This window comes from Deinococcus radiopugnans ATCC 19172 (assembly GCF_006335125.1).
GTDB lineage: Bacteria > Deinococcota > Deinococci > Deinococcales > Deinococcaceae > Deinococcus > Deinococcus radiopugnans.
Map to the genome: position 1 here is coordinate 56,747 of NZ_VDMO01000005.1, position 53,424 is coordinate 110,170.

General features: G+C 65.8%; 62 protein-coding genes and 1 tRNA gene (2 of these 63 only partly in view). 23 read left to right on the forward strand and 40 right to left on the reverse strand.

Translation table 11 applies throughout. The annotated features are described in order from the left end of the window. Nucleotides 1-542, reverse strand: the 5' end (the start) of a protein-coding gene (gene guaA / locus FHR04_RS05670) for a glutamine-hydrolyzing GMP synthase (RefSeq protein ID WP_139401484.1). Its footprint begins 1,003 nt before the window's first position; only the first 542 of its 1,545 coding nucleotides appear in the window; it begins with the start codon at nucleotides 540-542; its stop codon lies beyond the left edge, outside the window. 162 nt (nucleotides 543-704) lie between these two features. Here guaA and FHR04_RS05675 point away from each other — a divergent pair, with 162 nt between their 5' ends. After that, complete coding sequence (locus FHR04_RS05675; RefSeq protein ID WP_139401485.1) at nucleotides 705-1,958, forward strand: 3-isopropylmalate dehydratase large subunit; 1,254 nt, start codon at nucleotides 705-707, stop codon at nucleotides 1,956-1,958. Nucleotides 1,959-1,987: 29 nt separating this feature from the next. Here FHR04_RS05675 and FHR04_RS05680 read toward each other — a convergent pair whose 3' ends face one another. Continuing rightward, entirely contained in the window at nucleotides 1,988-2,392 is a 405-nt protein-coding gene (locus FHR04_RS05680; protein ID WP_139401487.1) for a YchJ family protein, read from the reverse strand. A gap of 128 nt (nucleotides 2,393-2,520) precedes the next feature. Here FHR04_RS05680 and FHR04_RS05685 point away from each other — a divergent pair, with 128 nt between their 5' ends. The 5 genes from FHR04_RS05685 (at nucleotide 2,521) to FHR04_RS05705 (ending at nucleotide 7,593) form a co-directional block, all read left to right on the forward strand. Beyond that, nucleotides 2,521-3,366 (forward strand): TrmH family RNA methyltransferase, encoded by an 846-nt coding sequence (locus FHR04_RS05685; protein ID WP_139401489.1) that lies wholly within the window; start codon nucleotides 2,521-2,523, stop codon nucleotides 3,364-3,366. After that, nucleotides 3,363-4,556, forward strand: coding sequence for a hypothetical protein (locus FHR04_RS05690; protein WP_139401491.1), 1,194 nt, complete (start codon nucleotides 3,363-3,365; stop codon nucleotides 4,554-4,556). The genes FHR04_RS05685 and FHR04_RS05690 overlap by 4 nt, the downstream gene beginning before the upstream one ends. A gap of 78 nt (nucleotides 4,557-4,634) precedes the next feature. After that, nucleotides 4,635-4,913 carry a GNAT family N-acetyltransferase gene (locus tag FHR04_RS21175; RefSeq protein ID WP_183944788.1) on the forward strand — a complete coding sequence of 93 codons (279 nt, stop codon included), beginning with the start codon at nucleotides 4,635-4,637 and terminating at the stop codon, nucleotides 4,911-4,913. 44 nt (nucleotides 4,914-4,957) lie between these two features. Continuing rightward, the gene (locus FHR04_RS05700) at nucleotides 4,958-5,815 is read left to right on the forward strand and encodes an MBL fold metallo-hydrolase (RefSeq protein WP_139401493.1); all 858 of its coding nucleotides are present in this window, start codon (nucleotides 4,958-4,960) and stop codon (nucleotides 5,813-5,815) included. A gap of 362 nt (nucleotides 5,816-6,177) precedes the next feature. Continuing rightward, on the forward strand, nucleotides 6,178-7,593 hold the full coding sequence (locus FHR04_RS05705; RefSeq protein ID WP_139401495.1) for an MATE family efflux transporter: 1,416 nt from the start codon (nucleotides 6,178-6,180) through the stop codon (nucleotides 7,591-7,593). A 188-nt stretch (nucleotides 7,594-7,781) separates the two neighbouring features. Here FHR04_RS05705 and wrbA read toward each other — a convergent pair whose 3' ends face one another. Continuing rightward, the gene (gene wrbA / locus FHR04_RS05710) at nucleotides 7,782-8,402 is read right to left on the reverse strand and encodes an NAD(P)H:quinone oxidoreductase (protein WP_139401497.1); all 621 of its coding nucleotides are present in this window, start codon (nucleotides 8,400-8,402) and stop codon (nucleotides 7,782-7,784) included. Between the two features lie 394 nt (nucleotides 8,403-8,796). Here wrbA and FHR04_RS05715 point away from each other — a divergent pair, with 394 nt between their 5' ends. From FHR04_RS05715 to gnd, 3 genes are all read left to right on the forward strand, one after another. Further along, nucleotides 8,797-9,333, forward strand: coding sequence for a MarR family winged helix-turn-helix transcriptional regulator (locus FHR04_RS05715; protein WP_081995050.1), 537 nt, complete (start codon nucleotides 8,797-8,799; stop codon nucleotides 9,331-9,333). Beyond that, complete coding sequence (locus FHR04_RS05720; RefSeq protein ID WP_139401499.1) at nucleotides 9,330-11,261, forward strand: MDR family MFS transporter; 1,932 nt, start codon at nucleotides 9,330-9,332, stop codon at nucleotides 11,259-11,261. Before FHR04_RS05715 ends, FHR04_RS05720 begins: the two co-directional genes overlap by 4 nt. Before the next feature lie 118 nt (nucleotides 11,262-11,379). Next, nucleotides 11,380-12,951, forward strand: a complete 1,572-nt coding sequence (gene gnd, locus FHR04_RS05725; protein ID WP_249038996.1) for a decarboxylating NADP(+)-dependent phosphogluconate dehydrogenase — start codon at nucleotides 11,380-11,382, stop codon at nucleotides 12,949-12,951. Nucleotides 12,952-13,008: 57 nt separating this feature from the next. Here gnd and FHR04_RS05730 read toward each other — a convergent pair whose 3' ends face one another. The 4 genes from FHR04_RS05730 to FHR04_RS05745 form a co-directional block, all read right to left on the reverse strand. Further along, nucleotides 13,009-13,527: a hypothetical protein gene (locus FHR04_RS05730; protein ID WP_139401501.1), complete on the reverse strand. Its 519-nt coding sequence runs from the start codon at nucleotides 13,525-13,527 to the stop codon at nucleotides 13,009-13,011. Between the two features lie 114 nt (nucleotides 13,528-13,641). Beyond that, entirely contained in the window at nucleotides 13,642-13,824 is a 183-nt protein-coding gene (locus FHR04_RS05735) for a DUF1540 domain-containing protein (protein ID WP_039683973.1), read from the reverse strand. A gap of 229 nt (nucleotides 13,825-14,053) precedes the next feature. Further along, a complete protein-coding gene (locus FHR04_RS05740; RefSeq protein ID WP_221265468.1) occupies nucleotides 14,054-16,342 on the reverse strand; it encodes an FTR1 family iron permease in 2,289 nt (762 codons plus the stop codon). Continuing rightward, on the reverse strand, nucleotides 16,342-17,361 hold the full coding sequence (locus FHR04_RS05745) for an imelysin family protein (RefSeq protein ID WP_139401503.1): 1,020 nt from the start codon (nucleotides 17,359-17,361) through the stop codon (nucleotides 16,342-16,344). Before FHR04_RS05745 ends, FHR04_RS05740 begins: the two co-directional genes overlap by 1 nt. 71 nt (nucleotides 17,362-17,432) lie before the next feature. On the opposite strand from FHR04_RS05745, the gene FHR04_RS05750 reads away from it, so the two are divergent. Further along, entirely contained in the window at nucleotides 17,433-17,870 is a 438-nt protein-coding gene (locus tag FHR04_RS05750) for an RrF2 family transcriptional regulator (RefSeq protein WP_039683967.1), read from the forward strand. A 93-nt stretch (nucleotides 17,871-17,963) separates the two neighbouring features. Here FHR04_RS05750 and glpX read toward each other — a convergent pair whose 3' ends face one another. Beyond that, nucleotides 17,964-19,058 (reverse strand): class II fructose-bisphosphatase, encoded by a 1,095-nt coding sequence (gene glpX / locus FHR04_RS05755; RefSeq protein WP_249038997.1) that lies wholly within the window; start codon nucleotides 19,056-19,058, stop codon nucleotides 17,964-17,966. Nucleotides 19,059-19,224: 166 nt separating this feature from the next. Next, a complete protein-coding gene (locus tag FHR04_RS05760; RefSeq protein ID WP_139401505.1) occupies nucleotides 19,225-19,581 on the reverse strand; it encodes a hypothetical protein in 357 nt (118 codons plus the stop codon). Nucleotides 19,582-19,947: 366 nt separating this feature from the next. Here FHR04_RS05760 and FHR04_RS05765 point away from each other — a divergent pair, with 366 nt between their 5' ends. Beyond that, nucleotides 19,948-20,907 (forward strand): nucleoside hydrolase, encoded by a 960-nt coding sequence (locus tag FHR04_RS05765; protein WP_249038998.1) that lies wholly within the window; start codon nucleotides 19,948-19,950, stop codon nucleotides 20,905-20,907. Between the two features lie 168 nt (nucleotides 20,908-21,075). After that, nucleotides 21,076-21,157 (forward strand) — tRNA-Leu (locus FHR04_RS05770). Nucleotides 21,158-21,626: 469 nt separating this feature from the next. Here the strand turns inward: FHR04_RS05770 and mauJ are convergent. Both mauJ and FHR04_RS05780 read right to left on the reverse strand, forming a co-directional pair. Beyond that, nucleotides 21,627-22,784, reverse strand: coding sequence for a methylamine utilization protein MauJ (gene mauJ / locus FHR04_RS05775; protein WP_139401507.1), 1,158 nt, complete (start codon nucleotides 22,782-22,784; stop codon nucleotides 21,627-21,629). A 151-nt stretch (nucleotides 22,785-22,935) separates the two neighbouring features. After that, nucleotides 22,936-23,145, reverse strand: a complete 210-nt coding sequence (locus FHR04_RS05780) for a helix-turn-helix domain-containing protein (RefSeq protein ID WP_249038999.1) — start codon at nucleotides 23,143-23,145, stop codon at nucleotides 22,936-22,938. A gap of 134 nt (nucleotides 23,146-23,279) precedes the next feature. Here FHR04_RS05780 and FHR04_RS05785 point away from each other — a divergent pair, with 134 nt between their 5' ends. From FHR04_RS05785 to FHR04_RS05800, 4 genes are all read left to right on the forward strand, one after another. Continuing rightward, nucleotides 23,280-23,690: a hypothetical protein gene (locus tag FHR04_RS05785; RefSeq protein ID WP_139401510.1), complete on the forward strand. Its 411-nt coding sequence runs from the start codon at nucleotides 23,280-23,282 to the stop codon at nucleotides 23,688-23,690. Next, nucleotides 23,687-24,058: a hypothetical protein gene (locus FHR04_RS05790; protein WP_139401512.1), complete on the forward strand. Its 372-nt coding sequence runs from the start codon at nucleotides 23,687-23,689 to the stop codon at nucleotides 24,056-24,058. The genes FHR04_RS05785 and FHR04_RS05790 overlap by 4 nt, the downstream gene beginning before the upstream one ends. Nucleotides 24,059-24,192: 134 nt before the next feature. Continuing rightward, nucleotides 24,193-24,516: a hypothetical protein gene (locus FHR04_RS05795; protein ID WP_139401514.1), complete on the forward strand. Its 324-nt coding sequence runs from the start codon at nucleotides 24,193-24,195 to the stop codon at nucleotides 24,514-24,516. 111 nt (nucleotides 24,517-24,627) lie between these two features. After that, the gene (locus tag FHR04_RS05800) at nucleotides 24,628-25,290 is read left to right on the forward strand and encodes a hypothetical protein (RefSeq protein ID WP_139401516.1); all 663 of its coding nucleotides are present in this window, start codon (nucleotides 24,628-24,630) and stop codon (nucleotides 25,288-25,290) included. Between the two features lie 6 nt (nucleotides 25,291-25,296). On the opposite strand, the gene FHR04_RS05805 is transcribed toward FHR04_RS05800, so the two are convergent. Both FHR04_RS05805 and FHR04_RS05810 read right to left on the reverse strand, forming a co-directional pair. Then, nucleotides 25,297-25,833 (reverse strand): restriction endonuclease, encoded by a 537-nt coding sequence (locus FHR04_RS05805; protein WP_249039000.1) that lies wholly within the window; start codon nucleotides 25,831-25,833, stop codon nucleotides 25,297-25,299. Nucleotides 25,834-26,281: 448 nt separating this feature from the next. Next, nucleotides 26,282-26,470 carry a hypothetical protein gene (locus tag FHR04_RS05810; RefSeq protein ID WP_139401519.1) on the reverse strand — a complete coding sequence of 63 codons (189 nt, stop codon included), beginning with the start codon at nucleotides 26,468-26,470 and terminating at the stop codon, nucleotides 26,282-26,284. Between the two features lie 47 nt (nucleotides 26,471-26,517). On the opposite strand from FHR04_RS05810, the gene FHR04_RS05815 reads away from it, so the two are divergent. The 3 genes from FHR04_RS05815 to FHR04_RS05825 all read left to right on the forward strand — a co-directional run bounded on the left by FHR04_RS05815 (nucleotide 26,518) and on the right by FHR04_RS05825 (nucleotide 28,387). Beyond that, nucleotides 26,518-26,910: an SH3 domain-containing protein gene (locus FHR04_RS05815; protein ID WP_139401521.1), complete on the forward strand. Its 393-nt coding sequence runs from the start codon at nucleotides 26,518-26,520 to the stop codon at nucleotides 26,908-26,910. 133 nt (nucleotides 26,911-27,043) lie between these two features. After that, nucleotides 27,044-27,622 (forward strand): DUF2726 domain-containing protein, encoded by a 579-nt coding sequence (locus tag FHR04_RS05820; RefSeq protein ID WP_249039001.1) that lies wholly within the window; start codon nucleotides 27,044-27,046, stop codon nucleotides 27,620-27,622. Between the two features lie 66 nt (nucleotides 27,623-27,688). Continuing rightward, complete coding sequence (locus tag FHR04_RS05825; RefSeq protein ID WP_139401523.1) at nucleotides 27,689-28,387, forward strand: HD-GYP domain-containing protein; 699 nt, start codon at nucleotides 27,689-27,691, stop codon at nucleotides 28,385-28,387. On the opposite strand, the gene FHR04_RS05830 is transcribed toward FHR04_RS05825, so the two are convergent. After that, on the reverse strand, nucleotides 28,379-28,645 hold the full coding sequence (locus FHR04_RS05830) for a hypothetical protein (protein WP_139401525.1): 267 nt from the start codon (nucleotides 28,643-28,645) through the stop codon (nucleotides 28,379-28,381). The two genes, FHR04_RS05825 and FHR04_RS05830, sit on opposite strands and share 9 nt — an antisense overlap. A 123-nt stretch (nucleotides 28,646-28,768) precedes the next feature. Between FHR04_RS05830 and FHR04_RS20885 the strand changes: the two genes are divergently transcribed. Both FHR04_RS20885 and FHR04_RS05835 read left to right on the forward strand, forming a co-directional pair. Then, nucleotides 28,769-28,945, forward strand: a complete 177-nt coding sequence (locus tag FHR04_RS20885) for a hypothetical protein (RefSeq protein ID WP_170213863.1) — start codon at nucleotides 28,769-28,771, stop codon at nucleotides 28,943-28,945. Nucleotides 28,946-28,952: 7 nt separating this feature from the next. Next, a complete protein-coding gene (locus tag FHR04_RS05835) occupies nucleotides 28,953-29,876 on the forward strand; it encodes a type II toxin-antitoxin system death-on-curing family toxin (RefSeq protein ID WP_139401527.1) in 924 nt (307 codons plus the stop codon). A gap of 110 nt (nucleotides 29,877-29,986) precedes the next feature. Here FHR04_RS05835 and FHR04_RS05840 read toward each other — a convergent pair whose 3' ends face one another. Genes FHR04_RS05840 through FHR04_RS05850 form a run of 3 tightly spaced genes read right to left on the reverse strand, consistent with a single transcriptional unit; the run spans nucleotide 29,987 to nucleotide 31,028 of the window. Then, nucleotides 29,987-30,367, reverse strand: a complete 381-nt coding sequence (locus FHR04_RS05840) for a hypothetical protein (RefSeq protein ID WP_139401529.1) — start codon at nucleotides 30,365-30,367, stop codon at nucleotides 29,987-29,989. Between the two features lie 38 nt (nucleotides 30,368-30,405). Next, nucleotides 30,406-30,627 (reverse strand): hypothetical protein, encoded by a 222-nt coding sequence (locus FHR04_RS05845; protein ID WP_139401531.1) that lies wholly within the window; start codon nucleotides 30,625-30,627, stop codon nucleotides 30,406-30,408. Further along, nucleotides 30,624-31,028: a hypothetical protein gene (locus FHR04_RS05850; RefSeq protein WP_139401533.1), complete on the reverse strand. Its 405-nt coding sequence runs from the start codon at nucleotides 31,026-31,028 to the stop codon at nucleotides 30,624-30,626. The genes FHR04_RS05845 and FHR04_RS05850 overlap by 4 nt, the downstream gene beginning before the upstream one ends. 153 nt (nucleotides 31,029-31,181) lie before the next feature. On the opposite strand from FHR04_RS05850, the gene FHR04_RS05855 reads away from it, so the two are divergent. Beyond that, the gene (locus FHR04_RS05855) at nucleotides 31,182-31,550 is read left to right on the forward strand and encodes a hypothetical protein (RefSeq protein WP_139401535.1); all 369 of its coding nucleotides are present in this window, start codon (nucleotides 31,182-31,184) and stop codon (nucleotides 31,548-31,550) included. A 99-nt stretch (nucleotides 31,551-31,649) separates the two neighbouring features. On the opposite strand, the gene FHR04_RS05860 is transcribed toward FHR04_RS05855, so the two are convergent. The 14 genes from FHR04_RS05860 to FHR04_RS05925 all read right to left on the reverse strand — a co-directional run bounded on the left by FHR04_RS05860 (nucleotide 31,650) and on the right by FHR04_RS05925 (nucleotide 48,168). Beyond that, entirely contained in the window at nucleotides 31,650-32,414 is a 765-nt protein-coding gene (locus FHR04_RS05860; RefSeq protein WP_170213865.1) for a glycoside hydrolase family 19 protein, read from the reverse strand. Next, nucleotides 32,411-32,725 carry a hypothetical protein gene (locus FHR04_RS05865; RefSeq protein WP_139401538.1) on the reverse strand — a complete coding sequence of 105 codons (315 nt, stop codon included), beginning with the start codon at nucleotides 32,723-32,725 and terminating at the stop codon, nucleotides 32,411-32,413. Before FHR04_RS05865 ends, FHR04_RS05860 begins: the two co-directional genes overlap by 4 nt. A gap of 7 nt (nucleotides 32,726-32,732) precedes the next feature. After that, nucleotides 32,733-33,251, reverse strand: coding sequence for a hypothetical protein (locus tag FHR04_RS05870; protein WP_139401540.1), 519 nt, complete (start codon nucleotides 33,249-33,251; stop codon nucleotides 32,733-32,735). Continuing rightward, nucleotides 33,251-33,610 (reverse strand): hypothetical protein, encoded by a 360-nt coding sequence (locus FHR04_RS05875; RefSeq protein ID WP_139401542.1) that lies wholly within the window; start codon nucleotides 33,608-33,610, stop codon nucleotides 33,251-33,253. Before FHR04_RS05875 ends, FHR04_RS05870 begins: the two co-directional genes overlap by 1 nt. Further along, nucleotides 33,597-35,093: a hypothetical protein gene (locus FHR04_RS05880; protein WP_139401544.1), complete on the reverse strand. Its 1,497-nt coding sequence runs from the start codon at nucleotides 35,091-35,093 to the stop codon at nucleotides 33,597-33,599. The genes FHR04_RS05875 and FHR04_RS05880 overlap by 14 nt, the downstream gene beginning before the upstream one ends. Nucleotides 35,094-35,175: 82 nt before the next feature. Continuing rightward, complete coding sequence (locus FHR04_RS05885; protein ID WP_139401546.1) at nucleotides 35,176-35,967, reverse strand: DUF4082 domain-containing protein; 792 nt, start codon at nucleotides 35,965-35,967, stop codon at nucleotides 35,176-35,178. Next, the gene (locus FHR04_RS05890) at nucleotides 35,964-36,377 is read right to left on the reverse strand and encodes a hypothetical protein (protein WP_139401548.1); all 414 of its coding nucleotides are present in this window, start codon (nucleotides 36,375-36,377) and stop codon (nucleotides 35,964-35,966) included. Before FHR04_RS05890 ends, FHR04_RS05885 begins: the two co-directional genes overlap by 4 nt. A 127-nt stretch (nucleotides 36,378-36,504) precedes the next feature. Further along, nucleotides 36,505-37,149: a hypothetical protein gene (locus tag FHR04_RS05895; RefSeq protein WP_139401550.1), complete on the reverse strand. Its 645-nt coding sequence runs from the start codon at nucleotides 37,147-37,149 to the stop codon at nucleotides 36,505-36,507. A gap of 8 nt (nucleotides 37,150-37,157) precedes the next feature. Further along, nucleotides 37,158-37,574 (reverse strand): hypothetical protein, encoded by a 417-nt coding sequence (locus FHR04_RS05900; protein ID WP_139401552.1) that lies wholly within the window; start codon nucleotides 37,572-37,574, stop codon nucleotides 37,158-37,160. Beyond that, nucleotides 37,571-39,088 carry a hypothetical protein gene (locus FHR04_RS05905; protein WP_139401554.1) on the reverse strand — a complete coding sequence of 506 codons (1,518 nt, stop codon included), beginning with the start codon at nucleotides 39,086-39,088 and terminating at the stop codon, nucleotides 37,571-37,573. The genes FHR04_RS05900 and FHR04_RS05905 overlap by 4 nt, the downstream gene beginning before the upstream one ends. Further along, a complete protein-coding gene (locus FHR04_RS05910) occupies nucleotides 39,078-41,324 on the reverse strand; it encodes a hypothetical protein (RefSeq protein WP_139401556.1) in 2,247 nt (748 codons plus the stop codon). Before FHR04_RS05910 ends, FHR04_RS05905 begins: the two co-directional genes overlap by 11 nt. Before the next feature lie 3 nt (nucleotides 41,325-41,327). After that, entirely contained in the window at nucleotides 41,328-41,678 is a 351-nt protein-coding gene (locus tag FHR04_RS05915; protein WP_139401558.1) for a hypothetical protein, read from the reverse strand. Further along, on the reverse strand, nucleotides 41,678-42,061 hold the full coding sequence (locus tag FHR04_RS05920) for a hypothetical protein (RefSeq protein ID WP_139401559.1): 384 nt from the start codon (nucleotides 42,059-42,061) through the stop codon (nucleotides 41,678-41,680). The genes FHR04_RS05915 and FHR04_RS05920 overlap by 1 nt, the downstream gene beginning before the upstream one ends. Next, nucleotides 42,058-48,168, reverse strand: a complete 6,111-nt coding sequence (locus tag FHR04_RS05925) for a hypothetical protein (RefSeq protein ID WP_139401561.1) — start codon at nucleotides 48,166-48,168, stop codon at nucleotides 42,058-42,060. The genes FHR04_RS05920 and FHR04_RS05925 overlap by 4 nt, the downstream gene beginning before the upstream one ends. Before the next feature lie 38 nt (nucleotides 48,169-48,206). Between FHR04_RS05925 and FHR04_RS05930 the strand changes: the two genes are divergently transcribed. Beyond that, entirely contained in the window at nucleotides 48,207-48,668 is a 462-nt protein-coding gene (locus FHR04_RS05930; protein ID WP_139401563.1) for a hypothetical protein, read from the forward strand. Here FHR04_RS05930 and FHR04_RS05935 read toward each other — a convergent pair. From FHR04_RS05935 to FHR04_RS05975, 9 genes are all read right to left on the reverse strand, one after another. Beyond that, nucleotides 48,658-49,122, reverse strand: a complete 465-nt coding sequence (locus FHR04_RS05935; RefSeq protein WP_139401565.1) for a hypothetical protein — start codon at nucleotides 49,120-49,122, stop codon at nucleotides 48,658-48,660. The two genes, FHR04_RS05930 and FHR04_RS05935, sit on opposite strands and share 11 nt — an antisense overlap. Then, nucleotides 49,119-49,445 carry a hypothetical protein gene (locus FHR04_RS05940; protein ID WP_139401567.1) on the reverse strand — a complete coding sequence of 109 codons (327 nt, stop codon included), beginning with the start codon at nucleotides 49,443-49,445 and terminating at the stop codon, nucleotides 49,119-49,121. Before FHR04_RS05940 ends, FHR04_RS05935 begins: the two co-directional genes overlap by 4 nt. Further along, on the reverse strand, nucleotides 49,445-49,876 hold the full coding sequence (locus FHR04_RS05945; RefSeq protein ID WP_139401569.1) for a hypothetical protein: 432 nt from the start codon (nucleotides 49,874-49,876) through the stop codon (nucleotides 49,445-49,447). The genes FHR04_RS05940 and FHR04_RS05945 overlap by 1 nt, the downstream gene beginning before the upstream one ends. Nucleotides 49,877-50,177: 301 nt before the next feature. Then, the gene (locus FHR04_RS05950) at nucleotides 50,178-50,807 is read right to left on the reverse strand and encodes a hypothetical protein (RefSeq protein ID WP_139401571.1); all 630 of its coding nucleotides are present in this window, start codon (nucleotides 50,805-50,807) and stop codon (nucleotides 50,178-50,180) included. 316 nt (nucleotides 50,808-51,123) lie between these two features. Then, the gene (locus tag FHR04_RS05955) at nucleotides 51,124-51,795 is read right to left on the reverse strand and encodes a hypothetical protein (RefSeq protein WP_139401573.1); all 672 of its coding nucleotides are present in this window, start codon (nucleotides 51,793-51,795) and stop codon (nucleotides 51,124-51,126) included. 2 nt (nucleotides 51,796-51,797) lie between these two features. After that, on the reverse strand, nucleotides 51,798-52,232 hold the full coding sequence (locus tag FHR04_RS05960; RefSeq protein ID WP_139401575.1) for a hypothetical protein: 435 nt from the start codon (nucleotides 52,230-52,232) through the stop codon (nucleotides 51,798-51,800). Between the two features lie 2 nt (nucleotides 52,233-52,234). Next, nucleotides 52,235-52,579: a hypothetical protein gene (locus FHR04_RS05965; protein ID WP_139401577.1), complete on the reverse strand. Its 345-nt coding sequence runs from the start codon at nucleotides 52,577-52,579 to the stop codon at nucleotides 52,235-52,237. Then, nucleotides 52,576-53,013 (reverse strand): hypothetical protein, encoded by a 438-nt coding sequence (locus tag FHR04_RS05970; protein ID WP_139401579.1) that lies wholly within the window; start codon nucleotides 53,011-53,013, stop codon nucleotides 52,576-52,578. The genes FHR04_RS05965 and FHR04_RS05970 overlap by 4 nt, the downstream gene beginning before the upstream one ends. 3 nt (nucleotides 53,014-53,016) lie before the next feature. Next, nucleotides 53,017-53,424, reverse strand: the 3' portion of a protein-coding gene (locus FHR04_RS05975; protein ID WP_139401581.1) for a hypothetical protein. It continues 330 nt past the right edge of the window; 408 of the gene's 738 nt are visible here — the last part of the coding sequence; its start codon lies beyond the right edge, outside the window; the stop codon is at nucleotides 53,017-53,019.

Genomic DNA, 53,424 nt, shown 5'->3' on the forward strand with positions numbered 1-53,424 from the left:
AAGTTGCCCAGAATCTGCCCGCCCTTGGGCGTGTGCACCACTTCCGGGTGAAACTGCAGGCCGTAGCGCCGCGTCTGCGGATTCTCGATGGCGGCGACAGGCGTATCCTTCGTTTCGGCGATGACTTCGTAGCCCTGGGGCAGCTGGGTGACGCTGTCGCTGTGGCTCATCCACGCGACAAACTCGCCGCTGATGCCCTCGAACAGCTGGCCGCCGTAGCGGGTCAGGTCCGCCTTGCCGTACTCGCGCTTGCCGGCCCGTTTCACGTCGCCGCCGGCCTCCTGGGCCAGGTACTGCATGCCGTAGCACACGCCCAGAATCGGCACGTCCAGGTCCATCACGCCGGGGGCGGGCCTGGGGGCCTGGGCGTCGTAGACGCTGCTGGGGCCGCCCGACAGCACGATGCCCTGCGGGTTTTCCTGCTGGATGCGCTCCAGCGTGGCCGTGCCGGGCAGGATCACGCTGTAGGCCCCGAGTTCGCGGAACCGCCGGGCGATCAGGCGGGTAAATTGACTGCCGAAATCCAGAATGACGACGCTCATCGCCCCGATTGTGGCACGGCGGGGCCTGGGGCGGCAGACGGCTCCCTCCTGTCGCCTGACCGCTGCCGCTGGCAGTGCCGACGGCTGGCATTTGAAAGCCATAAGGCGTCCTTTCCAGTCAACCTCACGCTGCACCTGTCCGGCAGGCGGCACAATAGGCCCATGATGTCCGCCCCAAAGCCCCAGACGATGGCCGAGAAGATCCTGTCGCGGCGCGGCGACCGGGCCGTATACGCCGGAGACCTCGCCGTGGTGGAAGTCGATCAGGTGATGGTGGTGGATTCCATCGCGCAGAGCTTTATCGAGCGCATGCAAAAAGACCTCGCCGCCGTGCCCAAGTACCCGGAGCGCGTGTCTATCGTGGTGGACCATGTGGCCCCGGCCAGCACCGTCAGCGTGGCGCAGGCGCAGAAGGAGGCCCGCGAATACGCCGCGCAGACGGGGGTGGCGCTGTTCGACGTGGGGCGCGGCATCTGCCATCAGGTGCTGATGGAGGAGGGGCTGGCGAAACCGGGGTGGATCGTGCTGGGCAGCGACAGCCACAGCACCACCTACGGCGCGGTGGCGGCATTCGGCACCGGCATGGGGGCCACCGACATCGCCCTGGCCGCCGCCAGCGGCAAGACGTGGTTGAAGGTGCCCGAAAGCGTGAAGGTGACGTTCACGGGCGAATTGCGCCCAGGAGTGAGCGCCAAGGATGTGGCCCTGGAGATGATCCGGACGCTGGGCGCCGACGGCGCGACGTACCAGAGCATCGAGATTCATGCCGGGGACCGATTCACGCGCGGCGAGCGCATGACCCTGGCGAACCTGTGCGTGGAGGCGGGCGCTAAGGTGGGCCTTGTCGTGCCCGGCGGCGAAATCCTGACGATGTACGACGTCCCGGAGTGGGTCTATCCGGATGACGGCGCCACCTACGTCCAGCAGATTCAACTCGATCTGGGCGCCCTGAACCCCCGCATGAGCGCGCCGAGCGAGGTGGACAACGTGTATGACGTGTCTGAGCTGCGCGGACTCAAGGTGGATCAGGTGTTTATCGGCACCTGCACCAACGGACGGCTGGAGGACCTGCACGCCGCCGCAGAAGTCCTGAAGGGCCAGCGGGTCAGCCCCGGCACCCGCCTGCTGGTGATACCCGCCAGCTCGCAGGTGATGGAGGCGGCCATGGAGGACGGCACGCTGCTGACCCTGCAACGTGCCGGGGCGGTGCTGGGCACGCCGGGCTGCGGCCCGTGCATGGGCCGTCATCAGGGCGTGCTGGCGCCGGGTGAGGTCTGCGTGTCCACCAGCAACCGCAACTTCATCGGCCGCATGGGCGACAAGGACGCGCAGATTTACCTGGCGAGTCCGGCGGTGGCGGCAGCGACGGCGGTGATGGGCCGGATTGCCCTGCCGGGGGACGTGGGGGCAGCGTAAACACCCAATCCACCCGCTGAGGGCGGTGTCTACCCCTCCGGTGCGTCCAGCGTCGGCGGCGTGATGTCGTCCACGTAGACCCAGCGCCCGTCCAGTTGCGTGAACAGGCTGCGTTCGCGCAACACGTACTTCTCGCCCCGGTCCACCTGCAAGGCGGCGGTGAATTCCACCTCGTCGCCGGACGTCTCATGCACCTTCAGGCACAGGTAGCGGGTGCCCGCGTTCAGGTGCAGTTCGGGTGGGCGGGTATCCGGATGCCACGTCGCCAGCACGTACGGGGCGTTGCCCAGCGCGTAGGCCGAGTAGCGCGAGCGCATCAGGGCTTCGGGGGTGGCGGCGGGCCGCGTGCCGTCGTGCGCCGGGCCGCAGCAGTGCCCGTAGCTGCGCCCGGAGCCGCAGGGGCAGGTCTTGAACGGCGGATAGGCCAGCGGCATACGGTCAAGCTAACGCAGTCGGGGGGTGGGGGTGGGTTCAGGTGAACCGGGTCCAGCGGAAGGTGCGCCCGGAGCGGTGCCCCCGCTGTCCCGGCGCAGACAGGGGAGGTTTGCCATAATGACCCGGCATGACCCGCGCCGAACCCATCACCTCGTTGCAAAACCCGCAGCTCAAACGCCTGGTGCGCCTGCATGGCCGCCGCGCCCGCGAACAGGAGGGCGTGATCCTGATTGAGGGTGCGCGTGAACTGTCGCGGGCGCTGGCCGCCGGGGTGCAGCCCACCGAGGTCTTCAGCTGTCCCGAACTGCACAGTCCCGAGGCCGCCGAGGTCACCCCCGCGCTGCCGGTCGTCCCCACCCTGCTGTCCGCTGCCGCCTTCGAGAAGGTGAGCGGACGCGAGAATCCCGACGGCCTGCTGGGGGTGGCGCCTCGGCCCACGGTCGATCTGCCCAAGCTGCCGGAAGGCGCGGTGGTGGTGGTGCTCGACGGTCTGGAGAAACCCGGCAACGTGGGCGCGATCCTGCGGACGGCGGACGCCTCGGGCGCGGCGGCGGTGCTGGTGCTGGGGCGCGGCGCAGACCCCTATGGTCCCAACGTAATCCGGGCCAGCCAGGGCAGTGTGTTTGCCCTGCCGGTGGCGGCGCTGGACGAGCAGGATGCCTACAGCTATCTCGACACGCAGGGCTGCGTGACGGTGGCCTGCACCCCCGACGCGCCGCAGGTGTACTGGGACGCGCCGCTGACCGGGCGGGTGGCGCTGCTGCTGGGCACCGAACACGGCGGGCTGCCCGCGCACTGGCGGCAGATGGGCGGCGAAGACAGTAAGGCGTCTGGCGCTGGCCTGAGCGTCCGCATTCCCATGGAGCCGGGCAGCGCAGCCGACAGCCTGAACGTGGCCACCGCCGCCGCGCTGATGCTGTTCGAATGTGTCCGACAGCGCCGGGCTGTGGCCGCTGCTGGAGCGGGCCAGTGACTTCCGGCGCCGGTCACGCCGAATCCGGTCACGATCCCTACCGCGAGTGGTTGCGGACCCGGCTGGGCCAGGAACTCGGGCTGCCGGGGGCCGAGGCAGCGATTCAGGGCGCGGTGCAGCGCCGGGGCTGGCCGGCCCTGCGGACGCTGGGGCCACGCGACGTGGTGGCCGTGCTGCAAGACGTGTACAGCGGCCTGCGCCAGACCATCGGGGACGCCCGCGCCGACAGCTGGCTGCAGGGCACCACCGTGGACTTGGCCGAGTACGCCCAGACCGTTCCGGTGCCGGTTCAGCTCAGCGCCGCCGGCCCGCTGGCCCCCGAGCCTACGCCCGCGCCGTTGCGCTGGGGGCGGCGCGCGCATGACCTGCCGCTGCTGCTGGCCCGTGCCAACGCCGAGATCGCGGCCCGCAATCTGGCCGCTGTGCGTGCCGACGCCACGCTGCGGGGGCTGGCCGGAACCGCCGAGTGGGACGTACAGGCCGCCGTGGCCGAGGTGCGGCGCTGGGAAACCGAGGAAATGCTGGGCAGCCTGCGCGCCGATCAGTCGCGCGTCGAGGTGGCCGACGCGGTGGCCGCCGCCGTCGCCCAGGCCGAGTGGCTGCGCCTGCATGTCCGCGAACTGCAGGCCGAGGAGCAGGGCGGCCAGAGTGTGGGCGCGCAGCTGGCCCACGCCCGCCTGACCCTGACCCAGCTCGATGCCTTTCTGGAAGCCTTCTTGCCCCTGATCGACGCCGACGACGCGGACCTGCCGCTGTCGTCGCCGCAGGCCCGGCTGGACCGCGCGTTCTTCTCGCTGGAGGTGCCGCTGAATCCGGCGGTGCTGCGGGCCCGGCACGCCCTGAAGCTGGCCCAGTGGCGGGCGGAAGCTGAGCCGACCGCGGCGCCGGCCGTCATGCACGCCCAGCAGATCCTGACCGCCGCCGAGACCGAGGCGCGGGCACAGCTGGAAGCCACCCTCCAGTCGGCCCGCACCGCGCAGGCCAGGTTCATGCCGCTGTGGCAACAGGTGGGAGCGCTGGAAGAACGGCTCAAGGTGCTGGGCCAGCGCGGCGGCGATCCCCTGAGCCTGGCCCGCGTGCGGCTGGACTGGCGGCAGGCCCGCGCGGCCGCCCGCGTGCAGGCGCACCTGCTGGAACAGGCCACGCGGCTGCTGGAGGCCCTGGCCGACGGGTCCGAACACCTGCAGTAGCCGCCGGGCCGGGCGAACGGCCAAGAAACCTCAAGCTGCGGTGCGTGAGTCGCACCAACCCACGACTTTCCCTGCGGCATGACCACCCAGGCAGGGGAAGTGACCTTCAAGGCCAACATGGCCGCACAGCAGGACGAGGTCTACGTGGACGGGCAACTGGCGGGGCACGCCGAGTACCGCCCGCTGGAACACGGGAGGGAGCTGCCCCACACCGAGCTGGACGATCTGCGGACACGCGGCCTGAATGCGGTGCCCACCGGCCCTTTTGTCGCGGACTCCATCCGCCAGCATCCCACCTGCCTGAAGCTGCGGCCGCCCGAGCAGCGGCGGGCGCTGGGGCTGGAGGGCGGCGTGTAGGGCGGTCAGGCGACTTTCGACCTAACGTTTGTTAGTGTGGGCCGATGGCCTGGAACCACACGCGGCAGATCGGAGAAGTCAAAGTCACCAGCCTCACGGACGCCAGCTTCGGGCTGGACGGCGGTGCGATGTTCGGCAGCGTGCCCAAGACGCTGTGGCAGCGGGTGGCCCCGCCGGACGAGCTGAACCGCATTCCGCTGCGCATCAACCCGTTGCTCGTGCAGCTGGGCGGTGAGAATATCCTGATCGAGACCGGCTTTTGGGACCGGGGCGGCGAGAAGTTCGAAACCATCTACGGCTTGGACCGGGACGAAACCGTGTTCCGGGGCCTGGAAAACGCGGGCCTGACCCCGGACGACATTCATCTGGTGATCAACACCCACCTGCATTTCGATCATGCCGGACGCAACACCACCGCGCTTAACGCGCCTACCTTCCCCAACGCCCGCTACGCCGTGCAAAAGCGCGAGCTGGACGATGCCCGCCACACCCACGAGCGCAACCGCGCCAGCTACGTGCCCGACACTTACGAACCCATCGCGGACGCGGGGCTGTTCGATCTGATCGACGGCGAACACGAGTTGCGCCCCGGCTTGAGCGTGCTGCCGCTGCCCGGCCACAACCTGGGCCAGCAGGGCGTGATTCTGCGAAATGGCGGGCAGACGCTGGTGTACGTGGCCGATCTGGTGCCCACCCTGGCCCACGCGCCCACGCCGTACATCATGGGCTATGACCTGTACCCGGTGACCACGCTGGAAACCCGCAAACAGTACCTGCCGCAGTGGTTCGAGGAAGGCGCGATCATCTGCACACCGCACGATCCGCAGATCCCCTTTGCCCGCCTTCAGGAGAATCCGAAGGGCGGCTTCGTGGCGGTGCCGGATGGGGATCAGACGGCCTGAGACCAAATTGCGGTGAGTCGAAGACGAACCCGAGCGAAGCGAGTGGCAAAAACACCGTCTTGCGGCGATGGACGAACATCCGGTGGGGTTCCCGGATGTTCGGGAATCAGAGCAAGACGGCCTGATACGGTTTCCGTCCAATCCGTAATCAAATCAGGAAAGCGCCGATTTGGTCACTCCTTTCCCGGCCACCGTTCTCTTCCTTCTCGCTCCGCTCGGGTTGAACAGTTTTTGGAACTGTTCAACCGGAATTGGTCTGACCTCTTGCCGGGCTGACTGCCGCGCTGCGGTGTAGGTGTCAGCCCCCTCCTCCGCCATCTGGCCTATGGGCGTGCGCCGCTGGTGCGCTACTGTGGCGCGTTATGTCTGCCGTTCCCAGCCTCACCGTGCCATCTGAAACGATCAAGTCGCCCATGCGCGAGATCGCGTCCATTGCCGTGCCCGTCAGCCTGGAGATGGTCATTCAGCTGGTGCTGACCTTTATCAACCAGATTATCGTGGGGGTGCTGGGGGCGGTGGCGGTGGCCGCCGTGGGCCTGACCGGCAGCCTGAGCTTTCTATTCTTCGTGACCCTGGGGGCACTGGGTTCGGGCACCAGCATCCTGATCGCGCGGCGGGCGGGGGCCAACGACAGCGCAGGTGTCAACCAGACCCTCAGCGTCACGCTGGCGGTCAGCCTGCTGCTGGCGGGCTCGCTGACCGTGCCGATCATCCTGAACGCGGACACACTGCTGCGCCTGGCCGGCGGCGCGGAGGACGTGACCCGCACTGCTGTGCCGTACATGCAGGTCAGCATGCTGGCCCTGGTGCCGGGGGTGCTGGGCTGGATCTTCAGCGGGGCGCTGCGCTCGCTGGGGCACGCCCGCACGCCGCTGGTGGTCACGAGCTGCACGGTGGTGGTCGAAAGCCTCGTCGCCTACGGACTGGTGTTCGGCGTCGGCCCGCTGCCGCAACTGGGGGTGGTGGGCGCCGCCTGGGCGCTGGTGATCGCCAACGCGCTCAAGGCCGCGCTGCTGGCCTATCAGGTGTACGGGCCGCGCCATCTGGCCGCGCTGCAATTTCCCACCCGCGCCGCCCTGCGCGCGATTACCGGGCCGCTGATCGCCCTGAGCGCGCCGCTGGCCTTTACCGAATTTGTCTGGAGCATGGGCAACTTCCTGTACGCCGCCGTCTTCGCCCGTGTCGGCACGGTGGCGCTGGCGGCCAGCCAGATCGTGTCCACCCTGGAGGGCATCTTCATCGTCGGCTCGTTTGGCCTGATGAGTTCGGCCACCGTGTTCATCGGACGCTCGCTGGGCCAGGGCGACGCGGCGGGGGCGCAGCTGTGGCTGGCCCGGATTGCCCGCGCCGGACTGGTGACCGGCCTGGGCTTCGGCGTGCTGTTCGCCCTGAGCGCCCTGATCGTTCCCGGTCTGTTTCCGAAAGTGGGAGCCGCCGTGCAGCACATCGCCCTGCTGGGCATCCTGATCAACGCCAGCACGCAGGTGTTCAAGGTGCGCAACATGATCGTGGGCGGCGGCATCCTGCCCAGCGCGGGCGACGGCAAGGGCATCATTCTGGGCGACGTGGTGGGTGCGTTCGTGGTGGGGCTGCCGCTGGCGATCTGGCTGGGCCTGTACACCCCGCTGGGCGTGTGGGGCGTCTTTCTGGCGCGGGGTCTGGAGGAAATCGTCAAGGTGGGCATCTTCGAGTGGCGCCGCCGCCGCGTGAACTGGGAGAAATTGGCGCTGGAGCAGGGCGCCCAGACAGGCCAGCCGGAGCGGGTGTCCGTCGCCTGAGCCGGATTGCGCTGAACGTGCCCCCGGTCATCGGACTGAAAAGAGCAAAACAGACGATTTGCGTGATCTGGAGGAAGCTTCGGAGACTTCCCGAATGTTCCAACATGAGCCGCAAACCGTCGGGCACAACGAGAGCAGCAGGGGGAGGCGGCCAGTGTGGCCCTGCCTCCCCCTGCTGCTTACCCCGTTTATTGCAGTTTCGCGGTAACTTCTACCAGTCGTTTGGCCTGATGGCGGATGGTGGCTTTATCCGCGTCGCTCAAGGGCTCGCCGTTGGCGGTCACGCTGGCCCCGTAGGGGTTGCCCCCCGAAGCGAAGATCACCGGATCGGTGTAGCCGGGCGGCATCAGAATCGCGCCCCAGTGCATCGCCGTGATGTACAGCGTCTGCAGGGTGGTTTCCTGCCCGCCGTTGGGGTTCTGGGCGCTGGTCATGGCGCTGAAGGTCTTGTCGGCCAGCTTGCCGGTGCCCCACAAGCCGCCCAGGGTGTCGATAAAGGCGCGAATCTGGCTGGCGGCGCCGCCGAAGCGGGTGGGGGCGCTGAACAGGATGGCGTTGGCCCACTCCAGATCGTCGGGGGAGGCGACGGCCACGTCGGCGGTGCGTTCCTGCTGGGCTTTCCAGGCGTCCTGGGTGTCGATGACGGCCTGGGGGGCGGTTTCCTGGACTTTGAGCAGGCGGACTTCGGCGCCGGCGGCGCGGGCGGCGTCGGCGGCCTCGTTGGCCATCGCGTGGTTGGTGCCGTAGGTGCTGTAGTACACGATGGCGAGCTTGACCGCTTTGGATTCTGATGTGCTTGGGTTTGTCATGTTCCAATCCTACACCATGCAAGAGGATAGTTCAATATTAAAGGATAGGAGTTTGGCTGATCCGCTATTGAAGGGCTTATGACAGCACGGCGAACGGTTGACCAGCCTCCTCGGGCCACCAACCTTGGCTGAGTGCTGGCACCGGCCACCTCCGCGAACAAGGCAGGCCAGCACAAGTTTGGCGGCCAGGGGCACCCGTCAACTCTGCCGATGCTAAGGCCAAGCGGCGAGGCAGCGAGCCAATGGCAGCGCGGCGTTCCGCTGATTCTGGCTATATCGGTCTGGTAGGCAGAGGGTAAGCAATATGACGTAGGTCAATGGGCTTAACCATGTAGGCAATCTAACGTTTCATAGTCTCAAATGGTTTCAGTATCTTAAGCAAGATGGTGAAACCTTGAGCAGCCTTGATCCACCCCGCCCTCCATGTGCCGTGCTGGCCGACAGCGACGATCCCGTCGAGCGGTTGACCGCGTGTATGCGTCAGCTTCACCGCCTGGTCTCGGATCAGATGATGGGCCACCTGCAAAGCGAACTGCAGGGCGAAGACGTGAGCTTCACGCAGATGACGGCCCTCTACAAGGTGCGGGCCTTCGCGCCCATCAGCGTGACGGCGCTGGCCGAGCATGTGGGCGTGAGCCTGCCTGCCACCAGTCAGCTGATTCAGGAACTGGTCGGGCGCGGGCTGATGGAACGCCGCGAGAACCCCCAGGACCGCCGCGAGAAGCTGCTGGCCCTGAGCGAGAAGGGGCAGCAATTCCTGAGCGTCAAGGAAAAAACCATGATGGGCGCCTACAACGAGGTGTTCGGTCAGGTTCGCCCCGAGACCCTCCGGGCGGCTGAAACCGCCATCAACGCGCTGCTCGCCGAGGTTGATCAGGCCAGCCTGCACCCCACCCACCGGCCTCCTACCCCCTCCGAGGAACCCTTATGACTCAAAGCGCACCACCGTCCGGCGGCCCCAGTGCCGAGGACCGCATCAATTACGCCGAGGTTCTGCCGCATCAGACCAAAATCCTGATCCTGATCGGGACGCTGCTGGGCCTGTTCCTGTCCGCCCTGGATCAGACCATCGTCGCCACCTCGCTGCCGCGCATCGTGGCCGACCTGAACGGCATCAACCTGTACGCCTGGGTCACCACCGCGTACCTGCTGGCCGGCACCGCCATGGTGCCCATCTACGGCAAGCTCTCGGACATCTACGGGCGCAAACCGGTGCTGATGTTCGGCATCGTCGTCTTTCTGCTCGGCTCGGCGCTGTGCGGCATGTCCGGCGAGCCGTTCCTGGGCAACCTGTTCGGCGGCGGGATGATGCAGCTGATCGTGTTCCGGGGCCTGCAGGGCTTCGGCGCGGCGGCGCTGACCTCAGTGGCCTTCGCCATCATCGCGGACATTTTCGCCCCCGCCGAACGTGGCCGCTACCAGGGCCTGTTCGGCGCCGTCTTCGGCCTGAGCAGCGTGATCGGGCCACTGCTGGGCGGCTTTCTGACCGACAACATCTCGTGGCGCTGGGTCTTTTACGTCAATCTGCCGATTGGCCTGATCGCGTTGGCCTTTATCTTCAGCAAGATGCCCCGGCTGGCCAGTGGCCTGAAGCCCAAGATCGATTACGTGGGCGCGGTGCTGGTGCTGACCTTCTCGGTGCCGCTGCTGCTGGCACTGACCTTCGGCGCCGAACCGGAATACGGCTGGACGAATCCAACGGTGCTGGCGCTGTTCGCGGGCGCGGCGGTGTCGCTGATCGCCTTCCTGTTCGTCGAGTCGCGCCACGAAAGCCCGATTCTGCCGCTCACGCTGTTCAAGAATCCCACCTTCGCGTGGGGCGTGGCCGCCCGCTTCTTCCTGGGCGCGGCGTTCCTGGGCGCCATCCTGTTCCTGAGCCTGTACCTGGTCAATGTGCAGGGCGTCAGCGCCACCAAGGCGGGCACCGCCACCATTCCGCTGACCGTGGGCCTGATCATCGGCTCGGTCGCCAGCGGGCAACTGGCCTCGCGCCTGGGCTACTACAAGAACCTGATCCTGATCGGTCTGGCCATGATGATCGGCGGCTTTTACCTGCTCTCCACCCTGAACGCCGACACCGCGTACGGCCGCGTCATCTTCTACATGGTGATTCTGGGCCTGGGCATTGGCCCCGCACTGCCGCTGTTCACGCTGGCGATCCAGAACGCCGTACACCGCTGGGAAATCGGCGTGGCGACCAGTTCGGGGCAGTTCTTTCAGCAGATGGGCAGCACCATCGGCACCGCCGTGTTCGGCGCGGTGCTGACCAGCACCCTGGCCACCCAGGTGCCCGAGCAGTTCCGCGCCGCCGAGGCCGGGCAGCCGACCGCAGTGGTGGCACAGCTGGAGACAGCCGCCAAACAGGCGTCGGACGCGGGCAGCGCACGCGGCGGCGGGGACGCCCCCACCTTCGACAGCGTGCAGGCGAAGATCACGGCGGGCTTCGCCAAGACCTTCGGCAGCGTGGAAACGGCGGTGCAGGGCGGCGACCTGAGCGCGCTGACCCAGGATCCCAGCCTACCCGAAGCCCTGCGCAGCGGCCTGGGCAACATTCCCGCCGCCGCCCTGCAGTCCGAGCAGGGCCGGGCCGGCGTGCTGACGCAGATCAAGTCGCAGCTGGACGAGGCGCAGAAGGCAGCCGTCACGGACGCCAGGAAAGTGTTTGACCTGTCCAGCCGGGCCTTCAAGGTGGCGTTCGCCAACACCATCAGCCGCATCTACCTGATCAGCATCTTCGTGGCGCTGCTGGCGCTGCTGTGCACGCTGCCCATGCCCAACATGCGCCTGCCCAAGAAGGGCGAGGGCCAGGGCGGCCCCCAGGGCGAGGGACGCAGCGGTCTGGCCTCGCTGGAAGGCTGAGCGCACCCGAGAACATGATGGGGGAGGCGGGCTATGGCGGCCCGGCCTCCCCCGTCTTTTTGCGCCTATGCTGACCGCCGAATCCGTTCCCGCCCACGTTCGTCCTGAAGGAGTTGCCATGACCGAAGCCGAAACGAAAACTGCCGATCTGATCGCCTCTGCCGCAGAAGCAACGGCCGGAACTGTGCGTTCCGAGGCGGTGGCGACGCGGCAAATGATCGCCTCACCCGTGACCGAGGCCGCCGCCGACATCGGCGTGATCGGCTTGGCCGTGATGGGCGAGAACCTGATCCTGAACATGGCGTCCAGGGGCTACACCGTGGCCGCCTTCAACCGCACCGCCAGCCGGGTGGACGAGTTCGTGGCCGGGCGGGCCAGGGGCCTGACGATTCTGGGCGCGGACGATCTGCCCACCTTCATCAGCCTGCTCAAGTCGCCGCGCAAGGTCATGCTGATGGTCAAGGCCGGGCCACCTGTGGACGCCTTTATCGACATGCTTGCGCCGCTGCTGGAGAGGGGCGACATCATCATCGACGGCGGCAACACCCATTTCCCGGACACTGTTCGGCGCGAGCGGGCGCTGGCCGAACACGGCATCCTGTTTGTCGGTGCGGGGGTCTCCGGCGGCGAGGAGGGAGCGCTGACCGGCCCCAGCATCATGCCGGGGGGCAATCCGGCGGCCTGGCCCGCCCTGAAACCCATCTTTCAGGGCATCGCCGCGCAGGTGAACGGCCAGCCATGCTGCGACTGGGTGGGCGAGGGCGGCGCGGGTCACTTCGTCAAGATGGTCCACAACGGCATCGAGTACGCCGACATGCAGATGATCGCCGAGGCCTACAGCCTGCTGAGCGATGTGCTGGGCCTGTCCGCCCCCGAAATTGGCGCGATTTTCGAGGAGTGGAACAGGGGCGAGCTGGACAGCTACCTGATCGAGATCACCGCCGAAATCCTGCAGAAGACCGACGACGAGACGGGCCAGCCGATGGTGGACGTGATTCTGGACACCGCCGGGCAGAAGGGGACGGGCAAGTGGACCTCGGTCACGGCGCTGGACGTGGGTGCACCGGCCAATACCATCGCCGAGGCCGTGTTTGCCCGCATCCTCAGTTCGCTAAAAGACCAGCGCGTGGAGGCCAGCCGGGTGCTGCACGGTCCCGAAGACGTGGGTGACAAACCCGATCAGACCGCTTTCGTGGAGCAGGTGCGTCAGGCGCTGTACGCCTCAAAGATCTGCTCCTATGCTCAGGGCTTTCAGATGATGGAACTGGCGGCGGCGGAGTACGGCTGGACCCTGGACTTCGGCAGCATTGCCCAGATGTGGCGCGGCGGCTGCATTATCCGCGCGGCGTTTCTGGACCGGATCAAGGCCGCTTTCGACGAAAACGCCGCGCTGCCGAACCTGCTGCTGGATGCCTACTTCACCGAGGCCATTGGCACGTCACAACAGGCGTGGCGGCAGGTGGTGGCTGCCGCTGCCCTGCGCGGCGTGTGGACGCCCGCCTTTTCCAGCTCTCTGGCGTATTACGACGGTTACCGCAGTGCCCGCCTCAGCGCCAATATTTTGCAGGCCCAGCGCGACTACTTTGGTGCACACACCTACGAACGGACCGATAGGCCGCGCGGCGAGTTCTTTCACACCAACTGGACCGGGCGCGGCGGCAGCACGTCCAGCAGTACCTATAACGCCTGATTGCTTTCAACAAGGAGAAGACGTTGCCGCCGGGTCAGGCAGCAGCGTCTTTTTGCCTCAGTTCAGCAGCGTGCCCCGGATGCCCTGGGCACAGGCCATGCGGTGCCGGACGTCCTGCGCGTCCAGGGTGCCGTGCTCGCGCAGGCCCGCCGCCACCACCCCGATCTCGGCCCAGGCGCGGCGCAGGCTGATGCGGGTGCGGGCGCTCAGGACGCTCAGGTAGGCGTCCAGCACCTCACGTTCCTCCGGCTCGGTCAGGGCGGCGTCCAGCAGGGTGCGGGCGTCCCGACAGGCGGCGGGCTGCGGCGGGGTCAGGCCCAGCAGTTCGGCGGCCACAGGGGCGGCCAGCGCAGCCATGACCACGTCTTCCAGCAGGCCACGGTTGGCGCGCAGGGCGTCCAGATCAGGTGACAGGGCGTAGCGCACGGCCGCGCCACCCTCTACCGACACCGAGTCGACGCGCAGCGGGGCGCGGCCCGACAGTTGGGCCAGCACCGCCTCGGCAGCGGCCAGCGTGGCGACGCCGTGGGGATCGGGCAGGGCGGTGGGGGCAGGAAAGGCAGCAAGTCTGGGCATAATTCCGAGTCCTCTGCTCAGGATTAAAGCACAGATGAATGCCGATGAAAAGGGATGGATAGACAGAAGCCGGAGCCCCCATCATGGGAAGTTCCGGCTAGGTTGGAGAGGGGTTTACTGCTGGGCGCTGGGCTGCTGGCCCTGGGCATCGGCGCGGGGGCTGAAGGTCAGGCACTGCGCCTGATTCGCGCTCATGCTGACCTCGATCTGCCCGGCAGTGCACTTCTGATCGCTGTTGAAGCGGCAGGCGGTGGCGTCGCAACGGCTGACAATGGACTGGGTGTCGTTGTTGTTCATGCCATGACTGTAGCGATGGTGTCCTGGCTTTTCAGTAGGCCGCTGCGTCATGTAAACAGACCAGAGAAATCAAACAGAGTGGTTTAGTCGGAGATCAAGAAGGGAAAGGAAAAGGCGTTGGTGGCACTCTTCCCATCCAAAACCTCTTTTCTCAATGACATCTGTGTAAAGAACAGGAAAAGGCCGGGAAGATGATCTCCTCCCGGCCTTTTCCCGAATGAACCCCCGGCTAGCTATGAACGGCGGCCCCGCGCTGACGCTGGCGCAGTTCGCGCGTCTTGAGGGCCTCGGCGGCGAAGAACGAGCCAACCACCGCCACCACCGAGCCGACTTGCAGCAGCACCCCTTCCCAGGTGGCGTGCAGGCCTAGCCACAGGCCCAGGCTGGCGGGCAAGGTGAAGGGCAGCGGGTGAACGGGCAGCCAGCCCACCAGTTGCAGGGTGTGGACGGTGTTGCCCACCATGACCGCCAGCACCGCCGCGATCAGCACGCCCGTCCAGATCAGCAGTTTTTTCATGGGCAGCTTGGCCTGCCACTTGAACACGGCCACGCCCACGCCGATCACCAGCGCCAGCCCCACCGCCGTGCCGCCCAGCACCGAGGCCGCCCCCGCCTGCAGCACCAGCGATTGCAGGAACAGCGTCGTCTCGAAGCCCTCGCGGTAGATGCTGGTAAAGCCCAGCACGGCCAGCCCCCACCACTGCGCCTTCAGGACATTGCCGCCCGTGGTCAGTTCGTGCTTGTGCTTCTGGAACGAGGCCATGCGGTCTGTCCAGTACACCTGATGGAAAAACCAGTTCATGATCAGCAGCAGCACGCCGATGGCGATGACGCTGACCACCGCCTCCAGCTTCTCGCCGTAGCGGCCCAGCAGCGACAGCGCCCCCTGCATGACGAACCACGTCACGGCGGTGGCCCCGAAGGCGGCGGCGGCGCCCAGCCACATCGGGCGGCGCAGGTGGCGCACCGAGTCGCGGCGCAGGCTGCCCATCAGCGCGGCCAGGATCAGCACCGCTTCTAACCCCTCGCGGAACACGATGATCCCGGCGTTGGTGGCGACGGCGGCGGGCGCCACCTCGGTGCCCAGGATCTTGGCAATCTCCTTGAGGGTGGACTGAAGTTCGGCGCGGGTGGCCTTGAACTCGCCCGCCGGGGCCTGCTTCTTGATCAGCGTCGCCAGCCCTGTCGGGGCCGTCCCGTTCCACATCAAGTTTTCCAGATGGGCTTTCAGCTCCGGATTGAAGACAGCAATGCGTGCCTCGGTGCCGCTTTCCAGCAGGGCGTAGGCGTCCAGGCGAGCGGTTTCGGCGGCGGCCCATTCCCCGGCCCCGGCGGCGGCCACCACGGCGTCCAGTTGGGTGCGCACCACGTCCAGATCCGCGCCCGCGTCGGCCTTCTGCCACTCGGCGGGGAAGGCGGCTCTCACGTCGCCCAGCAGGGTCTTGACCTGCGTTTCCACCGTAGCAGGGGTGAGAGGCTGGGCTTTCATCGCCTGCGGGGAAAGGCTGGCATTCAATGCAGCGAAATCACTGCTGAGAGTGCGGCCCGCGTCCCCGTCAGGCAGCAGCGGCGCGATGTCGGCCAGCGCGGACACGGCCCCGCCCAGGAAGGTGCGGGCCTCGCCCACCTCCACCTCCTGCGTGACCACCGCGCGGCCCCCGTCCAGTTTGACGCCGCGCGCGTATTCCACCGGCACCAGCGACAGGAAACGCGTGACCTGCGAGGCCCGCGCCGTGACTTCCCGCTCGCTCAGGGGGGCGGCGCGGAAGCCCGCGAAGCTGGCCTGTACGGCACCCAGCGTCTGGGGCAGACCGGCGAACTGGGTGTCCAGTCGCGCGGCGGCGGCGTCCCCGTTCTGCGCCACGTAGGCGGGCCGCAGCAACTGGAAATACCCCTGGGCCAGCGCGGCCTGCCCGGCGGCCAGCGTGCGGAAGCCGCGGGCCTGCGAGGTCTCCAGTTCGCGCAGCGCGTCGTTCAGCCGCGCCTGATAGCCGTCCAGCACGTCCGAGCGCACCGCTTTCAGGGCCGCGTCCGGTTTCAGGGTGCCGGCGGCCAGCGCCTCAAGCGCCCCGGTGGCGTCGGCGTTCAGGCGGGTCAGCGGGCTGGCGACGCGGAACTCGCGGGCGGCCAGCCAGTCGCGGGCGGCGTCGGCGTTGCCAGATTGCACACTCGCTTCCAGCCCGGTGTACGCGCCGCGCAGCAGGGCTGTCCAGGCCGCCGCCCCGGCGCGGTTCAGGGCGATCTCGTTCCCTGTTCTGGCCGCCGCGTCCGCCGCCGTCAGCGCGGCCCTGACCTCACGGGCGGCGGCAGGATCAGCCGTCTGCCACTCGCCCTCGACGGTCTGGTAAGCCCCCTGCGCCTGCCCCACCAGCCTTGCGGCCTCGGCCCGGTCAAACGCGACTTCCAGGCCCGCCTCGGCCAGCGAGGAGCGCACCTTCTCGGCGGGGGTGGCGAGGTCTGTGGCCCCGGCCAGTCCGGCACTCAAGGCCAGCAGGGCGGCCAGTCGCAGGCGGCCCATCAGTCGATCCTCACACCCAGCAACGCCGCCGCCTGGGTGATGCGTCCGGTGATGACGGTGGCGCGGTTCTGCGCCTCCCGCTGGAGCCCCTCGGCCTGTTCGGGGGTGTAGCGGCGGGTCTGCTCGCGGGCCACCAGCCTGTTGACGTACAGCGCCAGCTCGTTGAGGCCCGACTGGATCTGGGTGTCCAGCGCGGCGTTCTTCGCCTTCACGTCCGGACTCAGGCCCCGGTACATGGCCCGCCACGAGCTGACGTTGCCCACCAGATCGGCCATGCGCGAGATCACCACAAAGTCGGTGCGGACACTCTGGTTGCCGATCACGAAGGGGCTGGACTTCCAGTCCTCGAAGAACACCGGCCCCACCGTGGGCACGTTGCCCACCAGCGCCCCGAACACGTCCTCGCGGCTGGGCTTCCAGGCATTCGCGGCCTTCTGCAACTCCCCGCTCTGGCGGTGCAGCTCGGCGGCGGCGGCCTTCAGCAGGTTGGCGTCGGGCAACCCATCGCCGAAATCCATTTTCCCGTTGCCGTCCACGTCGAAGGCCACGCCGCTGCTGTAGGCCTTCACGGTGCCCCACAGCGTGCCCTCGTTCACGCCGAACAGGTTGCCGGGCTTCGCGAGCGTCTTGCCATTGGGCAGCTTGAGGTCAAACGGCACCACGTCCTCGCCGCCGTCTGCCGCGCTCGTTCCGGCGTCCAGAATCACGTCGAACTCGCTCAGGGCGTCCACCCCGGCCACGATGCCCTCGATGGCCTCGTAGGCGGGGCTGGCCTGTGTCCACCCGGCGCGGGCCGCCTGCAGCGCGGCGCGGGTCTGGGGGGTTTTTGCCAGCGCCTTGTAGTCGAAATTCGTCCCTTTCGCCAGCGCGTAGTACCTGTCTGCCGCCGCGCTCAGCGCCCGCGTGCCGGCCAGTTGCGTGTCCAGCTTGCCGTTCAGGTACGTCTTGACGCCGCTCAGATCGGCGGCGGCGGCAGGAGAGATCAGGCCGAGGCCCAGCAGGGCGGTCACGAGTCGCATACCCGCATACTGGACTATCCTGAGCAAACAAGTCAAGATTTGGAACGGGAAGAACTGGAGGAGGTTGTTCTATGTGGATTTCAACGCGGGCGCAGTATGGCCTCCGGGCGCTGATCGAGATTGGCCGTCAGCCGGGGCAGCCCATCTCGCTCAAGGAAGTGGCGACGCGGCAGGATATCAGCCTGCACTATCTGGAGCAGATCGTCGGGGGGCTGCGCCGCGCCGGCTTCGTGCAGAGCGTGCGCGGGGCCAGGGGCGGCTATCAGCTCGCCCGCGCCGCTGCTGGCATCAACGCCTACGAGGTGGTCACCACCCTGGAGGGCAGCATCGCCCCGGTGCAGTGCGTCGAGGACGATCACACCTGCGACAGCCAGAACGTCTGCGGCACCCAGGACCTGTGGTTCCGGGTGGACGCGGCGCTGCGGGACGTGCTGGGCAGCACCACGCTGGCCGATCTGATCGTGGAGGCCGACGAGAAGCAACACGCCCGCCTGATTCAGCTGGCGTAGTGCGGGGCAGGCGGGCGTGCATCTGTGAAGGTTTAAACTGAAGAAGCCCAGCCATCAGGCCGGGCCTCCCGTCTGCGCCCAATGGCCTGGGTCTCAGACCCGGATGGTCACGCGCGCGGTGTCGTCCTCAAGATGGATGCTGTCGATGAAGCGCACCACGCGGGTGGCGTAGCCCATGACCAGCGTGTGCGTCCTGGCCCCACCCGCGAAGCGCCGCACGCCGTCCAGAATCTCGCCGTAGGTGATGCCGGTGGCCGAGAAGACGATCTGCGAGCCGGGGGCCAGATCGGCGGTCTTGTAGATGCGCTGCTCGTCCACGCCCATGGTCTTGAAGCGCTCACGCATGGCGTCGTCCTCGGCGATGAAGCGGCCCTGGATTTCGGCGCCCAGGCATTTGCAGGCGGCGGCACTCAACACGCCCTCGGGTGCGCCCCCTGAACCCATCAGTGCGTGAACGCCGCTGCCGCGCACGCCCACCGCGATGCCCGCGATCACGTCCCCGTCGCCGATCAGCTTGACGCGCGCTCCGGTGGCCCGCACCCGCCGGATCAGATCCGCGTGGCGCTCGCGGTCCAGAATGGTGATCATCAGGTCATCCACATCGCGCGACAGGCTCTGGGCCAGCACGTTCAGGTTCGCCTCCACCGGCCAGTCCAGATTGACGCGGCCCGCTGCGGGCGGCGGCACGATCAGTTTTTCCATGTAGCAGTCCGGCGCGTGCATCAGGCCGCCGCGCTCGGACAGCGCGATCACGGCCAGACCGTTGGGCAGGCCCTTGGCGGTGACCTCCGTGCCCTCCACCGGATCCACGGCGATGTCCACCTCGTATTGCCCATTGCCCACCTGCTCGCCGATGTACAGCATGGGGGCCTCGTCCATCTCGCCCTCACCGATGACCACGGTGCCCCGGATGTCCAGCGAGTTCAGCAGTTCGCGCATGGCCTCGGTGCCCGCGCCGTCCACGGCGTTCTTGTCGCCCAGGCCCATGTATTTGCTGGCGGCCAGGGCGGCCCCCTCGGTCACGCGGGCGGTTTCCAGCACCAGCGCGTGCTCGAAGCTCTGCACGGTTTGCTTTCTGGCCGGGCGCGGCGTGCTGGCGTCTGACGGGGTGCTGGCCGTCTCTTCGGGGGAGGGGTCAGTGGTAGGGGCGGAACTGGCCTTCACAGTGGGCTGCCGTTTGGAGGTCATACCAGAGACGCTAACACGCCCACCCTGATTTCAAGCGTCTGGGAGCGTTTCCAGACCCGGAGTGCCAGTGGTCAGTGCCCGCAGTCGGGGAGGTCTGTCCAGACCAGCACGGCGGCGTGGGTCGCGCCCAGCCGTTCCAGCATCCCCAGGCGGTGGTTGCCATCCCTCACCGACAGCCCTTCCGGGCGGCGCTGGGCGAGAGTGGGGGCAAGGTGCCGCCGGAAGCCAGGTGGGCGGCCAGCCCAGCCAGTCGCCGTTCCCAGCTGTCGGCCTCCACCACGTATTCCATCTGCTCTTCAGGCCCACAGCACCGTGTCAGGGCCGTCAGCGGCAGCCACAGCGGCCCTTCCCAGCGTCTGGGGGCCAGCCTGAGTCCGTCGGCCAGCGCCAGATTGCCTCCGGGGCCGCGCAGAAAGCCGTCCACCCAGTCGGCCACCGATGAGGAATGGACGCCGGCAAAATCGAAGTGTCTGTTCCACTCGGCACTCTGTTCCTCTGGCTCTATTTCAAGACCCCTGTCCACACCAGAAGCCCCCACAGGAGGACTGGAATGGCCAGCGAGCCGACGATCAGCTTGAGCAGGCGCCACCAGTCGTTCAGAAACTCGCGCATGGTGGCAGGGTAGCAGGGGTGGGAACGTGCGGTCTGTCCGTGTTCTCTCGTTGTGAATCGGGAGAGAGGGTCGGCACCGTCTCCGGGAGGCTGATCAGGCCACCAGCGCGGGTCGGTGTGTCCGGCGGTCGGGCTGATCGGCAGCGTGACCTACAGGCTCCAGGGAGAATCTTCAGTCTGGACATAGACTTCAGCTCGACTTCGTATCGGCGAGTGCACAGGCGGACGGACGGGGCGCGGTCAGGCCCAGGGTCAGCCGGGCCTCTACAATCGGCGGGTGAACACCTCCGGCCAATCAGGACCTCTGAAAGTCATTCTCGACGGCGATCCTGGCCTGGACGACGCGGTGGCGTGGCTGCTGGCCCTGGCCAGCCCGGAAGTGGAGGTGCTGGGCATCACGGTCACGCACGGCAACGTGGGCCTGCCCCTGACGGTCCACAACGCCGGGGTCACGCTGGCCCTGGCCGGGGCGGCGGGTGAGGGCGTGCCGTACTTCGCCGGGGCGCAGGAACCGCTGGTCCGGGATCTGGTGACGGCGGCGGCGGTCCACGGGGATTCCGGCCTGCCTGCCGGAGGGCTGCCTCAGCCGGTCCGCGCCCCCGAACCTGAACACGCCACCGCTTTTATCATCCGCACGGTTCGTGAGCATCCGCATGCGGTGACCCTGCTGGCGTCTGGTCCTCTGACCAATCTGGCCCTGGCCTTCCGTCTGGCTCCCGAGCTGCCGGAACTGGTGAAAGAGGTGGTCTGGATGGGCGGCAGCACCACCGGCGGCAACGCGACGCCAGCGGCAGAGTTCAACGTGCTGGCCGATCCGCACGCGGCCCAGATCGTCTTCGAGTCCGGGGTGCCGCTGCGGATGGTGGGCCTGAACGTGACCATGCAGTGCATCGCGGACCCTGACCGGATCGCGGCGCTGCGCGGCCTGGGCAACCGCGCCGGAGCGGTGTCGTCCGAGTTGCTGACGTTCTATGCCGGCGTGTACAAAAAGCGCTACGGCCTGAGCGGAGGCGCGCTGCACGATCCCCTGGCCGCCGCCGCCGTGATCCGCCCGGACCTGCTGGACTGGCAGGATATGCGCGTGGACATCGACGTGCAGGAGGGCCTGAATTTTGGCCGCACGGTCTGTGACCTGCACGGCTCCTCGCAGGCGCGTAAGAATGCCCGCGTGGCTGTGGGCGTGCGCGACGCGGCGTTTTTTGCGTTGCTGCTGGAACGGCTGGGCCGCTTGCCCTGATGGCGGTGGACTTCACTTCTCCAAAGACTCCAGTTCTGTTGGGGAAGGCGGGATGGCGCACTGGCGTTCCGCTGGCAGGTTGACCTCCAGAGTCCCTCGCCCTCGCCGCCAGGTTTGACCGCCCGCCTCCCGGCGCGCTAACATTCCGTCCGCGTCCTGGCACGGCGGGCCGATGTGGCGGAATGGTAGACGCACTCGACTCAAAATCGAGCGGGAAACCGTGGGGGTTCGAGTCCCCCCATCGGCACCACAATAAGAAGACCCCGTACTGGACGGGGTTTTTCCTTTTTCAGTTCTGCTGGCAAAGACGCCCCTATGACTGCTTTCCTGCAACCTTTCCGGCAACTGGCTTTTTATTTGGATTCCATGAGAGGGGAGAGGAGTCAAAAGGAACGCTCTCCTGCGTCACACCTGATGTTCTGGGCAGGGCTCGATGAACTCCAGATCCAGCCAGTACTCGGTTGCGTCCCAGCCTTCGGGGTTTAGGTCTAAAGATCACGCGTTCTAGGCGGTAGCTCGGGCTTCCTCGTGGCAGCCTAGGTAGTACGCGAGCGCGGTGCGCTCCTCTGCACTGCGCAGGTCATCTGACTCGCCCTGATCGGCGGCATACATGCGGCCGATCAGGTCAGCGATCTCTGCGGTGGTGAGGACAGCTGGCACTGAGACATAAGATGCTCCTCAGAACCGTTCAGGGCATACCAACTGTTGATGAAATACATTCAGGCTTCGGTCAATTCAAGGCTGCTGAATTTGGGATGGACACTTAAAATGAGCTTCAAATAATCGCGTATAACGTATTCGATCACTTGCGACGTGTGCCAGCAGTTCATCACATCCCCCCAGCTGTCTGCGAAGCGTATGGGCCTTGATGTACCGTCCTTCTTGTCATCGAGCCTCAAATGAGCGACGGCGTCCCGGTATTCGCTTGTGAACTGCTCTATCGCATCCTGGTGCGATTTACCCAAGATTCGAGCGAACAGATCGGGCCTCCTGGCCGCATCAAGGCGGTAACGCTCTGGCAAGTCCTCTATCAGTGCGGGAAGCTTGTGCTTGGAAAATAAGTCCTTGCGCTTATCTACGGGGGTAGCTCTAATCATAGAGTCCCGCGCTCGCTTCAGCCCTTCAAACACTCTCCAGAAACTGATGATCTTTTGAAATGGATCCTGAGCGTTCAGGGCTTCGCGGTAAGCACTAAAGATGTGAGCAATTGGCTCTTCGGTAATCACAGGTAGATTTGAAAAGTTTTGAATATTCACATATTTTTCTTGACCAGCTACTCCAGAACTTACGATTATCGCACCAGTAGCCTGTTCCCTTATTGTAACCGCATGTACGCTCAGTGATATATTGTGTGTGACAGATAACAGGCTTAGAAAAGGTTGGGCGAGACCCATTCCTGCCACTTCCGCAGTAGTGAAGTCTGATTCGGTAATTCGAAGTTTTACTAAGCCGAGTCGCCCCTGGTCATTCCGCAAAAGCAAGAGACTATAGCTGCCGTGCGGTCTTGAATCTGTGATCTCCATGTCGTTTTCTAATATGAGTAGGCTATCTCCCATGATACCATCGTCTTTGAAAACGATATTCGTCCTAAATATTGACATAGTGGGATGCATTAAAGTTATCATTACATCATATATCCCCGCTCCTCCAATTGCAGTTGTTTCTGGCTTGTCATGGTAAATGAATACAGCCTGGGCCCATAACCAGGTACTTCCATATGGTCGATCCATGGTGGCGCTCATTAATGGATTAGGGGTTTCGCTCAATGGTTCGGTTGCGTTTTGGATTTTGCTCAATGGCTCAGTTACGTTCTGGTTTTCGCTCAACGGTTCCTTCTTGCCCAACCACACCTTGTCCCACCACTGTCGCCAATCCATAGGTCAAGAGTAGAGGTCATCCAGCAACTAGGCGCAGCATGATGGTGGGTAGCCGGGATCCAGGAGTGATAAACGGAAAAAAGCCCCCACCCGCCCACGCCAAAGCGCAGGGAGGTGGGGGCACTCAGATCGCCGACGCTGCTTGGACGCGTCAGTCGTTCTGCTTTGGCCGTACCACAATCTCCAGGCCGAGGGCGTCGAGAATCTTGATCCATAAGCTGCGACGGTCTATCAGATTGCTGCCCAGTGCGCGACTTACAGCGGCGGGATGCGAGTCGATGAGCTCAGCTAGCTTGCCCTGGGTTAACCCTCGAGCCTTCATGGCGGCGTCCACTGCAGTGCGGGCATCGGTGCTTTCCATATCTATATGGTAACACATTCGGCAGATTTGACATATATAACTGATTCTGTTATATTTAGATCAGCAGAGAGGGCGGGCTTCCCGCGAAGAAATCCCCGCCCTGGCTGACTCCAGAAGCTGAGTTAAGGAGCAAGATGAACCCTACCACCCGCGCCACCACCCGCACCTGGGCCGCCCACACCACCTACCGCGAGTGCGGCGTCGTGACCGGCATTTCTGCCCACGTGGTCACGATCACCCGCACAGGCACCGGCTTCGAGGCCACCATCGATGGACGCACCGCGAGCGTACTGGACGCTGACCGCGTGCTGCGCGCCGCTGACCGCCTGGAAGTCACCGCCGAGGTGCTGGAAGCCGCCCCCACCATCGGCAAGGCTGTCGCCTGCGCCCTGCACCGCGAACTGGGCGCCCTGGGCTACAAGGCCCACTACGCCCTGGCCAGCGAAGCCCTGGAGCGCGAGATCGTCAGCCTCGCCGCCCTGAGCGCCGACGACGCCACCACCGTCCGCTCCTACGCCTACGGCCAGCTCGGGTTGGCGGCGTGAAGCGCCCTGACCTGACCGCCGCCCGCCTGGAGGCTACCTCAGCCCTGGGCCGGGGGGCCGAGCGCACCCTGACCCAGTTGGAAGCCGCCGGCCTGGTAGTGGTGCGCCTCGCAGATTTGCCGCCCGCTGAGGCCATCACGCGCACTCTGCAGGACGTAGAGCTGGTGGCCGTCCAGGGCTGGCAGCCGCCCTACCGGCTCACCGTAGCGCACGGGGCGGGGGAGACGCTGGACGTCCACGCCCTGCGCACCGCCGTGCCGGACATCCGCGAGGCCGCTACGCTGGCCCAGGTGATGGGCCTGCGCCTGGACGTGGAGGTTGACGAGGGCGAGGGGCTGTTGCTGCGGGCCTGGACGGTGGAGAAATGATTGTTTCCCGTCCAGCACACACAAAATGCACGTTTCCTGCACACCTTCTCGGCGGCGAACAGAGCGAACATACACTCATGAATATTGATCAGCAAGCCCGCCAGGACAGCCTTTTTCGCGCCACCCGCCCGGAGATGATCCGTCACCTCCCCAGCCGCTTCGCCCGCTTCGGCCCCGGCTACCCCAAGCGCCTCTACCGCCAGATCAAGCGGGCTTACCGCCAGACCCACGAGCTGAACGCGGCGGCCGCCTTCGAGTTCACCTGCACGCCCGGATTCCTGATGCAGGCCGTCGACAACCACCGTCGAGCGCAGGACCTTCTGCGCAGGGCCACCGGGATGCCCCGCACCAAGCTGGGCGCGCGGATCCGCAGCGTGGCACTCGACAACGCCGACGTCGCCCGCGAGGTGCTGGAGGTGATCGCCCACACCGCCAACCGCGCCCCAGAGCTGAACTGAAGTCCGGCCACCTGGCCGCCCCGAAAATGGGGCGGTTTTTACTGTGCTGGCCACACAAAACGCACGTTTGCCACACACCTCCAGGCGGGCGAACAGAGCGAACATGGACCCATGAACGAATCAATCATGACCGCCCTCGGAAACGCCGTTACCACCCTCACCGCCGCTCTGGAAGCCGCCCAGGCGGGGCAGCCGGTGGAAGCCCGCGAGCTGCTCACCGCCGCTGAAGGTCACCTAGAAGCCGGGCAGGGGGGCAACGCCGCGCACGCTGCCCGCCGCCGCAAAGCGCTGCGCCTGGAGGCCGAGGTGCGCACCCTACTGCCTGAACCCGAGGCGGCTGCCCCCCTGGCCCCCAGCCCGGCCAAGGCCCCGCGTGGCGTCGCTCCGGCACAGGCCTTGACCGCCGACGCCTGGGTCCGGGTGGGCGAGGCGCTCCGGGCGGAAGGCGCCGATGCGGGTGCGCTCGAACTCGCCGCCCAGCAGCAGCAACAGGTGCAGACGCAGGCCCTGATCGCCCGCGAGCGCCAGCGCGCCAGAGTGGCCGAGCGTCTGGCGCTGCAGGCGCGGGTGGAGGCCGCCGCGCTTCATGGAGATATCGACGCGGCCAACCAGGCCTGGGACCGGTTGTTCGATGTCGTGACGGCCCTGCGCGGCGCAGAAGGCAAGGCCCGCCGTAGCGGCCAGCCGGACCAGCAGGCCGCCTGCGATTACCACGCGGCCCGCGAGGACGCGCTCAAGATTCGCCGCTGGGCGCGCGGAGGGCAGGGCGTTTAATCCTGGTCAGATCGGCAGCAGCGTCTGAGGGGGAGTCTGTCCAGCCTTGGCCAGTTCCTGAAGCCACAGCAGGTCATCGGGGTGCCAGAGCACCACCCGGTTGGCCCGGGCCAGGTCCTGCGCGGCGCGCGTGTAGCCTGGCCCGCTGGTCACCACCACAGCGTGGGCGCATCGGTAGATGGCCTTGGACGCCACGATCTCCTGCACGGCCTTGTTGCCCACGTTGCTGTTGGGGTAGTGCTTGACCTGGACGGCCACCTTCCTGCCTTTTGGCCCGGTGGCAATCACGTCTGCGCCCTGGTCTGCAGAACCCCGGTTGGCGGTGGCGGTCCAGCCGGGCAGCGCCGAGATGACTTGCGCGACGTGGAGTTCCAGCCCTCTGGGGTTCAGGGCATGAAGATCGGCCAGGGCCAGGGCCTTCTGCCGACGGCTCTGCTGCTGCTGCACCTTGCTGGCGATGACGATGGCCCCCACAGCGGTCACGGCGATGAGTGGGAGCCAGAAGCCGTTGGCGGCGGCACCGATGCTGGCGAAGATGCTCACGGTGATGAGGAGGGAAAGGGGATTTTCGCTTTTTTGCTTACGCTTGCGTCGGGCCATGCGGGTCAACGTAGGAGATCAGCCGTTACCGCGCTCTGACACGCCAATTTCTCAAAGGTGCGGTTTGCAAGATGCGCGCTGGATCAGACCGGCTCCAATGCTGGCGCTACTCTGCCCGCATGCCCTGCCACACGCCCCAGGTGTACGTGACCCTCGTTGATGTTCAGACCAAAGAGGTCATCCGCCGCGTGGGACCGTATATGGATGCTCGCGCCGCCCGGACGGCTTGCGGCGAGGCTACGGGAGAACCACTAACGTGGAGCCGAACTGAACAGTACTGGGAAGCCGAAAGAGAGGGAGTGGTCTACCGGGTACCTGTGGACACCGAGTAACGAAGTGAGGACTGGCAGTCCATGACTTTCGGCCCACCAGCAGGGCACAGCCGAAGAGGCTACCCGTTGGCCCGCCCCAGGCTCAGCACCAGCAATTTCACCTGGGCCTGGTTCCGGTTGCGGTGGGTCTCGGCGTGGTTCAGCTCAGCGTCCTCAAGATCGTTGGGGATGCTGCGGTCTGTCGATTCCTTGAGTCCAGTCGTCTCGGTGCCGTCGTGGACGAGCAATAGTGCGTCTTCTTGAACCATGCTGCAAAATAGCGTGTGCAGCGCTCGGTTCTGTGCGAGATTGCGCCATGAGAAGACAATTGACGTTGGGCGCGGCGGCCGTGTTCTTTCTCTTCCTGGCCCCTGCCCAGGCCCACCGTGACGGCTGTCACCGCTGGCACTCGTGCCCCAGCGACAGTGGCTCCTACGTCTGCGGGGATCTCGGCTACACCTCGGGTTGCCCCACCAGCCAGCCGGTCAGAGCGGTGGCCGTACCTGCGGCGGCCCCGCCGGCAGACGACGCGGTCCGCTATACCACCACCAACCTCAATCTGCGGGCTGGGCCGGGAGCGGAGACGACGAAAGTGGCGACGCTGGCGAAGGACACACGGGTGCGCCTGCAGTTCTGCTCGTCTGGGTGGTGCAAGGTCAGCGCGGCGCAGGGCGTCGGGTACGTGTCCCAGAAGTACCTGCGGCGCTGAGGTTCAGCACCGGCAGTTCACCAGCCTGAATTCCAGAGATCTGGGCGGCCTGTGGGCCGCTTTTTCTGTTGGCTTCCATCATCTTCGGCCAGCGAGAGATCCCTGTCAGACGTCGCCTGAAATGCTGTCTGGCATGGTGTGGTTCTTGGTCCTGCTCGTGCTTGCCCTGCTGGTCGCCTTTCTGATGACGGCGAGGCGCTCTCCCGTTTTGCGGGAGCCGGTGGCTCACCTGGAGCCCGATCTGCCCGCAGCGGAACGTGGGCTGGCCACGCCGACGGTGCCCGAGCACCTGGACGTCGCGGTCAAGCTCTGCTTCTTCAGCCGCAGCGAGGACCGCTTCTTCCGCACGCTGGAGCAGGCCCTGCCCGCCGGCTACCGCGTGTTCCCCAATGTCCGCCTGAACGACGTGTTCGTGATCACCGCTCCGCCGCCGCAACGACGCGGCACTTATGCTCGGCTACGTGACAAGCACGTCGACTTCCTGATCGTGGTCCTGCCGGAACACCGGCCCGTGGCGGCCCTCGAATTGGACGGCAGGAGCCACGACAACAACCAGCAGCAGCACCGGGACGCGGTCAAGGACAGGGCGTTCCAGTGTGCCGGGTTGCCGCTGCTGCGCGTGCGCGCCGAGGAAACACACACGCCGGCCAGCCTGCAGGCGCTGCTGTGGCCGCACCTGCACCCCACCGAAGAAGCTCTGGCCCACGCCTGACCTTTAGCCCAGATGAAGTCCCCCTAATTCAGAGCGTTGTGAGATTCTTCCGGTCATGCTGGCCGCATGACGTCGGACGGACGCTCTCAGAGGATCTTCACGGACCTGAATGCGGGTGAACTGGTCCAGGCCCAACTGCGCTTGGTCAAGCGCCTGGCGGCCATCGAGCGGGCCAGCGAGGTGTGCGAGGTCCAGTTGCGGGTCATGGGCGTGGCCCTGGAGGTCCGGGACGGCGAGACCAAAGGCCATACAGACCGCGTCGCTGCCCTGGCCATGCGGATGGCCGGGGCACTGTGCTGGTCGCCCTCGCAGACGCGGGCGCTGCGCTGGGGGGCGTACCTCCATGACATCGGTAAGATTGCCATGCCCGACACGGTGCTGCTCAAGCCGGGCCGGCTGACCGCCGACGAGTGGACGGTGATGCGCTCGCATGTTGCAGAGGGGATCAGGATGGTGGCCGCGCTGGGCGAACTGCCGGACGTGACCTTGGACGTGGTGCGCGATCATCACGAACGCTGGGATGGGGGCGGCTACCCGGCGGGCAAGGCGGGCCGGGAGATCAGTCTGGCGGGGCGCTTGTTTGCGTTGTGCGACGTGTACGACGCGCTGATCAGCGAGCGGCCGTACAAGGCGGCGTGGAGTCCGGAGGCGGCGCTGGACGAGATCACGGCGCAGGCGGGGCGGCACTTCGACGCGGTGCTGGCCGGGGTCTTCGTGGAACTGCTGCACGCGGAGGACTCAGACTATCGGCCGCCCTCATTCTGAGGCGGGCTGCCCCTCGGGGCACGGCTCGACGAACTCGACGTCCAGCCAGTACTCGGCGGCGTCCCGCTCTGTCGGATTCAACTCCGCTGCCCAGGCCGCCCACGCCTCTGCCCTGGCCTCTTCGTGGCAGCCCAGATAGTCGGCTAGGGCGGTGCGCTCCTCAGGCGTGGGGACATCATCCGAGAGGCCGTGATCGGCAGCGTACATCCGGGCGAGCTGATCGGCGATCTCGGCGGCCGTGAGGCTGGCGGGGTGCATGGGGGGAGGATAGCGGGGGGGGGCGACAGGTCAAAGGGGTATCCTTCGTTTTGATAGCAATCAGGGGACTGGATAACCTTCTATCCTCCCTGTTACCGATATAGTGAGGATAGAGGAGGACGCATGGCTAAAATCCCACCACCCAATCGTAAGCGCGACTCGGGCAACGCAGTGGCAAAGCGCAATGCTCACACTGCAAAAATGGTGATCCAGCCAGCGCCCGATGATCGAGTCAGAGAGGCTCATGAAAGAATCATGGAAAAGCACCATGCGATCCTGGCAACGCTAGTCGATGATTAACCCATAGATGACGCTCTTTTTGACTGTTCAACAAGTGAGCGACATCCACGATGCCGAAATAGCAAGATTTGGCGGCGAGCCTGGGTTACGGACCATCGAACAACTAGAATCGGCAGTCGCTATGCCCCAGTGCTCTATGTTTGGCGAATACCTCCACCCTGACCTCTCGAGTCAGGCGGCAGCCTATTTGTATCACTTAACCAACAATCACGCGTTTGTCAAAGGAAATAAGCGTACTGCCGTAACGTCTACATTAATCTTCCTCGAGTTAAATGGGGCCGTCCCTATTCCAATTGATGAACTCCGTAATATGGCTTTATCTACTGCTAGAGGGGAGCTGAGTAAAAGCGAGCTCACTGAAAAAATTCGCAGCTGGCAAGATGGAAGTAATGCCGAAAAAGAAGAATTTCATTTTGACGAAGCAGGTTTTTGGAAAGATATAGACTCTACGGTTGCTGATATTTTTAAAATCAGCAATGAGTCCCACCTGCCCATCTTTGAAAAGTTCGCCGAAGATTTGATGATGGTGTTTGCAGAACACGGCATTGGTTGGATCGATTTTGCCCTGCCTATCGCACGTATCCAAATCGTCGAATCTCAAGGAAGGGTAGAGTTTATAGGATTGAATTTCCGCCAGCTGTATCGAAAAGAATTGAAGGGCTTGCAAAATGCTTTTAAAATACCTGCCTACAAACGTCAGAAAATAAAGCAATTTAAACAGAAAAAATATATGGAATCGTTGGCACTGGCAACGAGGCGCGCCATGATTAATGCAGGACTACAGAGAATTTCTGCTATCCAATCTGAATCCGATAATCATATTGGCTGGACTAGAGATGGTGATAAACTAGAGGGCATTTTTACTTTCAACGGCTTATCGTTTGCATTCATGGATTCAGAAGCTCATGAACATTATTTAAAGCAGCTATAAATCTAGAGCTTGGGTTTTACCACTGGTCCTCCTGATGTATTTAACGAAAAAAAGCCCCCACCCGCAGCCACATGGCCGGGGTGGGGGCATTCAATCGCCTGTCTTGTCCGTTACTGAGGCACGACGGGCAGCGCCCTTAGCTTGCCCTCTGGCGTGCGCCAGGTGACCGAGCCGCTCACGATCTTGCCCGTGAACGCCAGCGCCTGTGTGACCCCGTTGGCAGGCACGTCGCCCAGGCGGCACGACGTGATGCCGTCTGTGGTCCGGTTGCAGCGTGGGTCCGTAGTGGTCACGCCGTCCAGCACCAGCACAATCTTTAAAGCCGGGACCGGATCCGCATTCTTCAGCATGAACAGACCGCCGGCGGCGGTGTAGCTGGCCTGGGTGGACTGAGCCGCACCCGCCGCAGTGCCGACAAGGGCGGTGGGGGCGCAGGACGTGAGTGCGACGCCGGAAAGCAGGATGCAGGTCAAAATCAGGTTCTTTTTCATGGTGACTCCAGGAAGGGGCAGAGCGCAGCAGGGCACGCTCAGGAGAATTCGCGGGTGATGCGGGCCACGGCAATCTGAATGACTTCGCGGCGGCCCTCGTCGTCGGGGGCGGCGGCCACGTCGACGCCGCTGCGGACCAGGCTGAGCAGGAACCGGGGGTCCTGCACTACCGTCGGCGCATGAGCAAAAGCGGCTAGCACTTCCTTGATGAGGTCTGGAACGCCCGCGAGCTGCTGGAGGGTAGAGAGATCAATTTTCATGCGGAGTCCTTTGCGCCTTCGGCGGCGGCTGTCTTGAGTGCGCTGGAGGCGGCGAACACACGGGCGATGTAGGCACCGTTCGCGCCGATGAAGCCCAGCGCGGCGGAGAGCAGGGCCTGCGTCCACGGCAGGTCACCCCGCACGGCCAGGGCGGCGTAAGCGGTGAAGCCGAATCCTGCCAGCAGGGACAGCGCGGCGCTGACCCCTACGGTGGTTGGCCCTTTCGTGCCGAACCACTTCTTGCAGATGGCGGTCAGCGCCAGCACCACGTAGCCGGTGGCGAGGCTGACGATCAGCGTCACGATTGCCTGGTACTCGGACGGCACGCCGGGAATGGCGTCCTGGGCGAGGGCTATGCTGATCAAGAGCAGGGCGAGGATGGACAGGGGGTATTTCCTCAAAGGGGTTCCTCCGGCGGAATGAAAACGGCCCGCACACTGGCGGGCCTGACGCAGAGACGGGCGACGGATTGGGTGGGTAGGTTAGGGGCTCGATAGTTGAACGTGTCGGCGAGAAATCAAGCAGGTCTGTTACCGTCGTCAAAGGAGCGGAGAATGGAGATGATTGCGATGTGTATCCGTAAAACCGAAGGCTTGACGGTGGGAAAGCGATATGCCGTTTTAGGACTGGTCCATTTCCCGAACAGGCTTGAGGTGTACATCATCGATGACGATCACCACGACGCGCCCTACCCCGTGTTTTGGGATGCGCAATGGTTCAAGATCACTGGCCACATGACTGGAGACCTCAAGGTTACCTATTCGTATCAGAGCCTGTCATTGACCGTCATCTTGAATGCCTGCCCACCCGAACTTGACGAGGAGGATTTTTACGAGCGGTCAGTGGCAGTGAATCAGGACGTGTTTCAGCGGCTGAGGGCACTTGAGGAAATGATTCTTGGCGGCACATCCAAGTTGGGTTGAACGCGTTGATCAACGCTTTTCAGGAGCGGCAGAAGGTCAACAGTCGTGGAATCAAGACCACGCGCTCCGCTTTTGGCCGATTCTGTGTGGTGCAAAGGCTTACGTGGGGGCACGCTCCAGCACCATGTCCCCACTGCGGCGAACCCACACCCGCAGGCCGGGGTAACTCCACGGTCCACCGGGCGAGGCGTAGACGATCCTGAGTTGGGCAATCAGGGCAGGCGACAGCACGATGTCGCCGAACCGGTCAGGGCGGCCGCTCCACTCCACCGTGTTGCCAGCCAGATCCACCAGCAGCACGCGCGGCGGTGTCTCGGGCAGCAAGGACAGCGCCAGGTTGTACAGGCGCAGCCGATCCGGCCAGCCGGTGTACCCGCCGTTGATGCGCCGGGTGATCTCGCGGAAGTTCCCCACGTCGGCGAACGCGGTCAGCGCACGCTGGGTCCAGTAGGTGGTGGCGGTAGTGGCCGCAACGTCCGGGCGGGCGGCCAGATCCGGCTGCGCTTCCAGGGGCAGGCGCAGCAGTTCGCCGTACAGGCGGTAGTTGTGCCGCCCCGTCAGCATGAAAATGCCGCGCCCCCGGAAGGTGAAGCCGTCACCTCGCTGGAGGTTGCCCAGGGTGCGCGACAGGCTGGAGCCGCTGGCCGGATCGTACCGGAGCTGCTGGGCGGTTGGCCCCCACACCTCGGTCAGGTAGCGGAATCCGGCGGTCTCATGGGCGGCCTGCGCCATGAAAGCCGCGACGCGCAACCGGGTGTCGATTTCAGCGGTCTTCGCGGCGGCCGCCAGCGGCGCGGCCAGTTCTTCGGCGCGCTCTGGACTCAGGCGAGGGCCAAGCGCGCGGACCAATTCGGGGGTGATCACGAGTCCTCCTCTTCCGGCCATTTCGTGCGGGGCTGAACGTTGTGCAGCTGCTCCAGGTATTCCACTCGGACGCGCGCCTGATCGCGCTGGTAGCGCAGCCGGTGGGCCTCGCCCTGCGCTTCTTCGAGCAAGTCTTTGATCTTTTGCATTTCAGTCTCCAGCGCGCCGACACGGGCCACGAGGTCAGCGTTCTGGCCCGCGGAGACTTTGCCGCCCCGGATCTCGCGCACCAGCATGGCCAGGCCGTAGAGGATGCTGAGCACGATGGCTGCCGGCCCGCCCTTCATGATCTGGCTGATCACGGGGGTCAAATCCACGCTATCCACCTCGCCTCTTGTTCGAGATGCCCCTCAGGCGACGAAGGCCTCGCGGCCCGTGATGCCGGGGCTTGGGCACTCCTGCCAGTCGTCGCAGCCAGCGGGGCGGACGGCGCACCGTCTGCGCCCACCAACTCGACTGTGCGGCCCAGTGGACCGCCGTTCGGGCAAACAGCAGGGCGCTGGCCCCCGCCAGGATGGTGAAGGTGGTGACGCCAAACGCGATGCCGTTCGCCCCGCCGAAGGACGCGGCCACCGCCAGTAGGTAGGTGCCGCACAAGGCGTGTGCCAGCAGGCGCAGCGGACCAGCACGCGGGGAAAGCAGCAGCAGCAGGGCGATGCCCGCAGCCGTCCACCCCCACCACGCCCACGGCATGATCGTCGTGAACTGCGAGTAGCCCTGGTAGAGGATGGGCATCGCTGGGCGGTGGTACACCACGAAGGCCATCCCGAACAGCAGGATGGCCAGGATGTTGGTGGGATTGAGCAAGTCCCAGCGGCTGTACATCGGGCGTTCCATCAGCGCACCACCGCCCGCCGCCAGGTCTGGCGATCCAGCGTGTAGGTCAGCCGGTGCGTGAACAGCCAGACCCGCCGCACTTCGCCCACAGGAATCAGGAGGGGGGGCTCAGTGGAGCCGGTGAAGAAATTTTCCTTGCGTACCAGCGTGGCCTTCTGGCAGCCAGGGGCCGCGCGGATCACGGCCTGATACCCGATGCCGAGCACCTGATCACGGAAGACCAGCGGCTGACAGAAGAGGTCACTGGGTGGATTGGCGGGAACATTCAGGGCGGCCAGTGCAGGCCACGAAAGCGCCGCCCCGGTTAACAGGGCGGCGGACAGCAGCTTGCTCGTCAGGGTTGCCTTACCGCGCCGCATAGGCGGCCTCCCAGTTGCGTACGGCCTGGGCGATCAGCGCTTCAGTGGGCACGACGGTCCGGTTGTTGGTGCTGGTGCCTGCCGTCACGCTGTAGTTCCAGCTGGCGTCCGGCTTGCCGGGTTTAGGCCGGCCCCAGCCCACCAGGTTGTCCACCACGGTGATGGTTTTCGGATCGAAGGTCTTGGACCCCGAATAGTTGCGCGCGTAGATGCCCGCATCTGGATTGGCGTCCAGGATGGTGCCGTCCGGCAGCTTGCCGAGGCCCAGCACGGTGTTGCCCTTGATCAGGATGTTCTTGCCTCCAGCAGAGGCCACCCCGTAGTTGCTGGTCTCGATGACTGTGTTGCCCACAGCCTCCAGCTCGGCGCCGTCACCGTCGCCCAGCATGATCCCGCCGCCGCTGTAACCGCTCTCCGGAGGCGTGCCGTACGCACCGATGATCAGGTTGTTGTGGATGCTGATCGGTGCGCCCGGCTTGCCCGAAGTGTCAAAGAGGTTGATCACGTCCTCGACGGCAGAGTCCCCAGGGCGGTTCTCGACGCGGTTCCAGGCGATCAGGCCGCTCTGGTCCTGCACATTGTTCAGCTGCAAGAACTGCACGTAGGATTTGCCGCCTGCCTTCAACCCGTTGATGTCGTAGGCGCGGTTGCCGGTGATCTCCAGCCGGTTCTCGGTCTGCGCCTTGTCCATGCTGTTCAGGTAGATGCCGCCCGTGCGGCGCAGCACGTTGTCCTCGACCACCAACGAGACCGCACCCTCGACGGCCAGGAAGCGCCCTGCCGTCTCGTCGCTGGTGTCCTGGCCTTCGCACCCGCGCACCGTTAGCCGGGTATGCACCCAGCGGGCGGAGATCAGGTGGCCCGGTCCCCTGACGGCGCAGTTTTCGAGGATCACCGGCTCTGCGGTCTTGACGGTCACGGCGGGGACGGCGGGGTCCTGGCTCTCCCAGCGCCCGCTGTAGGTGCCGCCCGTGGTGATGGTCAGCGGGCCGTCGAAGGGCGGCGGGACCACCACGGCGGGCGGTGCGGGCACGAACAGCTGGCAGTACTTGGTTTTCCCCACCGCCGGATCGCCGAACAGGGCGTTGCCGCAGGTCAGCGTGCCGGTCAGCCCCTCCCGGACGTTCCAGGTATCGCCGGTGCCGTAGCGCACGGTGCTGGGAGCGGTGAGGGTGAACTTCTCGGCCTCTTTGGCGAGGGCCGTCCAGGTGCCCGCCGGGGGCGGCGTGGGGGTGGGTGCCGGGGGCACTGGGGCCGGCGTCACCACCACCGGCGGCGTGGCTGGCAGCGTGATCATGATGGTGTCGCCTGGGTTCAGGGTCACGCCGCTCGCCAGGGGCTGGCCGTTGACCTGCACGGTGGGCGATCTGGTGGTCTGGGGCGGCGTGAGCAGGGTGCGGGGCGTGCTGGCCTGTTTCTGTGGGCTCTGGCAAGCCATAAGCAGCAGCGGCAGCAGCAGACAGGCGCGGGTGGTTTTGGTCATGATTTCCTTTTTGGCTCACAGGAAAGCCCCCGCTTTGAGGGCGAGGGCAACGGGGTTTAGCCTAGATTGGTCAGGCCGGGCGTTAGGGCTGGTGGCTGTATGCCGGGCCGTAGTACAGGGTGCCGTCAGGAGCGCGGTACACCGGGCGGGGAGGAGTGACGCCCGTGTAAAGTGCTTGGCCACCATTGGGGAGGAGGGCAAGGTCTGAGACGTGGGGCATGTCGGCTGGGTCTAGCGGGCCGATGACGCCCTTCGGATTCGCTGGGACTTGAATCAACAGGTCAAATGGCGGGTAGCCATAGTCAGCCGTCGAAATCGGCTCGTTGGGGTATCGGCCATCAATCCGGCTGGACATGTACAACGTCGCCGTGTCATAGGGCATCCCAGTAAAAATGGGCTGCGTGCTGGACGTGCGCGAATTTGCGCTGGTTGTCTGCTCATTTATTCGGTACTTTTTCCCAGCGGTCAACGCAATTGGGGTATCGAATATCACCCTGTAATTGTTGGAAGCGATTGCGACGTTGCCGCTGATGGGCAAATTGACTCGAGTCTCAACATCCCATATGTAAAAAGCGACGTCCGCCTCGGAGCTGCCAGATGGCCCAGCAAGATAATCCACGCCCGTGATTGTGATGTCGGCAGTGGGGGTGAACTCCCAGGCCACATTGTTGAATTGAAAAATTGTGGGGGTAATGACTCCACTACGCGGCAGCGCGGCATTCCCCGCTGGCTGTGCAGAAAGGCGAGGCACTACTCCTTCCGTCGGCGCATCCACCCACGCCAGCCCGCTGTTCGTCTGCGCCAGCACTTGCCCCGACGTGCCGCCTGCGGGCAGGGACGTGCCCGCACCTGGAGTCTTACGAAGAGGGATCATGCTTCCCTCCAGTAGTCCACGCGCACGGTTGCGTCCGCCGGGCCCTCCCGTACCAGGCGCAGGGCCGCGAGCTGCGCCCCGCTGATCCCAACTCCCTCACCCACGGCGTACACCGGGGCGCTAGCTGGGCTGCCCAGGCCCAAGCGGGCCGTTCCAACGGTGACGGTTATCAGGGCGCGGTTGGCGCCATCCGGCACCGTCAGGCTGGCGTCCGCCGCGCCCACCGCCAGGGCTTCGGGCGGGTAGGTTGCAGTTACTGTTGAGGCCGTGCCACCACCACCCAATTGCCCGGCGGCCACCGGCACGGCCTCGCCCGTCGCGTCGTCCACCGTGTACAGCACGGCCTTGCGGGTGGGCGCGTTCTTCGCGCTCAGCCAGTCTTTCAATTTCAGCTTGTCCAGGAATCCCATGTGGGTACCTCCAAGAGGTCAGCCCCCGGCTCGGTGGCAGGGGGCTGGGGCGGATCGGGCTCAGACTTCAGGCGTCATGGCAAGGCGGTAGACCGTGCCGCTGCTGGCGCGGTAGCGCAGGGGGTGGTCAGCCCCAGGTCACGGTCAGCGTCGCGCCGCTTGTCGCGGGCGGCTCATAGTGGTCTGCCACGTAGATGTACCAGGTGCCTGCCTGCGGGTTGTCCAGGGTGAAGATGTGATCCGTCCCCACTGGATCATCAATGGAGTTGATTTCAGGGGGTGCGTCCGGAGCGCCATAACGGGCACCAATATCCCTGGCCCCAACCCCCCCCTCAATGTTGACCACGAGATAGGTCATCCCCTCTGGAATCTCGGCGCTGAAGATGGCCTGTCCGCCGTCGGGGCGGGTACTCCACTCGGCGCTGACGTTTGCGACTGGCACGCCGTTAGCCAGGACGCCGCCCGTATTGGCTGGGGGACCGTCACCGCCGGGTGCTTCCCCCTCGTCCACTGGCACCAGCGCCAGCAGCGTCGAGGCGGCAGTCAGGCCACTCGTCCGCGTCAGGCGCAGCTGTTCGCCGTCCGCCAGGGTGTGCGGGAAGGCTGGGGCCGCCCAGGACCCACCACCGTCCGCGCTGACCTCCACGGTGGCCGCCGCGCCCTCCTGCCCCAACAAGATGTATCCGGCCAGTCCGCCGCGCCCTGCGCCCACGGCCAGGACCATGCCTTCTGCCGGGGTGTCCAGAAAAATAATCGGATTCGGTGTATACATGCGTCTCCTTAGCCGCGCCCCAGCAGCAGGCGGGACAACGGGGCATTGATGTTGAACTGAATGGTCATGTCGGGCGTCAGGGGCAGGCCTATCGGCAACACGAAGGGCTGCCACCCGCGCGCCCCCGCGTTGTGTCCGAGTGGTTGCAACAGACCGAATTGCGAGTCCATCAGGGGGACGCTGCGCTGTCTGGCCCGCAGCAGCAGCACCGCACGCCCCCCGCCGGGCAGTTCACCGGCGAAGGTCACCGTCAGCTTGCCCCTGACCTGACGCCGGTCATCCAGTTCCTCGGGCCACCCGGCAGGCGGGTAGAGAATGCGCTTGGCCAGGGCCTGCACCGCTGACGCCGACGCTTTCCCGTCAATGAGGACCGTCGTGGGCAGCAGCAAGGGCGCCTGCCCGCGCCGCAACCGTTCGTCTCTCATGAACTGCCTCCGGGGTCTGTGCCGCCAGCGGCCTCCAGCACGTCGGCCAGCGCCAGCCCCAGCGGGGCGGACGAGACGGCGGCGGGCGGACGTCGCCGGGGGCGCGCCGGCCAGAACCACCACGGCGGCAGCGTTGTCCCCTCGGGCACCTGCGCCTTCACGCTGTCACGCCACGGGTCATGGAGTGCCACCGCCCGCACCTGTTCCAGCGTGTCGCCTCTGCCGCATTCGGCAAAGGCCCACTGAGGCGGCCAGGTGTTGAACAGGGTGCCGACGGGATTGAAGCGCAGAAAGGCCCGGTCATTCAGGCGAAGGGTTTGCGCCTCGAAGTCGGCGCGGTTCATCGTCTGGGCCTCCCCGTCCGGAGTGATGCGCGTGATGACGTTGCCCAACTCGTGCAAGATCCACGGCTCGGGGTGGCCGCCTGTCTGCCTCTCAGGCGTAACCACCGGCCCGCACAGCGCCGCCCAACTGCCCCCGGCGAAGGTGTGCCCGTAAGCAGTCAGTTCGGAATCGGTCAGGTCCGCGTGGTCATCGGTGTAGGGACCGAACACCGTCACCTGCCCGTCCGGGCTGGCCCAGCGCTGACCGGGTGGCGGCGGCGGCGCCGTCGGGGCGGAGCTGATAACCCAGTACAGCTGGCTGCTCGTCTGGACCGTGCGGACCTCTGGATAGTACGGAGTCACGCCATCCCTCTCCCAGTCGCCCAGCGTGCGCTCCTGCACCGTGGCCGTAATCGTGCCCCAGTCCGGGCTGCCCCCGATGACTTCCCCGTACCCCTGCACGCGCCGGTAGCGCCGCCACAAGGTCAGCAGGGGCCTGCGGGGGTCCACCTCCCCCCATTGATCCCAGAACTCAATCAGGCGGTAAGGGTCCAGCACCACGCCTCCCGTCATCAGTCGCCCGTAGCGGACGCTGCCCGAGGTGGCGATCGCCTGCGCGTCGTCCAGGTCCGTAAAGCCGCCCGCATAGTGGTAAAGCCGGGTCTGATACGTCGTCTGCCCCCACGTCCCGCTCTGTACGGTCCACCCGACGGGCCGGTAGCGCGGGTCGCCTGCCAGATCACCGTCGCTGTTCAAGACGTCGCTGGACAGCTTGCTGCACTCAATCGCCGTGGTATCCGGATCATCGTTGACCTGACTGACGATGCGCGGAAAGCTCAGGGTCCGCGCCGCGTGGTCCACCACCACGGAACTGACCGGCAACAGGCTGCCGTCGTCCAGCACCGCCACCGCCTCCCCCACGCTGCCGCCCGTGCCGGTGAACGTCCCGTCCGGGTCCACCCCCGGCAAATGGGGCTGCCCCCAGTGGCCCGGCCGCTGCGGCGAGTCAAACGACTGAATCACTGGGATAAAGGGAGAATCCTCCGGAACATGCAGGGGCGGCGTGCCGCGTCCGGCCTGCTGAAATAGGTTGCCCCCCTGCGGCTCGGGGGCGCGGGCTTCCGGTTCGCCGCAGCAGCACCGCTTCCGGCAGCCACATCCGAGAATCAGTCCAATCAGGTCATCGCGCACCCGTGGCCTCCCGCTGGCCGCGCACCAGCTTCCATTCGATCTCGTCGCCCGGACGCGGCGGAAAGCCGGTGCGGAAGGCGATAAAGCCCAGTTCGGTGATGGGCTGGACCGCCGTGACATTCCAGCCGCGTACGATGCGGGCCAGCGCCCCTCCCGGCTTGCCGGCCAGCATGACGGCCCGCCCGGAAGCGTAGTCGGCCAGCAGGTCATCGCGCGCCGCCTGGTTCGGCTTGCCCAGCAGGTAATCGGGCCGCGAAAGGGTCAGAGTGGAGGTGATGACCGTCTCCCCCTCGGCCTGACCCATTCGCAACTCGCGTACGCGCCCGGAGTCCTGACCCTCGCCAAACGACACCCACGTTCCCGGCAGGTAGCCCAGCGGCAGTGGGACGCTCAGACTCGTGATGAGGCGGCCCCAGTCGCGGGCCAGCAGCAGCGTGCCTACGGGAATCAGCGCCTCGGGTTCGAGGAAGGCAATCTGCGTCTCCTGGGCGTCCGCAAAGCCCGCGTCACCCACACGGAACACTGCGCCTGTCGGGTCCAGAATCTCCTTGAGGTCACAGGCGTTGCAGTCGTAGCTGGGCGGGGCCTGATCGGTGATGCGCGGCGCGTCCGGCGAGGCACGGGCGACGCTGGCCGTACGGATGGCCTCGCCGCTCTCGGCATCGTAGACCGGTACCAGCGTTTGCCCGCTGACGCCGGGGGTATGCAGCCAGCGCCCGCCCCCAATCGGCTGCCACTGTTCGGTCTGAGTCGTGACAGTGTATTCGCGCGCCTCCAGCGGCCCGCGCTCGTCAGGGGTCAGTTCGGCGCCGTCCTGCTTGAGACTGGCGAGACGGCGGGTGGACGTGGTCTTGGCCGCCAGATACCCCTGCGGGCTGTAGCGGTAGGTGGTCACGGTGGTTTCGTCCGAGACGAGGTCGCCCACGGAGAGACTGCGGTACAGGCCTGGGCCGTAGACCTGAAAGCTCCCGCCGACGGTCTGCGCGTCGAACGCCCAGGATTTGCTCTCGGTGATCTCCAGCATGGGCCGCCCCGGACAGGCGGGGTCATAGGTGGTCCGGCTGCGCTTGTATCCGGTGGCGACGCCACGCCACAGCCGGTAGAACGGCTCGTCACCCACCGTCTCATTGACCTCAATGTCGTCGGTGGTGATTTCAACGGTTGAAACCATCTGGCCGCCGCTTTTCTTGTACCCGCGCTGGATGCGCGCTGTACCTGCGCTTTCGGGCGGGTCATACCACTCCTGTTCCGGCAGCAGTTCGCGCGCCACCTCGGCAGCGGCCGGGTCACTGCCGAGCATGGCCAGGATGATCTCGGGCTTGAGCGGCAGCGGTTGATCGGCGCCCGTGAGGGTCAACCGGACGGGCGTTTGCAATAGCTCGCGCCCCTGCGACAGTTGGGTGATCCAGTCCGGCGAAATGTACGGTCCGCCGCGTGTGTCTACCGGGTCCGCAAACCGGCCCACGAAGCGCCGGGCCTGTGGGTCCGGCAGCATGTAGATCCCCATGCCCAGTAGTCCATACGTCGCGTCCCACACGTCCATTGGTGTCAAGCCCTCGGTGCTGAATTCCTTGCGCCCCTCTTCGAAAAACGACTTAGCCAGCGGATCGAACTCCAGCGAGAAATCGCCGTACCGCCGCATAATCTCGTGGACAAGGGTGCTGATGTTCTGCCGCTGGCGCACGTTCAGGCAGGGGTCTGGCGTGGGGTTTTGCTTCCAGTGGATCATTTCTTCCAGCGGGAGGCGCTTGAGGATGGTGGCCACGCTCTCCTTGAACCGGAAGGTGGTCCGGAAGGCGCCCACATCTTCCTGGGGTTCTTGCCCCATGTTCTGAAAGGTCCGCGTGGGCAGCCGTGCCAGGGTGCTGCCGCCCGCCGACTGCGCCTCGGCGTTCAGGATGACCGTCGGCATGGACGTGCCGAACAGGCCGCGCACCACGGCCGTCAGTTCCTCGTCCTGCCCGGTGTGGCTGTAGTCCCAGGACAGGACCGGCCCGGGCAGTCCGCTGAGTTGCGCGTGATAGAGAGTGGCCGCCCCGCCGTACGTGACCGCCAGCGGCAAGCTCTGGGCCTGAAACGGGACGCTGCTGGTGATGTAGTCCGGGCTGGAGCGGGCTACGAAGAGGGCGCCGCGCGTCACCACCTGAGCAGTGGCGGCCGTGAACGTCGCGGGCGGCCCCTGAATGAAGCCGGACGGATCGCTGGCGGGGCCTCCGCCGAGAATCAGAATCGGCATGGCTTAGCCGTACTTGAACTTGAGAACGGACTGCGCCTGCATGACGCCCTCGCTCTCGGGGGGAACCACATAACTGGCCTCGCCCGAGAGGACCGCGCCGGGGGCCAGGATGCCCAGGTCATCGGCGTCTGCCTCGGTGAGCGCGGTCACGCCCACCGCACCGAAGCTCAAGCTCAGGGCGCCGTCCGAGGTGGCCGCGTTCTCCACCCAGACCTTGATGTTCACGCCCACCGTGCCCGTGTTCTGGAAGCGGATAGGGACGGGTGCGCTGCTGGTGCCGGGCAGCACAGTCCCGAAGTCAAAAGCCGCCAGCGGCGTGCCGTCGGCGGCGTGCAATTCAACTGCTCTGGGCATCATGCCTCCTGGGGAATGTAGATGGTGAAGTTGTAGTTGGCGTACGCGCTCTGGCGCTTCGGCTCGAAGACAGCGTCGCCGTCAAATAGGCAGCCGGTGAAGGTGCCCGCTGTCTCGTAGCCCTCTCCAAATGTGACCGTGAAGGCAGCGCCAGCAGTCAGCGCTTGCAACGCGGCCACCTGGTCTGAGAGCAGGACCCATTCCGGTCCAGGAGAGGTGATCTGAATGCGGCGGGCGGTGCGGTGGCCGCGCGTGTGCATGACCGTGCCGTTGATGCTCACGGCCTCCATCACGCTGCGCCCGCCGCCGGTGCGCCTCACTGCCTGGGGCGGCACCGTGGGGTTGAGTTCGACGCCGCCGATGGTCAGTTGGTAACGTTTCATGGCGGGCACCTCCGCCCGGAACGCCGGGCACGGTCTTCAAGTTTCCGGATGGCGATGTCGGCCACCACCTCTGGCGACTGGCCGGGCGCACCGTTGACGGTCAGGTGGTAGGTGTCTCCGGCGTAGTTGTTGATTGGAGCGGTGGCGCTGGGCCTCGCACTGGCCAGCGAGCCGACGACTTCCCGGCCTACCTCCCGGCCGATAGACCGGGCAGCGTCACCCGTGACCATGACAGGCTGCACTTCCGGCAGTTTGGGGGGAGCGAGCCTGGATGCGAGCTGGTCCAGCGCCCTGAGATCAAAGGTGAAAGGGGTGACCGGGGCGGTCACCACGCGCGGGGGCAGGGTAGGCACTGCAGGAGCAGCCACCCGTCCGGCAATTTCCCGGTCCACCAGGGTCTGCTGCTGCCGCTCCAGGCTGTCTTGTTGCAGGGCGGCGGTCAGGCTGGCCACGGTGCTTTCCAGGGCCGCCACCAGCCGGTCTGTTCCTGCGTCGAACGTCTCGGCGGCCCCCTGGAGCGTCAGGGCGTTCTCGGCCTCCTGATCGATGATGCGGGCTCGCTCAGCCAGCGTCACGGCCTCACGGTCATACTGGATGCCCAGAGCGTCCACCACGTTGGAGAGTCGCTGGGTTTCGCGCTGGCCGAGATCCGACACCCGGACGCCGTTCTTGCCCAGCACCTCAATCTGACGGGTGTAGCGTTCCTGCTGTCTGGTCAGCTCCTCGGTGGCGCGGGCGATCTGTTCGGGCTGACCGCCGGAGAGCGCCTGCGCCAGTTCACGCTGAGCCGCGTCGCGTCGCTGGGCGATCGCCGCCAGACGCTCTTGCTCTCTGGCGGCGTTGAAGGGGGCGGTGTCCCCATAAGCCACCTGCCGCAACTTGTCGCCGGCGTCGCGGACCCCGTCCATCTGAGAGATCAGCGTGCGGTATTCGTTGGCCAGATTGCGGACAGCGCTGCGGTGGTTGCCCACTGCGTCCGCTACGGCGTCGGTGGCCGTCTTCAATTTCTCCAGGTTGGCCGAACTGCCGACCTGCTCCGCATCCCGTCTGGCCTGGGCATAGTCCCGCTCGGCGGCGGTCAGCACGCGGCGCGATTCGGCAATCTGGCGGGTGGCCACCGTGACTCGGTTGGACTCGGCGCTCCCTCCAGCCAGTGCTTCGGCCAGGCGGCCCTCGGCCAGTTCCAGCACCTCGGTCAATCGGGCTGCGGCCAGTCGGGTTTCATTCAGCTTGCGCTGCTGTTCCTCCTCTTTAAGCAGCAGTTCAATTCGCTTCTGGCCCAGTGCCGCGCGGCCCGCCGCCCCCAGATCGTCCCGGCTCAGCTGGGCCTCGGTCAGGTCCAGCCGCTCGCGGGTCAGCCGCAGCTCCAGCGCCGCGCTGGCGACCGCGTCGTCGGCGCTTCCGGCGAGCTGGGCGAGCCCCCTACTCCGGGCCTCGGCCACGTCCTGCAATTTGTTCTGCAACTCCAACTCGCGGCCCAGATCGTCCAGGGCCTGCTGACGCAGCTCCTGTTGCCGCTTGCGCGGGTCCTGGGGTGCGCTGATGCTGGGCGCCGATAGGGGCTGTGGGGTGGGCGCCTGGAGGACTTTGGATTGAGCTGCCGCGTACGCCTGGGCGAACGCCAGTCGGGCCTGGGCCTGTTCGGTCTGGGCCGCTTCCAGGGCCAGTTGGTTGCCCGCCGCTTCCACGCGGCGGTTGGCGATTAGCAGTTCCTGCGCGGCGATCTGCAGGGTGAGCTGGGCGGTGGCCGCCTCGTTATCGGCGAGGCCATTGGCGATCAGCCGGGTTTGGGCCTGGGCCTGGTACAGCTTCAACCGGCGCTCGTCAGCGTCGATGGGAGCGCTGGCCTCCTGTTGTGTCAGGTCTGCTATTTGCCCCAGGAGGATGAAGCGCTGCGCCACCAGGGCGTTGCGTTTCTCCTCCTGGCCTTCGGCAGCGATCTGACCGTCCAGTTCCCGCAGCCGGGCCTGGGCGACTGCGAGTTGTTTCTGGCGGGCGGCCTCCAGTTCACCGGCGGTGCGGGCCACCTTTTCGGCGTACTGCGCCTCGGCGTCCCGGCGGTCCAGGGCGCTTACGCGCAGGCTCTGCTGCTGGGCCTGCTGGTCTTTCAGGGCCAGGGCCTGATCGTGCTGAATACTTCTGATCTTCTCCTCCACGGCAGCGCGTTCCTGCGCTGTCAGGTTCACGCCCCCCAGACCGGCGAGTTGCTGGGACAGGAGGGTGAGCTGCTTCTCGCGCTCGGCGCTGATCTGCTGGGCGATGATGAATAGTTCGGCGTCCGACGCGGCCAGATCGCGCGACTGCTGCAACTCCTGAACACGGGACTGGCTCTGTTCGACGGGCCGGTTCGCTTCCCCAACTCGGGCCAGTCGCACGGCCTCGGCGGCTTGACGGGCGTCGTTTTCCTGCTGGACGAGGCGCTGTTTTTCGCCCGCCTGGAAGGCGCCGCTCAGCTGATTCAGGTTGGCGTAGTACTCACGCCAGATGGCCGTCCGCTCGTCGGCGCTCAGTTTGGTATCGCTCAGTGCCCGGTCACGGCTGCTCACGAGGCGCTGCTGGTCCTGGAGGTACTGGGCCTGCGCCGCAGCCTCCACCAATCGGGCGCGTTCACCCAGCGCCTCAGCCTCGATTTCTGCGGTCTGGACCGCATTGTCCTCGACACGGGCCAGCCGCCGCGCCAGATCCAGCTCGTAGCGGGCCGCCTGGTTGTCGCGTCCGGCCTGCTCGGCAGCGAACTGGGCGTCCTGCGCCTTCAGATAGGCGTCGGCGATGCGCTGGGCGCGTGCGGTGGCCTCCAGGGCATCCTCCTGGGCGTAGCGCTGTTGCAAGGCGCGGGCTTGCTGTTGCGCGGCTTCCAGGACGGCCTGCTGCTGGGCCGGATAGTCGCGCAAGGCCTCCAGCCGATCGGTCAGCGTTTGCTGGAAGTCGGCCAGCTCCTTCTCGCGTTCGGCCTGGCGCTTCTGACCTTCGTCCTGAATGGCCGCAATCTCGGCGGCGCGGGCCGTGTCGCGGGCCGATTGCACCAGCTTCTCGGTCTCGCTTACCTCGGCAACGCGCTGACGGTCCTGCTCCAGCCGTTTGGCAGCGAGTTGCCGGTCACCGGCGGCCTGCACGCGCCCCTGCGCCTCGGGATCATCCGCCAGCGCGGCCACTTTCTCAGCGATGCTGGCTTTCAGGTCCAGGAGCTCAGCGGCGCGGATGGCCTCCCGCTTGACCCGGCCATCGGCCATGGCAGCAATTGTGCCGTCACGGGCGCTGGTCTCGGCATCCACGATGAGTCGGGCGGTCTCGCGTGCCTCGGCCAGCCGAGCGCGATTCTGCTCGCTCTGCTTGGCCGCAATTTCAAGCTCGCCAGCAGCCTGTACCCCTGCCTGTGCCGCCGCGTCACCGGCCAGGGCCGCCACCCGGTCTGCCACATCCCGGCGCACGCTGGCCAGCTCCTGAGCGCGCAGGGCTTCCCGCTTGGCCAGACCGTCTTCCATACCCTCGATGACGGCGGAAGCGGCGCGGTTCTCGGCCTCTACGACACGCCTGCCATTGTCGATGGTCAGCTGGCGGTCTTCCTCGGCCCAGCCGCGGCGCTTGGCCGCGATGATCTGGCGGGTGTCCTCTTCGAGTTGCTGCTGCTGTTCCGGGAAGTCGGCCAGGGCGGCAATCCGCTCGTCGGCGTCACGCTGCACGGCCAGGAGTTCCTGCTGACGCAGGGCCGTTTTCTTGGCCTGGCCCTCCCGCATGGCTGCAATCTCAGCGTCTTGGACCTCGACGGCCGAGCGCTTCGCGACGTCCAGGGCCTCGTCGGCGTAGCGCTTGCGAATCGACGCCCGCTCGGCCTCCTGCCCGGCGTCAAGCTGGGCCAGTCCCTGACGCAGGGCCGGGGTCTGGGCCGGATCCATCAGTTTGCCCTCCACCACGAAAGGCTTCTTGAACTCCTCGCGCAATTGAGCGAAATCCCGGCCCACGCGGGCCAGATCGGCTTGCATGTCGGACAGCCCTTCAATCTTCAGGTTGAACGCGCGGCCTTCCAGGGCCCGTTGCAGCTCGCGCACGGCTTTGGTCTGATCTTCGGTCAGCTTGAGGTTCAGCTGGCCCCGGCGCTGCGCTTCGGTGAACAGGCGGGTAACCTCGCCTCTCGCATCCACCAGCGCACCCTGATAGCGCGCGACTGCCTCCTCGTTGACCTTGTAGATGCGCTCGCCGAACGCCGTGACGCCCACCAGATCGCCTTGCTGGGCATCACTGAGCTGCTGCTGGATGATCAGCACGCGGGCCTGCGCTCGGCTCAGCTCGGTGCCCTCCTTGGTCAGAGCCGCGACGCGCTTCATGGTGGCGTCAAAGCTGGACTGATTGGCCTCGTCAATCTGATCGTAGATGGCCTGGGTTTCCTTGATCAGCTTGACCGAGAAATACCCCACGCCAGCGGCCAGTGCGGCTACGCCAGCCACAGCGGCCACCAGTCCTACCGTGACCGCGCCGAGGGCAGTGGTGAAGAGGGTGGTGTTGGCGACAGCGGTTAGAAACGCTCTGCTGAACACGGTTGTGGCGCCGGTGGCCAGCAGAGTGTTGCTGATGTAGGTGGTGAGGCGCGCTGATGTGCTGGCATAGAACGTTCGGGCTTTTTCCGCCAGATTGGTGTAGGCGTCGGCGTTCTGCGCGATGTTGTCGGCCCCCTCGCCCAACGCCTGTGCACCTGAGGCCAGCCCATCGGAGGCGGCCTTGACCCCTTTCAAACCATCTCGAATGGTGGCGTACCCCTTTGCCAGATTGGATACCGGACCGGCCAGAAAGCCCACGGCGACAGCGGACGCACCCAGGATGGCCACGGTGTTCTTGCCCACTTCCGGCAGATCGTTGAACACATCCAGGAACTTGGTCACGATGCGGATCCCGTTGGTCAGCAGGGGAATAAAGGCCTCGCCCAGCTTCTTGCCCGCCTCGTCGAAGGCCCGGCTGGTGCCGCTCAGGTTGCCCGACACGCCGCCCAGCAGGGCGGAGAGATCGCCCACCTCGTCGGAGGTGGCAGCGGTGATCAGGTTGACGGCGGCCTGCGCGCGGGCCTGTTTGTCCAGCGCGTCCACCGTGGTGTTTCTGGCCTTGGCCTCGCGCTGCAGGAACGTGCTGAGGTTCTCCGAGACGCCGATTTCGTTGAGGCGTGCGGACGTGCCGCTGGTCACGGCGTCCACCAGGGCGTCCACACCATCGGCGGCGCTGCGTCCGGCAGCCAGCGCCGAAGCTCCTGCGCCTTCCAGCGAGGTATAGGCCTGCTCCAGCGTGAAGCCCTGACGCAACAGGCCGCGAATGCCCTCGCGGGCCGTATCGGCCGTCAGGCCCAGCGTGTCCTGCAGGCGGTTCACCGTTTCGGCAGCCACCCCCACGTCCTGGCCGGTCTTCTCGATGGTCTTTCCGAACAGCCCCTGGGCGATCCGCGCGCTGTCGCTGGCCTTGGCCAGCCCAAAGATGTTATTGGCCGCCAGTCCCGCCTGCGAGCCGTACTGCTGCAGCGCGCTGCCTACGCCCAGCTTGACCTGCGAGGCCAGCCCGAGGCGGGTAATTTCGCCTCTTGCTGCTGCTGCGGTGGTCTGAGCCAGGCGGTTGGCGTTGGCCACCTTTTGGGCTTCGCGGGAGTACTCGCCGAAGTTCTCGCGTGCCTCGGTGCCCACCTTCTCCAACTCGCGAGAGAGCCGGGCCATCTCTACAGACAGTTTGGCCGTTTCCTGTGGCGTGGCCTCGCCGAATCCGGCCTGGAAGTCGGCGCGGGTGATCTTTACTGCGCGGTCCAACTCATCGATCCGGGCACGCAGGGCGCTGGCCTGAGCTTCGAAGACAGCGGCGCTCTGCTTGGCGCTGTTGGCCCCCAGGCTGAAGGCCCCGAAGGTGTCGTCGATGCGGCGCTGCATGTCGGTGGGGAGTGATTCCTGAATGGCGTCCCGAATGGCGCGGGTGGCCTTCTGGACGTCCTTGGCTGCGCTCAGATCGGCAGTGAGGCGGATGGTGCCCATGCGCTTGCCCAGCTCCTGTACGGCGGCCAGATCAGCGCGGACGGTCTTGATGCCCTGCCGGAACTCGGAAGTGTCCAGCGTGGCCTTGCCGGAGAGGTTGGGGAGGGTCATGTGCAACTCCTGTCAGGCGGGATGCGTAAGTTGGAAGGATGAACGTCAGTGAGCAAGAGCGCGCACGGAACCGCGCTGAACATGCTGAGGTGGCCGAACGCGTTATGGCGGCGCGGGAGGCCATTCCGGTAGGCACCGTGACGGGTCCGTGGCGCTGGACAGTGCCTTTCCTGCTGATCGGCGGCTTCTTTGGGGCAATTTGGCTGGGTGGGGCCTTGCTGCCGGCGCGTTCGGCTCCAGTTCCACTCGCGCTCTCACAGGCCAGCCCCACAGACATTCAAACCGGCTGCGAGGCGATGATCAGCCGCGAACTGGATGCCCCCTCCACGGCCCGTTTTCCCCGTGCCGAGACACCCAACTACATTGATGATCGTTGGATTTATAGCGATGTAATGGACGCCCAAAATACCTTCGGGGCCACGGTGCATCGCCAGTTCATCTGTACGGTGACTGGCGCAACCGTTGCGGAGGGCAAGGTTAGAGCTGGCTTTACACCATAGCCGCCCGCACCTTCTCCCCGAACAGCTGCTGGAGCCGGTAGAAGGCGAAGGCCTGCGCCCCCGTAAGCACCGGCCCTGGTAGGTACCACTGCTGCCCGCTACGCCCGAAGGTGATCGGCTCGGTGGGATCCGGATTCTCCAGCGCGATGCCCTGCAGGCCGAGCAAACTGAACCCGCGGCCCGTCTCCACATACAGCGCGTACTCGGTGCTGTTGCTGACGGTGACGCTGGCCAGGTTACGGCTCGCCTGTGCCCTGGCATCCAGCCCACGCAGGTAGTCCTGCGTTCGCTGGTAAGCGCCTCGAGCCGTGCTGTAAATATTCAGCCGTGCCCCCAGAATCGCATGCCCCAGGGCCTCGCCCCGCACCTGTTCGGCAATCTGCGGCAGCTCGTCGCAGGCTGCCTCTAGTTTCGCCAGGACGGCCTGAAGTTCTCTGTCGTCGAAGGTGATCATGCCTGCAACCTCATGGCCTGCTCGAACCGGGCGAAATCGGCGTCCTCTTCGCGGATGCGGCGGCGGATCAGCGCGTCTTCGCTGTGGCGCCACGGCTCGGCGACACGTTCCAAGGCCTGCTCCGTCTGGAGGTAAGGCCGCAGCGTGTGGTGGGGCTTGCTGGTGTCCGCCTGACCACCGGGGTTGTCCGGATCCACGAACTCGCGGCCCAGATCCGTGCTGTCGGCCACCGCCGAGAGCCGCAGCCGGGCCAATTGCGCGGCGGCCTCCCGCTGGCGCTCGATCTGGACCCCGCGTACGATCAGGCGGTAGGGCCAGGTCATCACGCTGGCATATGCGAGCGGCCCGAACTCGCGGAGAACGAACTCGTCGAGCGTGGTGTCGTCTGGCCCTGAATCCTCGTCAGCAGCCGGGCTGAGCGCTGAGTCAGGGCCATCAGTTTTCCCGCCGTTTCCTCCACGTCGTTCAGCTCCCACATGGCCGTCAGCAGCTCCAGGCGGTCATTCCAGATCAGGGGCCGGGGCAGGGCGCTGCTCGCTTCCAGACTGGCGTGAATCAAGCGCCAGAAGGCCGCCCATACGCCCGGCTCCAGATCGCCGCGCTGGAAGTTTGCCCACTCGTCGCGCAGAGTACCGAGGGTGACGGTGAGGGTCAGCAGGTCAGAGAGATGCGCGTCGGCTACGGTGGCGGGCCACGCGCGCAGAGTCACTGTGCCGGCGCTGAGGCGGACGTTCTGTCGAATTGGATAGAGCATACCGCCTCCAGATCAAAAAGGATTTCTCGTGTTAGTAGGACTGATTTGACGTGCTAATGGGCAAGCGCGAGTGATCAATCTGGTGAGGGAAGAGGTGCTGTTTGAGCCCAACAGACACAGGGAAGCGCTGAGGTTCCTGCTGAATCGGGTCAGCCATCGGTTCCTAGCCGGATAACTTCATTGCTTAATGGTCTAATGTAGAGGCACGCAAACATTTCCCGTCATACAAGTCGGCGATACCCAACTCGTTACTGTGCCGATGGCCGCTTACCAGCACTGAAAGCCTACAGACTGCGGACGATCAGACCTCCTCGCTAACCGGTGGTTCGAAGCGCTGCCGACTGTTGATCCTCAGGTCATTGGCGCCACACCAGCTTGAAAACTTCTCGGCCCCCTCGAGCTGTTCCGTGTGTACCCAAATATCGATTCCATCGTTGCCGAGTCGGTGAACAACAAGCTGAGTCTGCTCACTCGCCCACAACAGATTCCAGCGATCAGTGAGTCGCTCATCAAGCTCCACACCCAGCGATTGGGCCAACGCCCTCAGCGAAGGTTTCAACGCTTCGTCGGACGTCCCTCGCCGCATCGCAGACTCAAGGTAGCTGAGACCCATTCGCTTCCGCAGGGCAAAAAGTCTGATGGCGACGTGCCATTCAACGCATTGCTGGGCACTGCAGTACCTCCGCTTCCCATCAAAAATCTGACCTTGCGCGTCAATGCTCCAGATAGGAACAGCTTCTTCCCAGGCAAAATAAAAGGATTGGGTGTCCTCAATCAGCCCCCCGGTGTCTGAAAGGTCGAAATCCAGCGGGCGATTCCACCCGTAAGGGAGGGTGATACCGCCCAGCTCCCTCTGCACATCCAGCATCACGGGAGGAACATGACCCAAAAGTTCCGTCAGGGCCGCTGTCAGCTGGGCTGTGGTGGTCACGTCCTCCATGCTGCGGAAATACGTCGTGAGCGCGTGGAGCGCTGGTGGGGACCAGGGCCAGCGCAGGAGAGCCGCGGCCTGGCGTTGTTGCTCTGGCGTGTTGAGGTCTAGGTAGTTGCTTGCTGGACGGTTCACCATGTCCTCTTCATGACCCAGGATAGACAGAGCGTGGCCTGAGGGGCTGGCGTGGTTGCACGAACAAGCGCTCTCCTTCCGGGAAGGGGCAATCGAGTTCTTTCGATTCGCATCACCTCCAGATCAAAAAAGGTTTCTCGTATTAAATGCCCGCCTCCAAACGGAGACGGGCCAAGGGAAATCAAGCTGCCGCTTCGGCCTTCAGGATGTCCAGCAGGGCGTCGAGCTTGCTGGCCGGGATGGTGAAGATCGCGCCCATCGGCCCCACCTGCGCGCTGTAGGCGTCCAGCGCCGGGCTCAGGTCACCCAGGTAGGACTGCACCGGCACGCGGAACTGCAACGTCTCGCGGTTCTGGTTGTCGCCCTCGCCGTTGTTCTGGATGGCCACCCTCGGGTGCCAGTAGACCTTGTACAGCGGGTCAGCGCCGCCCTGGTGCCGGCGAATCACGATCATGCGGGCCGGGATGCTCGCGCCAGGGGCAAATGGGCTGATGGTGCCGCCGGCCAGCGCGTCGGTCATCGCCACCGGCACGCTGCCGACGTGCAGGGCGCGGACCGTTTCATCTGGGGTCAGCACGGGAATGTTGTCGTAGGTGGCCGTGACCTCCGTGGTGTCTTCCACCAGCAGCAGATCAGGACCGCCGTTCGGGTCCTGCGCCTTGATGCTCTCGCGGGTCACGTTGGTATTGATGGCGACCTTCTCGGCGGGCGGGAATAGGCCGAGATCGACCCACTCCGCTGCCGTGAGGATGTCACCGAACGCTTCGAGGGGGCTGAGCAGCACCTGGCGTCCCTCGCGGGTCAGGTTGGCGGCTTGGCGGGCGGTGGTGCTGTTCTTGGCGACAAGTGGCATGGTTACTCCTGAACGGCCCCGGTGTGGGTGCCGTCGATGGTGAGGGCGTCATAGGTGGGGCGGCAGATGTAGACGCCGGGCTGGAGGGGCGTGGGCTGGGCGGGCGTCACTTCACGGTGGGGCCCCGGGTCATGCGGGAACCCGCACAGGGCGCGGCTGACAAGGTGGGCCAGCTCCAGACAGGCGTCTGCGGTCCGCGCCAGGGAGGCCACCGGCACCCAGAACACGCCCGTTACGCCGTCCGAGCTGATCGAGAGCGGATCTTCCACCTGGACGTAGCCGTTTGGGTGCGCCGCCAGGTACCCGCTCAGGCCACCTGCCTGCCCCGGCTTACGCCCAGCCAGGGCCTGCTCCCGGTCTTCTGGCAGTAGCACCGGCGTTCCAGTCGGCAGGGCAGCCACCAGCCGGGCCTGAATGTCAGTGACCAGGGCGCGCATGGCTACCGCACCAGCCGACAGACCCCGACGGCCTGCCCGGTGAAGTCACTGACCTGTCCCCAGCTCACCAGCGTCAAGGTGCCGCCGTCCCATGGGAGGCTGGCCCCTTCACCGGGCGACGGATCGGCGGGGTGGGTCTTGACGAGGCGAACGTCTAGCACCTCCACCGTCCCTGTCAAGCGCTGGGCCAGTCGGGTGCCCTGATCCGTCTGGTTGGGGTCCTGAACACTGAAGCGGCAGGTGGTGCCGTCGCTCCAAGTATCGGTGTGGCGGAACCGGACGGCGTTCAGCTCGTCGTCCCCCTGAACCTCGGCCACCGCGTCCCTGATCTGAGTCAGCAGGGTCACAGCTCACCTCGCCGCGTGATGGTGAAGGCCGGACCACCGCTGCTGCCCGTCCGGATCCCGGCCAGCGGGGACCGGATCAGGCCGCCCCGCTGGCCCTGGCTGACCTCGGCACGCAGCCGGGCCGCCTGGGCACACCAGGTGTCCGCGTCCACGCTCGCTGTGTTGGTGGCCGCGAACTTCTCGACCTCCAGCTCGCCGTCAATCTTGATGCGCTTGACGCCGCCGCTGCTGCCGGCGGCCTGTTTTGAGGCGTCCAGGCACGCGGTTTCCAGCACGTCCGCCGCCACGAGTCGCAGATCGGCGTACACCTGAAAGGCGCGGGGAATGTTGACCCGCTGTTCTTCTGGCAACTGGGCGTGGTACGCCCAGGCTGCAGGCTTGACCCACACCTCCAGCTGGGCCTGCTGCAGCTCCGTCAGCTCAGGGGGAGCCACGGCTCAGCCCTCCGGCTGGACTTCAGGGACGGGCGGTGCAGTCAGCGCGGCCAGGATCTTATCGGCACTCTTCTCGCCGATCTTGTCCAGCGCGATCAGGTGAGCCCGGGCCTGCTCACCGGAGGCCAGCAGCCGCAGCCCTTCCAGGGTTTGGATGCCGTTGCCGCGCAACTCCTTGACCGATGGGAAGTCATCGGCCAGCGGCTGGCCGTCCTCGCGGTTGGCCTGGATCAGCAGCTCCAGGAACGCCACCCGCCCCTGCAGCGCCGTGATGGTCTGCGTCTGGGCCGGGGCTGGTACGAGGGCTGCTTCGCGCGCCTCCCGTGCCAGGACCTCGATCAGCTGCCGGGTGGGCTGCTCGGGCAGCAGGCTGGCCATGGACACGAACGTGGCGTTGTCCGGGTCCTCCGG

Bases quoted from the DNA above. Each gene is read 5' to 3' on its own strand.
- FHR04_RS05675 (WP_139401485.1), top strand. From the start codon at position 705: ATGATGTCCGCCCCAAAGCCCCAGACGATGGCCGAGAAGATCCTGTCG.
- FHR04_RS05680 (WP_139401487.1), bottom strand. From the start codon at position 2,392: ATGCCGCTGGCCTATCCGCCGTTCAAGACCTGCCCCTGCGGCTCCGGG.
- FHR04_RS05685 (WP_139401489.1), top strand. From the start codon at position 2,521: ATGACCCGCGCCGAACCCATCACCTCGTTGCAAAACCCGCAGCTCAAA.
- FHR04_RS21175 (WP_183944788.1), top strand. From the start codon at position 4,635: ATGACCACCCAGGCAGGGGAAGTGACCTTCAAGGCCAACATGGCCGCA.
- FHR04_RS05700 (WP_139401493.1), top strand. From the start codon at position 4,958: ATGGCCTGGAACCACACGCGGCAGATCGGAGAAGTCAAAGTCACCAGC.
- FHR04_RS05705 (WP_139401495.1), top strand. From the start codon at position 6,178: ATGTCTGCCGTTCCCAGCCTCACCGTGCCATCTGAAACGATCAAGTCG.
- wrbA (WP_139401497.1), bottom strand. From the start codon at position 8,402: ATGACAAACCCAAGCACATCAGAATCCAAAGCGGTCAAGCTCGCCATC.
- FHR04_RS05720 (WP_139401499.1), top strand. From the start codon at position 9,330: ATGACTCAAAGCGCACCACCGTCCGGCGGCCCCAGTGCCGAGGACCGC.
- gnd (WP_249038996.1), top strand. From the start codon at position 11,380: ATGACCGAAGCCGAAACGAAAACTGCCGATCTGATCGCCTCTGCCGCA.
- FHR04_RS05730 (WP_139401501.1), bottom strand. From the start codon at position 13,527: ATGCCCAGACTTGCTGCCTTTCCTGCCCCCACCGCCCTGCCCGATCCC.
- FHR04_RS05735 (WP_039683973.1), bottom strand. From the start codon at position 13,824: ATGAACAACAACGACACCCAGTCCATTGTCAGCCGTTGCGACGCCACC.
- FHR04_RS05740 (WP_221265468.1), bottom strand. From the start codon at position 16,342: ATGGGCCGCCTGCGACTGGCCGCCCTGCTGGCCTTGAGTGCCGGACTG.
- FHR04_RS05745 (WP_139401503.1), bottom strand. From the start codon at position 17,361: ATGCGACTCGTGACCGCCCTGCTGGGCCTCGGCCTGATCTCTCCTGCC.
- FHR04_RS05750 (WP_039683967.1), top strand. From the start codon at position 17,433: ATGTGGATTTCAACGCGGGCGCAGTATGGCCTCCGGGCGCTGATCGAG.
- glpX (WP_249038997.1), bottom strand. From the start codon at position 19,058: ATGACCTCCAAACGGCAGCCCACTGTGAAGGCCAGTTCCGCCCCTACC.
- mauJ (WP_139401507.1), bottom strand. From the start codon at position 22,784: ATGGATTGGCGACAGTGGTGGGACAAGGTGTGGTTGGGCAAGAAGGAA.
- FHR04_RS05780 (WP_249038999.1), bottom strand. From the start codon at position 23,145: ATGGAAAGCACCGATGCCCGCACTGCAGTGGACGCCGCCATGAAGGCT.
- FHR04_RS05785 (WP_139401510.1), top strand. From the start codon at position 23,280: ATGAACCCTACCACCCGCGCCACCACCCGCACCTGGGCCGCCCACACC.
- FHR04_RS05795 (WP_139401514.1), top strand. From the start codon at position 24,193: ATGATCCGTCACCTCCCCAGCCGCTTCGCCCGCTTCGGCCCCGGCTAC.
- FHR04_RS05800 (WP_139401516.1), top strand. From the start codon at position 24,628: ATGAACGAATCAATCATGACCGCCCTCGGAAACGCCGTTACCACCCTC.
- FHR04_RS05810 (WP_139401519.1), bottom strand. From the start codon at position 26,470: ATGGTTCAAGAAGACGCACTATTGCTCGTCCACGACGGCACCGAGACG.
- FHR04_RS05815 (WP_139401521.1), top strand. From the start codon at position 26,518: ATGAGAAGACAATTGACGTTGGGCGCGGCGGCCGTGTTCTTTCTCTTC.
- FHR04_RS05820 (WP_249039001.1), top strand. From the start codon at position 27,044: ATGGTGTGGTTCTTGGTCCTGCTCGTGCTTGCCCTGCTGGTCGCCTTT.
- FHR04_RS05825 (WP_139401523.1), top strand. From the start codon at position 27,689: ATGACGTCGGACGGACGCTCTCAGAGGATCTTCACGGACCTGAATGCG.
- FHR04_RS05830 (WP_139401525.1), bottom strand. From the start codon at position 28,645: ATGCACCCCGCCAGCCTCACGGCCGCCGAGATCGCCGATCAGCTCGCC.
- FHR04_RS20885 (WP_170213863.1), top strand. From the start codon at position 28,769: ATGGCTAAAATCCCACCACCCAATCGTAAGCGCGACTCGGGCAACGCA.
- FHR04_RS05835 (WP_139401527.1), top strand. From the start codon at position 28,953: ATGACGCTCTTTTTGACTGTTCAACAAGTGAGCGACATCCACGATGCC.
- FHR04_RS05840 (WP_139401529.1), bottom strand. From the start codon at position 30,367: ATGAAAAAGAACCTGATTTTGACCTGCATCCTGCTTTCCGGCGTCGCA.
- FHR04_RS05845 (WP_139401531.1), bottom strand. From the start codon at position 30,627: ATGAAAATTGATCTCTCTACCCTCCAGCAGCTCGCGGGCGTTCCAGAC.
- FHR04_RS05855 (WP_139401535.1), top strand. From the start codon at position 31,182: ATGGAGATGATTGCGATGTGTATCCGTAAAACCGAAGGCTTGACGGTG.
- FHR04_RS05870 (WP_139401540.1), bottom strand. From the start codon at position 33,251: ATGGAACGCCCGATGTACAGCCGCTGGGACTTGCTCAATCCCACCAAC.
- FHR04_RS05875 (WP_139401542.1), bottom strand. From the start codon at position 33,610: ATGCGGCGCGGTAAGGCAACCCTGACGAGCAAGCTGCTGTCCGCCGCC.
- FHR04_RS05880 (WP_139401544.1), bottom strand. From the start codon at position 35,093: ATGACCAAAACCACCCGCGCCTGTCTGCTGCTGCCGCTGCTGCTTATG.
- FHR04_RS05885 (WP_139401546.1), bottom strand. From the start codon at position 35,967: ATGATCCCTCTTCGTAAGACTCCAGGTGCGGGCACGTCCCTGCCCGCA.
- FHR04_RS05890 (WP_139401548.1), bottom strand. From the start codon at position 36,377: ATGGGATTCCTGGACAAGCTGAAATTGAAAGACTGGCTGAGCGCGAAG.
- FHR04_RS05895 (WP_139401550.1), bottom strand. From the start codon at position 37,149: ATGTATACACCGAATCCGATTATTTTTCTGGACACCCCGGCAGAAGGC.
- FHR04_RS05900 (WP_139401552.1), bottom strand. From the start codon at position 37,574: ATGAGAGACGAACGGTTGCGGCGCGGGCAGGCGCCCTTGCTGCTGCCC.
- FHR04_RS05910 (WP_139401556.1), bottom strand. From the start codon at position 41,324: ATGCCGATTCTGATTCTCGGCGGAGGCCCCGCCAGCGATCCGTCCGGC.
- FHR04_RS05915 (WP_139401558.1), bottom strand. From the start codon at position 41,678: ATGCCCAGAGCAGTTGAATTGCACGCCGCCGACGGCACGCCGCTGGCG.
- FHR04_RS05920 (WP_139401559.1), bottom strand. From the start codon at position 42,061: ATGAAACGTTACCAACTGACCATCGGCGGCGTCGAACTCAACCCCACG.
- FHR04_RS05925 (WP_139401561.1), bottom strand. From the start codon at position 48,168: ATGACCCTCCCCAACCTCTCCGGCAAGGCCACGCTGGACACTTCCGAG.
- FHR04_RS05930 (WP_139401563.1), top strand. From the start codon at position 48,207: ATGAACGTCAGTGAGCAAGAGCGCGCACGGAACCGCGCTGAACATGCT.
- FHR04_RS05935 (WP_139401565.1), bottom strand. From the start codon at position 49,122: ATGATCACCTTCGACGACAGAGAACTTCAGGCCGTCCTGGCGAAACTA.
- FHR04_RS05940 (WP_139401567.1), bottom strand. From the start codon at position 49,445: ATGACCTGGCCCTACCGCCTGATCGTACGCGGGGTCCAGATCGAGCGC.
- FHR04_RS05945 (WP_139401569.1), bottom strand. From the start codon at position 49,876: ATGCTCTATCCAATTCGACAGAACGTCCGCCTCAGCGCCGGCACAGTG.
- FHR04_RS05955 (WP_139401573.1), bottom strand. From the start codon at position 51,795: ATGCCACTTGTCGCCAAGAACAGCACCACCGCCCGCCAAGCCGCCAAC.
- FHR04_RS05960 (WP_139401575.1), bottom strand. From the start codon at position 52,232: ATGCGCGCCCTGGTCACTGACATTCAGGCCCGGCTGGTGGCTGCCCTG.